This window comes from Leminorella grimontii ATCC 33999 = DSM 5078 (genome assembly GCF_000439085.1).
Taxonomy (GTDB): Bacteria; Pseudomonadota; Gammaproteobacteria; order Enterobacterales; family Enterobacteriaceae; genus Leminorella; species Leminorella grimontii.
On sequence record NZ_AUUA01000020.1, the window covers coordinates 1 to 41,961 of the forward strand.

At 54.5% G+C, this 41,961-nt stretch carries 32 protein-coding genes, 1 tRNA gene, 3 rRNA genes and 1 pseudogene; 13 read left to right on the forward strand and 24 right to left on the reverse strand.

Annotation, left to right across the window (positions count from 1 at the left end; all coding sequences use genetic code 11):
• The 5 genes and pseudogenes from G544_RS0116335 to G544_RS20835 all read left to right on the forward strand — a co-directional run.
• A 23S ribosomal RNA gene (locus G544_RS0116335) occupies nucleotides 1–101 on the forward strand; the annotation flags it as partial.
• Nucleotides 102–295: 194 nt separating this feature from the next.
• Nucleotides 296–411, forward strand: a 5S ribosomal RNA gene (rrf, locus tag G544_RS0116340).
• A gap of 186 nt (nucleotides 412–597) precedes the next feature.
• A tRNA-Thr gene (locus tag G544_RS0116345) sits at nucleotides 598–673 on the forward strand.
• A gap of 30 nt (nucleotides 674–703) precedes the next feature.
• Nucleotides 704–819: ribosomal RNA gene (gene rrf / locus G544_RS0116350) — 5S ribosomal RNA — on the forward strand.
• Between the two features lie 723 nt (nucleotides 820–1,542).
• Nucleotides 1,543–3,111: pseudogene (locus G544_RS20835) on the forward strand (sigma 54-interacting transcriptional regulator); the annotation flags it as partial.
• Nucleotides 3,112–3,168: 57 nt separating this feature from the next.
• Here G544_RS20835 and fdhF read toward each other — a convergent pair.
• The 18 genes from fdhF to dpaL form a co-directional block, all read right to left on the reverse strand.
• Nucleotides 3,169–5,313, reverse strand: a complete 2,145-nt coding sequence (gene fdhF, locus G544_RS0116360) for a formate dehydrogenase subunit alpha (RefSeq protein ID WP_081650817.1) — start codon at nucleotides 5,311–5,313, stop codon at nucleotides 3,169–3,171.
• Nucleotides 5,314–5,380: 67 nt separating this feature from the next.
• A complete protein-coding gene (locus G544_RS0116370; protein WP_027275596.1) occupies nucleotides 5,381–5,926 on the reverse strand; it encodes a 4Fe-4S dicluster domain-containing protein in 546 nt (181 codons plus the stop codon).
• Nucleotides 5,927–6,294: 368 nt separating this feature from the next.
• Complete coding sequence (hycI, locus tag G544_RS0116375; protein ID WP_027275597.1) at nucleotides 6,295–6,765, reverse strand: hydrogenase maturation peptidase HycI; 471 nt, start codon at nucleotides 6,763–6,765, stop codon at nucleotides 6,295–6,297.
• Nucleotides 6,762–7,175, reverse strand: coding sequence for a formate hydrogenlyase maturation HycH family protein (locus G544_RS0116380; protein ID WP_036024370.1), 414 nt, complete (start codon nucleotides 7,173–7,175; stop codon nucleotides 6,762–6,764). The genes hycI and G544_RS0116380 overlap by 4 nt, the downstream gene beginning before the upstream one ends.
• 4 nt (nucleotides 7,176–7,179) lie before the next feature.
• Complete coding sequence (locus G544_RS0116385; protein WP_027275599.1) at nucleotides 7,180–7,962, reverse strand: NADH-quinone oxidoreductase subunit B family protein; 783 nt, start codon at nucleotides 7,960–7,962, stop codon at nucleotides 7,180–7,182.
• A complete protein-coding gene (gene hyfH / locus G544_RS0116390; protein WP_027275600.1) occupies nucleotides 7,959–8,513 on the reverse strand; it encodes a hydrogenase 4 subunit H in 555 nt (184 codons plus the stop codon). Before hyfH ends, G544_RS0116385 begins: the two co-directional genes overlap by 4 nt.
• Before the next feature lie 14 nt (nucleotides 8,514–8,527).
• On the reverse strand, nucleotides 8,528–10,240 hold the full coding sequence (locus G544_RS0116395; protein WP_027275601.1) for a hydrogenase large subunit: 1,713 nt from the start codon (nucleotides 10,238–10,240) through the stop codon (nucleotides 8,528–8,530).
• Nucleotides 10,241–10,265: 25 nt separating this feature from the next.
• Nucleotides 10,266–11,828, reverse strand: coding sequence for a hydrogenase 4 subunit F (locus G544_RS20840; protein WP_081650818.1), 1,563 nt, complete (start codon nucleotides 11,826–11,828; stop codon nucleotides 10,266–10,268).
• Between the two features lie 6 nt (nucleotides 11,829–11,834).
• Entirely contained in the window at nucleotides 11,835–12,485 is a 651-nt protein-coding gene (gene hyfE / locus G544_RS0116405) for a hydrogenase 4 membrane subunit (protein ID WP_027275602.1), read from the reverse strand.
• 11 nt (nucleotides 12,486–12,496) lie between these two features.
• The gene (locus G544_RS0116410; protein ID WP_027275603.1) at nucleotides 12,497–13,936 is read right to left on the reverse strand and encodes a hydrogenase 4 subunit D; all 1,440 of its coding nucleotides are present in this window, start codon (nucleotides 13,934–13,936) and stop codon (nucleotides 12,497–12,499) included.
• Between the two features lie 17 nt (nucleotides 13,937–13,953).
• On the reverse strand, nucleotides 13,954–14,922 hold the full coding sequence (locus G544_RS0116415; protein ID WP_036024372.1) for a respiratory chain complex I subunit 1 family protein: 969 nt from the start codon (nucleotides 14,920–14,922) through the stop codon (nucleotides 13,954–13,956).
• A gap of 10 nt (nucleotides 14,923–14,932) precedes the next feature.
• Entirely contained in the window at nucleotides 14,933–16,951 is a 2,019-nt protein-coding gene (hyfB, locus tag G544_RS0116420; protein ID WP_027275605.1) for a hydrogenase 4 subunit B, read from the reverse strand.
• On the reverse strand, nucleotides 16,951–17,586 hold the full coding sequence (locus G544_RS0116425) for a 4Fe-4S dicluster domain-containing protein (RefSeq protein WP_027275606.1): 636 nt from the start codon (nucleotides 17,584–17,586) through the stop codon (nucleotides 16,951–16,953). Before G544_RS0116425 ends, hyfB begins: the two co-directional genes overlap by 1 nt.
• A gap of 270 nt (nucleotides 17,587–17,856) precedes the next feature.
• Nucleotides 17,857–18,030, reverse strand: coding sequence for a Flp family type IVb pilin (locus G544_RS0116430; RefSeq protein ID WP_245614614.1), 174 nt, complete (start codon nucleotides 18,028–18,030; stop codon nucleotides 17,857–17,859).
• Nucleotides 18,031–18,909: 879 nt separating this feature from the next.
• Nucleotides 18,910–20,205 (reverse strand): MFS transporter, encoded by a 1,296-nt coding sequence (locus G544_RS0116435; RefSeq protein WP_027275608.1) that lies wholly within the window; start codon nucleotides 20,203–20,205, stop codon nucleotides 18,910–18,912.
• 87 nt (nucleotides 20,206–20,292) lie between these two features.
• On the reverse strand, nucleotides 20,293–21,882 hold the full coding sequence (locus G544_RS0116440; protein WP_027275609.1) for an N-acyl-D-amino-acid deacylase family protein: 1,590 nt from the start codon (nucleotides 21,880–21,882) through the stop codon (nucleotides 20,293–20,295).
• Nucleotides 21,883–21,959: 77 nt separating this feature from the next.
• Complete coding sequence (locus tag G544_RS0116445; RefSeq protein ID WP_027275610.1) at nucleotides 21,960–23,144, reverse strand: YgeY family selenium metabolism-linked hydrolase; 1,185 nt, start codon at nucleotides 23,142–23,144, stop codon at nucleotides 21,960–21,962.
• A gap of 34 nt (nucleotides 23,145–23,178) precedes the next feature.
• Entirely contained in the window at nucleotides 23,179–24,396 is a 1,218-nt protein-coding gene (dpaL, locus tag G544_RS0116450) for a diaminopropionate ammonia-lyase (protein WP_027275611.1), read from the reverse strand.
• 356 nt (nucleotides 24,397–24,752) lie between these two features.
• On the opposite strand from dpaL, the gene G544_RS0116455 reads away from it, so the two are divergent.
• Together G544_RS0116455 and G544_RS20845 are read left to right on the forward strand one after the other, a co-directional pair.
• Nucleotides 24,753–26,498 (forward strand): sigma-54 interaction domain-containing protein, encoded by a 1,746-nt coding sequence (locus G544_RS0116455; protein ID WP_027275612.1) that lies wholly within the window; start codon nucleotides 24,753–24,755, stop codon nucleotides 26,496–26,498.
• A 17-nt stretch (nucleotides 26,499–26,515) separates the two neighbouring features.
• Nucleotides 26,516–27,067, forward strand: coding sequence for an HD domain-containing protein (locus G544_RS20845; RefSeq protein WP_051155804.1), 552 nt, complete (start codon nucleotides 26,516–26,518; stop codon nucleotides 27,065–27,067).
• A 537-nt stretch (nucleotides 27,068–27,604) separates the two neighbouring features.
• On the opposite strand, the gene G544_RS0116470 is transcribed toward G544_RS20845, so the two are convergent.
• Together G544_RS0116470 and G544_RS0116475 are read right to left on the reverse strand one after the other, a co-directional pair.
• On the reverse strand, nucleotides 27,605–28,564 hold the full coding sequence (locus G544_RS0116470; RefSeq protein ID WP_027275613.1) for an MBL fold metallo-hydrolase: 960 nt from the start codon (nucleotides 28,562–28,564) through the stop codon (nucleotides 27,605–27,607).
• Nucleotides 28,565–28,634: 70 nt separating this feature from the next.
• Nucleotides 28,635–29,213 carry a hypothetical protein gene (locus tag G544_RS0116475; protein WP_027275614.1) on the reverse strand — a complete coding sequence of 193 codons (579 nt, stop codon included), beginning with the start codon at nucleotides 29,211–29,213 and terminating at the stop codon, nucleotides 28,635–28,637.
• Nucleotides 29,214–29,330: 117 nt separating this feature from the next.
• Between G544_RS0116475 and yccX the strand changes: the two genes are divergently transcribed.
• The 3 genes from yccX (at nucleotide 29,331) to birA (ending at nucleotide 31,690) form a co-directional block, all read left to right on the forward strand.
• The gene (gene yccX / locus G544_RS0116480) at nucleotides 29,331–29,603 is read left to right on the forward strand and encodes an acylphosphatase (RefSeq protein WP_036024375.1); all 273 of its coding nucleotides are present in this window, start codon (nucleotides 29,331–29,333) and stop codon (nucleotides 29,601–29,603) included.
• Between the two features lie 84 nt (nucleotides 29,604–29,687).
• On the forward strand, nucleotides 29,688–30,725 hold the full coding sequence (gene murB, locus G544_RS0116485) for a UDP-N-acetylmuramate dehydrogenase (RefSeq protein WP_027275616.1): 1,038 nt from the start codon (nucleotides 29,688–29,690) through the stop codon (nucleotides 30,723–30,725).
• Nucleotides 30,722–31,690 carry a bifunctional biotin--[acetyl-CoA-carboxylase] ligase/biotin operon repressor BirA gene (birA, locus tag G544_RS0116490; RefSeq protein ID WP_027275617.1) on the forward strand — a complete coding sequence of 323 codons (969 nt, stop codon included), beginning with the start codon at nucleotides 30,722–30,724 and terminating at the stop codon, nucleotides 31,688–31,690. Before murB ends, birA begins: the two co-directional genes overlap by 4 nt.
• Nucleotides 31,691–31,699: 9 nt before the next feature.
• Here the strand turns inward: birA and G544_RS0116495 are convergent, their stop codons facing one another.
• Nucleotides 31,700–32,302 (reverse strand): hypothetical protein, encoded by a 603-nt coding sequence (locus tag G544_RS0116495; RefSeq protein WP_027275618.1) that lies wholly within the window; start codon nucleotides 32,300–32,302, stop codon nucleotides 31,700–31,702.
• Nucleotides 32,303–32,309: 7 nt separating this feature from the next.
• Nucleotides 32,310–33,263, reverse strand: coding sequence for a type I pantothenate kinase (gene coaA / locus G544_RS0116500; protein ID WP_027275619.1), 954 nt, complete (start codon nucleotides 33,261–33,263; stop codon nucleotides 32,310–32,312).
• 213 nt (nucleotides 33,264–33,476) lie between these two features.
• On the opposite strand from coaA, the gene hypF reads away from it, so the two are divergent.
• From hypF to G544_RS0116515, 3 genes are all read left to right on the forward strand, one after another.
• Entirely contained in the window at nucleotides 33,477–35,756 is a 2,280-nt protein-coding gene (gene hypF, locus G544_RS0116505; protein ID WP_027275620.1) for a carbamoyltransferase HypF, read from the forward strand.
• A 72-nt stretch (nucleotides 35,757–35,828) separates the two neighbouring features.
• The gene (locus tag G544_RS0116510; protein WP_027275621.1) at nucleotides 35,829–36,992 is read left to right on the forward strand and encodes a hypothetical protein; all 1,164 of its coding nucleotides are present in this window, start codon (nucleotides 35,829–35,831) and stop codon (nucleotides 36,990–36,992) included.
• Between the two features lie 677 nt (nucleotides 36,993–37,669).
• On the forward strand, nucleotides 37,670–40,480 hold the full coding sequence (locus G544_RS0116515; protein ID WP_147654624.1) for a S8 family serine peptidase: 2,811 nt from the start codon (nucleotides 37,670–37,672) through the stop codon (nucleotides 40,478–40,480).
• A 61-nt stretch (nucleotides 40,481–40,541) separates the two neighbouring features.
• On the opposite strand, the gene G544_RS0116520 is transcribed toward G544_RS0116515, so the two are convergent.
• Entirely contained in the window at nucleotides 40,542–41,234 is a 693-nt protein-coding gene (locus G544_RS0116520) for an NYN domain-containing protein (protein WP_027275623.1), read from the reverse strand.
• A gap of 376 nt (nucleotides 41,235–41,610) precedes the next feature.
• A partial coding sequence (gene frdD / locus G544_RS0116525) for a fumarate reductase subunit FrdD (RefSeq protein WP_027275624.1) occupies nucleotides 41,611–41,961 on the reverse strand: 351 nt, incomplete at its 5' end.

Genomic DNA, 41,961 nt, shown 5'->3' on the forward strand with positions numbered 1-41,961 from the left:
CCCTAAAGGAACGTTAAAGACGATGACGTAGATAGGCTGGGTGTGTAAGTGCAGCGATGTATTGAGCTAACCAGTACTAATGAACCGTGAGGCTTAACCTTACAACGCCGAAGGCGTTTTAGAGACGAAGAATTATTCAGTTTGTTCTGCGGATTAAAGTCCGAAGGATTTCGCGGTGAGGCAAGGCGGCAAACGAGGGCGGCACGGGAACATACATAGGTATGTGACTGTGACGACGGAGAGCGGCCAACGCAGCATCAGCGTGAAAGACACAGGACAGAGCACAAAGAATATGCCTGGCGGCGACAGCGCGGTGGTCCCACCTGACCCCATGCCGAACTCAGAAGTGAAACGCCGTAGCGCCGATGGTAGTGTGGGGCTTCCCCATGCGAGAGTAGGGAACTGCCAGGCTCTTAATTTAAAGAAGTACGCAGATGTTCGGGCAGTTCGCTACTCGATAGAGAGTAGGACAAAAGGCAAGGCCTTTTGAACGTTGCGAAGCAACGGCCCGAAGGGTGAACCTCGAAGAGGTTTATAAACTGCCAGGCTTTTAATTAGAAGTGAGCGTATACATACGAGCACTGTAGGAAATTCGGCGCTGATATGGCTCAGTTGGTAGAGCGCACCCTTGGTAAGGGTGAGGTCCCCAGTTCGACTCTGGGTATCAGCACCACTTGAATTACGTTAGACGTAGAAAGTTTTGTCTGGCGGCGATAGCGCGGTGGTCCCACCTGACCCCATGCCGAACTCAGAAGTGAAACGCCGTAGCGCCGATGGTAGTGTGGGGCTTCCCCATGCGAGAGTAGGGAACTGCCAGACTTTTAATTAGAAAAGGCCATTCGAGAGAGTGGCCTTTTTGCTTTTGTTAACGGCGGTTCGCTACTTGATGGACACAAACCTGCCGGGAGCAAGTTTGAATGTCCGGAGAACGGCCTCGATGAGACTAGCTATAGACAAAAAGGCTTCGCCTTTTGAACGTTACAAAGCAACGGCTCGAAGGATAGGCCTTGAAGAGGTTCATAAGCAGCCAGACTTTTAATTAAAAGAGGCCACTCGAGAGAGTGGCCTCTTTGCATTTCAGTATATGAACTTGATATTGCCGGTTAGCCGAAACCGAGAGTCATTTTCTAAAGTAGAAGTTATATAATTTTAGTTATTAAAATTAATTAACATATTTCCTATTAATATATTTTTACTGCTTTTAAACATCATTTTGAATGGTTGTCTCTAACGCGTTGTTGCTTGCTATTACTCTTTTTTACTAAATTTGATCTGCGTTCACTTTTATCCATTCAATATTGGAAAGTCATACAAACGCAAGGGTTAATATCGTACACTAAATAAGTACTACGCATGCCCTGACTGAGCATTCCCGCTTCTCGCAGCGATAGAGAACCCGCAATAGACCAATAGACGATAATAAATCTCAGCGCTGATTGGGCACTATGTTTCTGACTTTATGGCGATTGAGTTATGGCATTATTACGGCTTGAGCAATCGATTTATTCTGACGGCGAAAATTCACTCCGGCAAGAGCTGGAGAACTTTCGTATTCTGGTCGACGTCACCAATACCGTGCTGGCTAAACGAGAATTAAGCGAGCTGGCCGCCGAGCTTTCTGACGAAATTCATCATTTTTTCAATATCAGCTATATAAGTCTCGATCTCCCCGACGCGCATTTAGCGCGATTAAGCCGCTTTAGCGCAGAGTTTAAGAACAAAGAAAAAGTTCTTCATCGACACGACTACTGCTCTCTTGCAAGCCCAGTGCTCAAGTCGCTCCTTAATCAAACGCAGCCCCGCCTTTTGTACAGCAGCACGTTTAAAACCGCCAGCGCACAGGATGAGTATATTGCCGCGCTCTCTCAAACCACTCTTCCTTCATTTTGCCTGTTGCCTCTGGTTTTCAATGAAAGAACGCTGGGAGTATTGTGCTTAGGCAGCATAGATGACAGCGTATTCTCAGACCAAAACCTTGCACTGCTTAGCCACATTGCTGCTCGTATATCGATAGCGTTGGATAATGCGCTGGCCTACGAAGAAATTTCTCGTTTGAAAGACAATCTGCTTCATGAAAACCAGTATCTGTCGGAAGAGATCCGCAACTTTGAATCGTTCGACGAAATTATTGGGCAAAGCGAGGCGATGTCTGCGGTATTGGATCAGGTAGCGATGGTGGCTGACAGCGACTGCACCGTGCTGATATTAGGAGAAACGGGAACCGGAAAAGAGCTTATCGCTCGTGCGATCCATAAGCTAAGCCAGCGCAGCTCGCGAGCGATGGTAAAGGTAAACTGTGCTGCGATTCCATCTGGGCTTTTGGAAAGCGATCTGTTTGGTCATGAAAAGGGCGCGTTCACCGGCGCTACTGCCCAGCGCGTAGGTCGTTTTGAACAGGCCGATCGCAGCACGCTGTTTTTAGATGAGGTAGGTGATATTCCGCTGGATTTACAACCCAAGCTTTTGCGCGTGCTGCAGGAAAGAGAGATTGAACGCTTGGGGGGAAGCCGGGTTATTCCCGTCGACGTGCGGCTGATTGCGGCAACAAATTGCAATCTCCACCAGATGGTGATTGATAAAGCCTACCGCAGCGATCTTTATTATCGTCTGAACGTATTTCCCATCGTTATTCCTCCGCTACGCGAGCGCCCAGAGGACATTCCGTCGCTGGTGAAGTTCTTTACCAAGAGCATTGCCAAACGAATGAACCGCCATATTGAAAGCGTGCCGGCGGAAACTATTGAACTTTTGGCAAAGCTACCGTGGCCAGGCAACGTACGGGAGTTACAGAACGTTATCGAACGCGCGGTGATTTTAACCAAAGGCTCTGTGTTAAACCTTCGGCCTCAGGAGTTGCAGTATCATTTAGCGCCGATGAACGGCAGGCCAGCTTTAGAGCCTGCCAAACAAAAGCCGCAGCCTAAGCCCGTCCGTTTGGCCGATGACAGCGAAACCGAGAGGCAGGAAATCATTCGCGTGCTGAAAGAGACTAACGGGATAGTTGCCGGTCCTAAAGGCGCGGCGGAGAAGCTGGGGCTTAAGCGCACGACCCTACTGTCGCGCATGCAGCGCTTAGGGATCTCGGTAAAGGATATTTTAGAAAGCGATTAACGAGTATAAAAATGAAAGGGGCCGATTTGGCCCCTTTTCTTATGGAATACCGATGCGTCAGGCTTCGGCTGCTTGGCGCAGTCGTCCCTTCAGCGTCGTGTACTCTTTTTGAACGTAGCTTTCCGCCCAGTTTTGATCGGAAATGGCTTCAACCTTCACCGCACAATGCTTAAACTCCGGCGTTCTGGATATCGGATCCAGCTCGTCCAACGTTAGCCTGTTGCAAGCACCAATCCACCACTGGTAAGTCATGTAAACCGCACCTTGGTTAGTGCGATCGCTGACTGCCGCACGGCTAATGACTTTCCCTCGGCGGGATGAGATCCAGACCAGCTCCTGATCCTTAACGCCAAGCTTGGCCGCATCCTGCGTATTCATCTGAACGTAGCCCGGCTCGTCGGCCAGGGTCTGCAGCGCCGCGCAGTTGCCCGTCATTGAACGACAGGAGTAGTGGCCTACTTCGCGCACCGTCGCCAACGCCAGCGGATATTCTTCATCCGTTGGCTCCATCGGCGGACGCCATTCGCAGGCGTACAGCGCACCCTTGCCGTTAGGTCGGTTGAACTTGCTGCCGGCGAACAGATACTGAGTGCCGGGGTGGTCAAGGGTTGGGCATGGCCACTGCACGTAGCCGAGGCCTTCCATTTTCTCATAGGTGGCGCCGTAGTAGATCGGGCACAGCTCGCGAAGTTCATCCCAGATCTCTTTGGTGTTGTTGTACTTCATTGGATAGCCGATCGCACTCGACATAAGACAGATGATTTCCCAGTCGGTTTTTACGTCGCCTTTCGGCTCAACGGCCTTATAGAAACGTTGGAATCCGCGGTCTGCACTGGTGTAAACCCCTTCATGTTCGCCCCAGGACGTAGCTGGGAAGATAACGTCCGCCATTTCGGCGGTTTGCGTCATGAAGATGTCCTGTACGATGACTAAGTCCAGCGCCTCAAAGCCCTGACGGACGACGGACAGATCGGGCTCCGTCTGCAAAGGGTCTTCCCCCATCACGTAGAACGCTTTCACTTTACCGGTGATGGCGTTATGGGGAAGCTCGCTGAGAGGATACCCTTTCTTCTCTGGAATCGACTCAACGCCCCAAGCCTTGGCGAATTTCTCTCTGGCGGCCGGATCGTTAACGTACTGATAGCCGGGCAGCGTGTCGATAAGCGCCCCCATGTCGCAGGCGCCCTGAACGTTGTTCTGGCCCCGAACGGGAGCGACGCCGACGTTTGGCCGCCCCAGGTTGCCGGTCAGCAGCGCCAGGCTGGTCAGGCAGCGAACGGTATCGACGCCTTGGCCCCACTGGGTTACGCCCATCCCCCACAGGATGGTGGCGGAAGGCGCAGCGGCGTACATGCGGATCGTTTCGCGGATCTGCTTAGCCGACAGGCCGGTAATCTCTTCAACGTACTCCGGCGTGTATTTCTCAACCGCCTTGCAGTACTCCTCAAAGCCTTCGGTATGGTTAGCGACGAACTCTTTGTTGTACAGCCCTTCGTTAATCAGTACGTTGGCAAAAGCGTTGAGCAGCGCCACGTTGCTGCCATTTTTTAGCGGCAGCCAAAGGTCGGCGATGCGCGCGGTCTCAATATAGCGCGGATCGCAGACGATAACTTTAGCCCCTTTCGCCTTCGCCTTCAGAATGCGGCGAGCTACGATAGGGTGTGAATCCGCGGCGTTGTAGCCGAAGATAAACAGACAATCGGTATCTTCCATCTCGGGGATGGAGTTACTCATTGCGCCGTTGCCGACCGAGCGGTGCAGACCTGCAACCGAAGGGCCGTGTCAGACGCGAGCGCAGCAGTCTACGTTATTCGTACCAATAGCGGCGCGAGCAAACTTCTGCATAATGTAGTTCACTTCGTTGCCTGGGCCGCGAGATGAACCTGAAGTCATCACGGCGTCAGGGCCGTGTTCTTCGATGATTTTTTTCATACGGGAACTGGCGAACTCTATCGCTTCGTCCCACGAAACGGCTTCCAGCTCACCGCCGCGCTGGCGGCGGATCATCGGTTTTGTCAGGCGAGGGGTCAGGATCTTGGTGTCGTTAAGGAAGTCCCAGCCGTAGTAGCCCTTCAAACAGAGCTCTCCCTGATTGGTGACCCCGTTTGCGCCTTCAGCGCCAACGACTTTCCCGCCCTCAACCAACAGGTTGATTTTGCAGCCCGACGCGCAGTACGGGCAGACGGTAATGACTTTTTTCATGCTCACATTGCTCCTCAAGTCCATGGATCTACCCATTCACCAGAAACGGATAGTCAAGAACGGATAGCTAAAAATGAATTTCTCCCGCCTCTTCCAGTGCGGCTCGTTCTTGCTTCTGCCGCATTAAGGCGTCTAATGATTCAGGCGTTACCAGACGCAGCGCGTTGGTTGGGCACACTTTTATGCAGGTGGGGCTTTCCGCTACGCCTTCGCACAGATCGCATTTGAGCGCCTGCGCCTTAAGGCGAGAACCGACAATAGCGCCGTCGCTCGGTACGGTGACCTGGCTGGTTACAATACTCATTGCTCCATAAGGGCAGGCAATCGCGCAGGTTTTACAGCCGATGCACTTTTCCTGGATCACCTGAATGCTGCTATTGCTTCTTACAATGGCGCCGTTAGGACAAACTTCCGCACAGGGCGCGTCTTCACAGTGGCGGCAAAGAATAGCCGTGCTGACCGTGCTGCCTCTGATTACCCGAATGCGGGGAGAAAAGCTTTTGGCCGACAGGTTTGCCACATCGTTACCCGCACTGTGGACGACGGCACAGGCGACTTCGCAAGTGCGGCATCCAATACAGTTCTTGGGATCGGCGATAACGAACCGGTTCATAAATACATCTCCATTACTCACGTATCGACCGCCGCGCGGTCAGAGGAAGACTGTGTTCAAAGGCTGGCCTTCCAAAAGGCTTATCTCATGCTACTGCCCTAAAAGAGATAAGCAGGGTTTATGCCAGCTTTTTGTTTTTATAATTCACTGATTTTATTTGCTTTGCCGTAGTTTCTCTGTGAACCAGATGGCGTGTCGACATCGGCTCGTCAAATATGTCGATGCCGCTGTCTCATATTTGGGGGCAACTTCCCAACGTGCAGTGATACACCAGATAGATTCCCTCCATGTTGACGTGCCGCAATATTCACTGAAATTCAGCAAAGTTGTTTATTTGATGAGTATCAATTTGTGAATATGCTCAAGCCCTACAGCCACTCAAACTCCGGCTCACCCCGCCAACGAGTCAGGCTTTGGTAAACGGCGTCCACGGCTTCAGAGACGACGGGCGTCATGGGAAAGGCGAACGCCACCACGTCGGGCTGAATACCGATAAAAAAGACCTCGGGGATGTCCTCTTTTAGCTGGTCTATCAGAAAGTTCAGCGGCAGGTTATGAGTTGTCATGATAAACATGTCGGCGATGCTTTCTGCGTCTATCAGGCGAATCTCTCCCGGCTCCAGCCCCATATCGGCTGCATCTACAATCACAAGCGTGTTTGGCCTAAGCGCTTTGACCCTGTGTGATTCATTTTCAGGCGCGCTGCCGCCGTCGATGGCTTCCCAGCCTGCGATCGACGAGTTCATCATCATCTCATAAAGCTTCGGCCCGGCACCGTCGTCCCCCATCATGGCGTTGCCCACGGTAAGCACAACGCGGGAAGCGGTTGAAACCGTCATGCGTCGCGCCTTCTGACAATCAGATAAATCGCCGGCTCTTTGTCGATAGCGTGTAGCGCTTTCATCAGCGTTTGCGTCCATTCTGACTGAATCTTCGTCAGGCGCTCGCCTATTGCAGACCAGGCCTGCGCTAAAAGTTGGACGTGGCTGCTGTCGATAGTAATCTCGCCAAACCTCAGCAGGCCTTCCATTTTTCTGCGCGCTTCGCCGCCTTCTGGCAGCTGGGCTACCCAGTCTCGGTAGTCTTCGGTCGGAACGTGCATCAAAGTTTTTAAGCAGTCAATGACGCCGACGTGGTGGCCGATAGCCAAGGAATAGTACATGACCTGCTGACTCTGCTCCGGCACGTCGTCGTCGCTGTCGAGAAATTTCTGGTTTAGGGTGTAGAACACCACGTTATCGGTCGACATTGTTCTACTCTCCTTTCAGGCGCGGCGCGCAAATAGCATGCAAGCGGCCGACAATCTCCCGCAGGCGCGGGTCGTCATGTTTGTCGAGATAGGCAGCGATACGTTCATCAACGGAGTGCGGAACGTTTTGCGTCAGTAGCCGCATAAACTCGTCGGCAATGTCGCCGCCCTGACGGTAGCCTGCCATTCTGCGAGCTTCCCGCTCAAGTTCGACGCGTACGGAGGTCGGCAGCGTTGGGAAACGTAGCGCAGGATGTTCGCCTGCCGTTTGCACATGGTTAGGCATTTTTAGCTTTTGATCTAACAGCCCCAGCGCCATGGCGAAGCCGTAAATCGTAGCCGCTGGCGTCGGCGGGCAGCCGGGAATGTAAACGTCAATCGGCACAATTTGGTCGCTTCCGCCCCAGACGCAGTACAGATCGTGAAAGATGCCGCCTCCGCAGCCGCAGGCACCGTAAGAAATGCAGATTTTGGGATCGGGAGCCGATTCATAGGCGCGCAGCGCGGGGGCGCGCATGGCGCGCGTTACCGCGCCGGTAAACAATAGGATGTCGGCGTGGCGCGGAGACGACACGACCTTGATGCCGAAACGTTCGGTATCAAACACGGGCGTAATGGTGCCGAAAATCTCGATCTCACAGCCGTTGCAGCCGCCGCAGTCGACCCGATAAACGTAAGCCGAGCGCTGAATGTCTTTAAGCAGCGTCTTTTTAAGCTTAGCGACCTGTTCTTCGACCGACAGCGGCTTGGAAATGCCGTTAACCACCGTTTCGAGTTGACTGCTCATTTTGTCATCTCCTGATTAAGATGCAGGCCCAGCGCGACGCTGTCTGAATGGGCGACGCTCTGCTTGCGTTTGCATTCGGGGCAGGTTTCATGCTGGGAACGACGGCTTTCCGCCTCTTCTTGGCTCATGCCGGCCTGGATAAGCAGCGAAATCGCGTAGTCGATAGACTTTTGCGGCGCGAATGGTTTATGGCAAATGCGGCATGAGGCGACCTGGAATACCGCCTCCTGAAACAGATCCTGTTTGTTGAACACCGCCAGCTCAAACTCTTCCGACAGCCGGATCGCCCTGGTTGGGCACACTTCTTCGCAGCGACCGCAGAAGATACAGCGTCCGAGAAATAGCGACCAGGTGCGTTCGCCGCTTGCGGTATCGGTACTCATGGTCAGCGCGTTGGCGGGGCAGGCCATGGTACAAGCCGCACAGGCAATGCACTGCTCGGCGTTATACTCCGGCTTGCCCCGGAAATCCTGACAGACGTCGTAGGGCTTAAAGGGATACTTAACCGTGGTATCACCGACGTTCAGTATGGTTTTCAGCAGTTTAAACATGATTCACCTCGGCGTTACTTCAGCGGAGAGTTCTTGCGCTCAATGCCATAGCGCTCGATCTCTTTGTAGGCCACGGTCTGCGCCTTACGCTTGCGTACGTCGACCACGGTGACCCGGTCGGTACACGAATAGCAGGGATCGAGGCTGCCGATAATCAGCGGCGCGTCGGACACCGTGTTGCCGCGCAGCATGTAGCGCAGAGGCGGCCAGTTGGCGTAAGTCGCGGCGCGGCAGCGCCAGCGATATAGCTTCTGATTGTCGCCCAGCATGCTCCAGTGGATGTCTTCACCGCGCGGCGCCTCGGTAATGCCCAGCGCAAAGCGGTGGGGCTGATAGCGGAAACCTTCTACCAGCAGCGGGCCATCTGCCAAGTTGTCCAGCGCGTATTCGATGATGGCGATGGACTCGTAAAACTCCTGAATGCGGATCATCACGCGGGAGTTAACGTCGCAGCCGTCCTTAACGTGAACTTCAAAAGGCACGTTGGCGTAGCCAGCGAAGGGGTGTAGCTTACGCACGTCGCGGAAGTAGCCGCTGGCGCGAACCACGGGCCCTACCGGGCTGTAGTCTCTGGCGACCTTACGGTCCAGCACGCCGACGTTGACCGTGCGCTGCTGCATGTTAGGCGTATCCAGCAGGATCTCGACCAGTTGGGTGACTTCCGTGCGCATTTCATGCAACGTTTTAAGCGCTTCTAGCCGCTGGGCTTTCAGGATGTCCCTGCGTACGCCGCCTATCAGGTTTAAGCCATAGGTTTTACGCGCGCCAGTTAGCATTTCCGCCATCTTCATCGCTTTTTCGCGCACGCGGAAAAACTGCATAAAGCCGGTATCAAAACCGACAAAGTGGCAGGAGAGGCCGATGTTCAGCAGATGGCTGTGTAAGCGTTCTACCTCCAGCAAAACGGTGCGGATCATTTGGGCGCGCTCGGGGACGTGAATGCCGAGGGCGTTCTCAACCGAGTTGGCGTAGGCCACGCTGTGGGTAAAGCCGCAGATGCCGCATACGCGATCGGCCAGGAACGTGACCTCATCATAGCCCATGCGGGTTTCCGCCAGCTTTTCCATGCCGCGGTGAACGTAGAACAGGCGATAGTCGGCGTCGACGATGTCTTCACCGTCGACGAACAGGCGAAAATGCCCCGGTTCGTCAGAGGTGATGTGCAGCGGCCCGATGGGGACGACGCGGCTTTCGCCGCCTTCGTTCACAAAGCGATAGGTTTCAGTGTTGGTAGTCGGATCCGGACGCTCGCGGTAGTCCATGGCGTCCTTACGCAGTGGGTGGAGATCGTCCGGCCAGTCGTCCGGCAGTACCAGGCGGCGCTCGTCGGGTAGACCTACCGGGCGCAGGCCGTACATGTCGCGTACCTCGCGTTCGCCCCATACGCAGGCGGGAACGCGGGGCGTAACGGAAGGAAATTCCAGCGTATTGGCATCGACCATGGCTTTGACGGTGACAAAGCTTTTCACCGTGGCCTCCATCGATAGTACATAGTAAACGGCGTAGCTGCCGTTAAGCGGCCGCTCGTCGTTGCCAAACAGCACCGACAGCCAGCCGCCCTGTACGTAGTAAAGCCATTCGACGATCTCCGGCAGCGCGTTGGTTTTTACCGTCAGGGTAACCTGATTGTGCGTTTGCCAGCTCTCTTCCAGCACCGCCGACGGGAACTTCTGCCTTACGCCTTCAACATAGCCATGACCGACTTTAGTTTCACTAAGGGTATTCACGTTTTGTTTCTCCTGTCGTTCATGACTATTGACCGTGGACGACCGCAGCCTGGACGCTCTGCCAGGGCAACGTCAGCGAATCGCCGACCGGTAAACTGCCGTTATCCATCACGATAGCGGCGGCGTTGTGTAAAAGTTGAAGCACCGGCTGCGGAATGTGCAGGCCCATTATCAACATCAGCACCATTAACAGGGCGATGGGCAACAGCGTCATTGCTCCCAGCTCGCCTTTGGCCAACGCTTCAGGGCTTGGCCCCAGTACCGTTGAGGCCACCATTTTCACCAGCCCGGCCAGTACAACGGTTAAAAGCAGCAGGCAAACGACGATAACGGCGACTTTGCCGGCCTGAATGCCGGCGGTCACCAGCATGAACTCGCTAACGAACACGTTGAACGGCGGTATGCCGCCGAGCGCCAGCGCGCCGCCGGCGAACAGCACCGCCGTTACCGGGGCTACGCGCATAATTCCCTTAACCGCGTCCATATCTCGCGTGCCGTACTTCAACAGAACGTTGCCTGAACAGCAGAACAGCAGAGTTTTCGCCAGACTGTGGTTAACGGTGTGCAGCAGCGCGGCCAGCGTACCCAGCGGCCCACCGATGCCGAAGGCAAGGGCGATGAGCCCCATGTTTTCCACGCTGGAGTAGGCTAAAAGCCGCTTGATATCGCGCTGAACGATGATAAACAGCGCGGCGACGGCCACCGACAGCAGGCCGAAAATCAACATCAGCATTTGCGGAAATTCGGAGCCGATGGCCTTGTTGACGATAATGTAGTAGCGGATAACCACCAGCATCGCACAGTTGAGCAGCACGGCCGACAGCATGGCGCTGGTGGGGCTGGGCGCTTCGCTGTGGGCGTCTGGCAGCCAGGCGTGCATCGGAAACAGGCCTGACTTGGTGCCAAAGCCTATCAGCACAAAGGCGAAGGCCAGATGCATCAGCGTCGGATCGAGCAGATTGGCGTTTTGATGCAGGACCGTCCAGAAAATCGCCTGGCTCGGGTCTGCCAATACACCCGCGGCGTTGGCATAAACCAGTACGGTGCCGTAAAGCCCGAAGGCGACGCCGACCGTACAGATGATGATGTATTTCCAGGCCGCCTCCAGTGAAGAGCGTTGCCCATAGAGCCCGACCAGAAACGCCGAGCTTAGCGTGGTAGCCTCAATAGCGACCCACATCATGATGATATTGTTGGCGGTGGCGGCCAGCAGCATGGTGAACAAAAACAGGTGAAAGAAGCCGTAATAGCTACAAAGCGTCGTAACGCTGACCTCTTCATGCTCGACTTCATGCCCCATATAGCCGATGGAGTAAAGCCCGGCCAGCAGCCCAATCACGCCGATGATAGCGCTAAACAGCGCGCCGAGGCTGTCGATATAGATCCACTGGTGCAGCGCCAGCAGCGCTCCAGACTGAAGCACGCCGCAAACCGTCAACAGAGAAAATCCGCAGGTAGCAATAATGCCGATGGAGTGCAGCACGGTGACGGCTTGGCGGGCGTTACCAAGCCAGCGACAGGCGAAGCACAGCAGTGAAATCAGCAGCGGCGTTGAGAGCAGAGCGTAAGTCCATAGCGTATTCGTCATTTTCCGTTACCCCTTCAATGCCGTCAGTTGCCGAACGTCCAGGGTTTTCAGCGTGTGGTAAATCCTGCGCGCCATGAAGGACATGATGATAACGGCGAAAATGGCGTCGGTCGCAATGCCGACTTCCACCAGTTCCGGCGCCTTATAGGCCATTAGCGCCAACGTCAGGTGCGCGCCGTTTTCCATCAGGCAATAGCCGAAAATCTGCTTGAGGATGTTGCGTTGGCTGACGATGCACAAAAGCCCAAGGAAGAAGTGGCTTAAAGATACGCTGAGCGCAGGCTTGAGCGCTTCTACCATCGGCAGGCGAACGGCGTCGACCACCAGATAGCTCAGCACGATAATCACGGCGGCAATAAGGATGAGCAGGCCAAGCCCGATAACCGGCGTATCTGCCTGTGGGTCCTGCAGCTTGCCCAGCGCCTTATACATAATCCACGGCACCAGCAGTACTTTGGTGATAAACGCGGTGCCCGACCACCAGTACAGCTCTTCGGCCTTCATGGTGCAGGCCAGCGCGATAAAGGTCAGCACCAGGACAAGCGACTGCAGCGCATAAAATAGCGCAGCGTTTTTCGGACGTTTGGCGCCGATAACGAGCAGTGAGCTGACGATCAGCAGTCCTGCCAGGTTGTTTACTATAAGCGTTCCGGTCATCATCAACTCCGTTATCCTAGCCACCAGGCTGCGATGAAGCTCGAGCACAGGGACATCACAATCAACACGAGAAGCACTCCCTGCATGGCAGGGGGAACCGGGGAGGCGTTAGCCACCTCCTCTGAAGGTTCTCCCGGCACGGTTTTGCCGAACCAGTAGAGGAACCAGCCGAAGCTGGCCACGGATTCCACCAGCGCCAAAATCATGATCGGCATAATCCACACGTGAGCGTTAGAAAGCTCAAAGCCGGCGGCAAACAGCGGGAACTTGCTGAAGAATCCGTTAAACGGCGGAATGCCGGTAATCGCCATTGCCGCCACGCAAAAACCTACGCCCAAAAGCGGCATGCGGCGCATAATGCCGCGAAGCCTGGGCAGCATGCGGGTACCGCAGCTGTAGCTGAGCGCACCGGCGACCAGGAAGAACAGGCTCTTGGCGAACGCGTGGTTGAAGATGTAGGCGATACCGCCGTCAAAGGCCATTTGAGAGCCAAAGGCGGACAGCGACAGCGCTATAAAAATGTAAGAGAGCTGCGTAATGGTGGAGTAGGCCAGCAGCCGCTTTAAGTCAGTCTGCGGCAGATACATGATAAAGCCGTAGAGGAGCGTGAGTATCGCCATCACTATGCCGACGATGCCGATAATTTCCGGAATGTTTCCGGCTGACATCAGGCCGCGAGCGAAGATATAGACGCCGACCTTCACCATTGATGCCGCGTGTAAGTAAGCGCTCACAGGAGTAGGCGCTTCCATGGCGTCCGGCAGCCAGACGTGCAGCGGCAGCTGGGCGGACTTGCCCCAGGCGGCGAACATGATGCCAAACAGCACCAGCGTCTTGGCGTCACCGTTGAGGTTAGCCAGCGCCGACAGTGAGAAGGTGCCCGTTTCGGCGAACAGATAGGCTGCGGCCAGATAAAGCCCGACGGCGGCGACGTGAGTGATAAGCAACGCCTTCAGGGCGGAGCGCAGCGGCTTTGGCTTTTGGTAATAACCGATCAACGCCCAGGAGCAGCCGCCGGTGATTTCAAAAAACAGCAGCTGGCCGACCAGCGTAGAAGAAAGCACCAGCCCGGCCATTGCTCCGATGAATACCAGCAGCAGCGCGTAGTAGCGAGGGAGCCCTTCGTGGGGATGCTCTTTGTTACCCTTGGTTAAGTAGGCTGCGGAGTAAACGCTTACTAAAAAACCAAGGAATACGACGGCGAAGGTGATAAGCGTGCTGATGCGGTCCACCACCAGCCCAAACAGTTCGGCTTGGCCTATGCTAACGAGCGGATAGGCGGCGTCGATTCTGCCTCCGTTCAGCCAACTGAGCGCCAGCGCGAGCGAGAGAAGCGTAGCGGCGGCTGAGAATACGCCGCAGAGCGTCCGAGCCCGCATTGCGGGCGCGAGCCCCACAATAACGGCCCCGACAAAGGGAACCAGAACGGTTGCTAGAGCGATATTTTCCATCATCGGTGTTCAGCTCCTTACAGACCGGTGAGATAAAACACGAATGCCAGCGCGCTTACGCCGAAACCGACCCAGGTGCCGCGAGAAGTCAGCAGGAAGCGCCCTCGCGCCAGGCTGTTTTCAAACAGCGACGCTATAACAAAGACCACCAGCAGCTTGACGAGAAACAGCGCCGTAGCCGCAATCAGCGAGCCTGCGCCGAGCGTCTCGCTGCCGCCAAAGGGCAACAGCACGCTGACGAACATTGATGCAATCACCACCTGCTTAAGCGCCAGTCCCAGCTTGACCATCGCCAGCGCAGGGCCGGAGTATTCGGTCAATGGGCCTTCCTGAAGCTCCTGTTCCGCTTCCGCCACGTCGAATGGGATTTTTCCCATCTCGATAAAGACGGCGAAGGCGCAGGCGCCGATGGCCAACAGCGTAGCGCTTGGCGACTGCAGCGGGTCGGTTGCTAAGGAAGTGCTGATACTGCCGAGGTTGGTTGAGCCGACGATAAGCGCCAGTACCAACAGCGAAAGTACCAAAATCGGCTCAACCAGTACGCCTAACGTCACTTCGCGACTGGCGCCGATGCCGGCGAAAATGCTGCCTGAGTCCAGCCCTGCCAGCGCAAAGAAGAAGCGGTAAAGGGCAAACAGGTAGATAACCGTAATCAGATCGCCGCCAGCGCCGAACGGCGAAGCTAGCGTAATCAGCGGCAGCGCCATGGCGACTACCAGCATTGAGCTGATGAGTACGAAGGGCATCAGGCGGGAAATGAAGCCGGACGACTCGGGCGCAACGTTCTGACGCTTAAGCAGTTTTGCAAGGTCTCGATACTCCTGAAGCACGCCTGGCCCCCGGCGCGACTGCATTCTGGCCTTAATGACGCGGGAGATGCCGGACAGCAGCGGCGCCAGCGCCAACAGCGCCAGAGCCTGAATGAAAGCCAGCGGCAGCAGCGACAGCGAAGAGAGAACGTCAACGGAGGAGTGAAGAGTAGTCATGTTCGTCTCCTTATAGCGCTATTGCCAGCATTAACGCGGTGAGGGCTACCACCACGTACAGGCAGTAAAGGCGGAAGTCGCCGTGTTGAAGCCACTGAATGCGCTCTCCTAGTCTGACTACGCCGCGTGCGATGGGCAGAATAACCTTCTCTTCCCACCAGGGTTCAGCCTTGGCGGCGCCTTGAACGGTCAGCGCCATCCCTTTCGCCATGGCGGGCGCAGGGTCAAGGATTTTGCGTAGCCGATAGAGCGGCGCAAACATAGTGCGAAGAGGCTGCGTAAAGCCGCCGGCGGAAACCGACATCTGCTCTTCATAGCCGTAGCCGCACGCCCAAGGCTCGCCGCCGTGGCGGTGGCGCAGGCGCTTGCCTTCAAACAGCGCGTAAATAAACAGCGGCAAGAACAGCAGGCCAATCAACAAAATCGCCACCAGCGGCGTAGAGAGCACGGTTTGCGCCCCTTCGCCCGGATAGACCAGCGTTCCGGCCGCAACGTCCATTGACTGCTGCCCGCCGAGCGCGGCAGCAACGTTAGCGATGATGGGGGAAATAAACGGCGCGCCGATGCCCAGCACCAGACAGGCCAGCGCCAGCAGGCCCATAGCTATCACCATTGGCCAGGGAACTTCTTTCGCCTGAGCGGCTTTTGGGCTTCGCGGCGCTCCGGCAAAGCTGATGCCGTAGACCTTAACGAAGCATAGCGCGGCCAGCGCGCCGGTAATGGCCAGCATGACGATAGCAACGGGGCCGGCGATGCGCATAATCAGCGAGCCGTCGTGACTTAGGGTAAACAGCGCCTGATAGGTAAACCACTCGCTGACGAAGCCGTTAAGCGGCGGTAGGGCGGAAATGGACATGGTGCCGATTAAAAACGCCAGAGCGGTGTAGGGCATCAGTTTGGCAAGCCCGCCCATGCGCTCCATGTCTTTGGTGTGTAGACGGTACATCACTGCGCCCGCGCCGAGGAACAGCAGCCCTTTGAACACCGCGTGGTTGAGCAGGTGATAGAGACCGCCGAGCAGGCCGATAACCGCCAACACCGGGTGATGGGTAGCGATGCCGATCATGCCGACGCCGACGCCCATTAAAATAATGCCGACGTTTTCTACCGTGTGGTAGGCCAGAAGCTTTTTGATATCGTGTTCAGCCAGCGCGTAGGTGACGCCCAGCACCGCGGACACCGAACCGAACGCCAGCACGACGACGCCCCACCAGGCCTCTGAAGCGCCAAGAATGTCGACGCCGACTTTGATAATGCCGAAGATGCCGATTTTCACCATCACGCCGGACATCAGCGCCGACGCGTGGGACGGCGCCGCCGGGTGAGCGCGGGGCAGCCAGCCGTGCAGCGGGATCATCCCCGCTTTGGCGCCGAAGCCGAAGAACGCCAGCAGGAACACGGCGGACGCCAGCGGCGCGGAAATGGATGACTGACGGAAAGCGGCGAAGTCCATGCTGCCGCTTTCGGCATAGAGAATGAAAAAGGCGATCATGATGAGCACCGAGCCAGCGTGCGCAATCAGAAAGTAAAGCAGGCCGGCGCTGATGGCCTCATCGTCCTGTTCAGTGATCACCAGGAAGTAAGAGGCGAGCGACATCATCTCGAAGAACACCAGAAAGTAGAAGGCGTTGTCCATCACCACCAGCGCCACCATAGAGGCGACGAACAGGTTCATGAAAAAGCCCATAAACCTCGCCCCCTTACCGACGTATTCCTCAACGTAGGACAGGGAATAAATGGAGGTCACTACCACCAGCAGCGAAATCGCCAGCACCATGAAGGCGGCTAGCCCGTCCAGACGTACGGAGAATCGCGCAAAGGAGAATGGTCCGTCGAGCGCAAGCAGATAAACATCTCCGCTACAGAGTGCAGAAATAGCCGACATGAGTCCGAGTACGCCGCCTATCGCGCAAAGGAGGCCCGACAGTCGAAACGTCAGGCGTTCACAGCGGCCAATCAGCAGCGGCAACACTGCGCCGACGACGTAAGCGGCGAGGGACAAAAAGAGCCATGAAAGCGGTCCAGTCATTATCTTTTCTCCTCGCGGCCCACTGGCGCATCGTTGGTGAAACCGCCGGTCTGGAAAACGTTCATCGCCTCGGCCCGCTTGGCTGCACTGGCGCGCTCCAGCGCACCATCGTCAATGATAAACAGCGATTTTGTTGGGCAAACGCGCACGCATTCGGGGCCGGTCGGCAGGAAGCCGCACAGATCGCACTTAACTGCTACAACGCGCATGCCTGGCCTCCAGGCCAGCATCGGGTTTAGCCTCCCGTTGAGCGGGGCAGTTCTCGCCTCGCGCGCGTGAGCATCGGCTTGAGAAAAGCGTTCATAGCTTACCGGTGCGTAAACGGGGCAGCTTCCGTGCGGCGTGATGGCGCCAAACGGGCAGGCGATGGCGCAAAGCTTGCAGCCGATGCACAGGCTTTCGTTCAGCTCGATAGCGTCTTCGGCGTGCGTAATGGCCTGCACCGGACAAACCTGCGCACAGGGCGCATCTTCGCAGTGGCGGCACAAGATGGGCGCGGTGGCGCCGGCGTCTCGCATCACGGTTAATCGCGGGTGAGACTGCAGGCCTTCGGCCTTATGCACTTCGCTGCAGGCTGCCATACAGGTGTTGCACCCGATGCACTGTTTTGGATCCGCAATAACAAAGCGGTTCATTACCATCCCTCCGATGTCCAGACAATCGTCCGACGGTGTTTAAGGCTGTACCTCTAAACGGTTAACGGTGGTATAGCAGGAATCATGCCAGACTGATTTTTAATATAATTATTTGATTTATATGATTGGTTTTTATAAGTGACGATATGGAAAAGCGAGTAGAGTGTCGGCGTCGACAGAAATGACGACGCCATTCGCGGTGGCTGACGGTAAGGCGCTATGGTGCGGAGGCCTCGATGGCTGTAGATTCGGACACGTGGCGTCAGGCCGCTAGTGGTGTACCGCAGCCCTGATTGCCTCGATGATTTTTTCGAAGGTTGTTTTGAGTTCATACAGCATTCCGCTGCCAGTCCCATCGCCTAACACAATGGCCAAAAGCATGGCGACAGCGACGCCGATAAGCGAATACTCCAGCGCGGTGACGCCGTGTTGGTCTTTTATCATTTTACCGAAACGCGTTGAATTAGCTGACATAGGGGTATGATTTATCGTTTTGGATGAATGGCACAGTAGTTTAGGCTTTGTGAAAGCAGGATCTTTTAGACGCTCTCGTTTTTTCTTTCTTTTTGTCAAAAGCCAGCGTTGATGAGGAGGGAAATAATATATTAAACCTCATTAGTTCTTACGTGATTTCAATAGGTCTTAAATAGCGTGAAAGGAGAGCGGTATTCCGTTAGCCGGAATGGAAAAACGCGTTTTCTTGGGGCGAAGCGTAAAAAGCAAAAAACCTCGTTGGTAGCGAGGTTTTCTACTTTTATACTCTCAGTGAACAGGCCACTGTTTAAAAATGGAGTACGGCATTTCTATCTGACTTCGCAAGTGTAACGTTCTCCGTTTTTTATTGCAATAATAAGCTAGGATTCTGTTATTTATATATTTTATATGGAGATGTCTCGCAATAAACGATATTCGCCATTGGATGGAAGGAAAGGCGTTTTATAATTTGAGGCGTCAGATTTGCCGTGCTCTGGATTATTTCGGTTTACAAGTCCTGGCTGCCGGACGGGTGGTGCCGCAGGCAGTGCCCCGATCGGGAGTGCGGCTTTTCTATCTGACGGTTGAACACCGATGCTGACAGGCGGCGTAAGGGTAAGGTGTCGGCGTCGTACTCCGCAAGCACGGAGAAGCGGGTGAAATGGACATTCTGTCTGTCATCATCGTCGTTATAGAGCTGCTGTTAGCCCTATTGCGATTGATTGACCTGTTGAGATAGCTCTCGGGTTGAAACGCACCTAAGGGGGAGGTACCGCTTCCCCCTTTAATATATTTATTAAACAACGGCCCCAGCCAAAGCCGGGGCCGTTGAATCCACCAATTTAACTCTTATGCCTTTTGAGCCGCGCCATTGGCGCGGGCGTTGCTTACGGTTAGCGTTACAACCGCGGAAGCGATAAGCGCGATAATCATAAAGATAAAGGCGCTGTTATAGCTGCCGCCGCTGCTCTTGATAAGCCAGCCCATGATAGGAGCAGAGACTACGCCCGCCATTTGGCCGCCAAAGTTGACGATACCGGACGCGCGGCCCATGATTTTATTCGGAATTGTGTCCATCAGGATGCCCCAGAAGGTCGCCATAGCGAAGAACATAAACAGAGCGGAGATACACTGATAAACCACCGCCATATCGGCGCTGACAACGGTAAAGGTCATGTACAGGAAAGCGGCTGCGATAACGGCCGTCACTACGTACAGCATCTTGCGTTGAGGCTTGAACTTATCGGAACAGTAGCCGCCGATAAGCGTGCCCGCCGCGCCGAACAGGAACGGAATAGCCGCCATGACGCCGGTCTTGGCCAGAGAGAACTCGCGTACGGTGATAAGGTAGCTTGGAAGCCAGGTGGAGAAGCCCCAAAAGGTGATATCAAACAGGAACCAGATTGCTGCCATCTGCCATAGAACCGGCATTTTCAGCACCTGACTGAACGGCATCGGCGGCTCGGAAGTACTTACGGTCGTACCGTCGGCCGCCAGTTCGTCCAGATCGGCCTGCGTAATGCTGGGATGATCTTTCGGATTATCGCGAGTGAAGAAGTAAATCGCCGCCGCAATGAACAGGCCGGGCAGGCCGAGCACGATAAACACCATGTGCCAGCCAAAGGCGCCGATAATGCCTGCGGCAACCACTACCGCCAGGGCTGGGCCTAAGGTGTTGACGGTAGACTGAATGGCCGTTGCGCGACCGCGCTCTTTGGACGGGAAGTAGGTCGAGATCATTTTCCACGATGCAGATGGGAAACAGCCCTCGCCGATGCCGAACAGGAAGCGAACCACCAGCATTAGCGGAAGGGTCAGTACGGCGCCGGTCAGACTGGTAAATACTGACCACCACGCGATACCGATAGCCATGATTTTACGCGCGCCGAACTTGTCCGCCAGAAAACCACCGGGGATCTGGAAGGCCGCGTAGCCGATAAAGAAGGCGCTGATGATAAGGCCCTGCTCGGCGGTGTCCAGATTCAGGTCTTTGCCGATGAAGGGGAGAGAGACGCTCATGACCATGCGGTCGAGAAAGGAGAGCAGCCAGGCGAGCCAAATCAGAGAAAGGACGGTGTATCTGGCCTTCCAGGTTTTGGGCTTGGCCGCATTGACCGCGCCCGAGGCGTTGGATTGTAAACTCATAATCGTGATGTCCTTAGGGTAGAGGCGCCCGTCGCGGGCACGTCGTACCCGCGAGGACTGGACCTTTGTTATTGTTTGTTATGGTTCTTATTGCTTTCTAATGACACTACCGCTGCAGGCATAGCTTTCTATGCCGTGGATTAACGCCAAACGCCCGTTAACCATGACTACTTCAATGCCTTCCGGATACTGGTTTGGCTCGATAAAGGTGCCCTTATCGGCCACCGTGTTCGGGTCCAGCATCACGACGTCGGCGGCGTAGCCTACCTTCAGTAATCCGCGATCGCTTAGGCCCATGACTTCCGCCGGCTTGCCGGTCATCTTGCGAATGGCCGCTTCCCAGCTCAGGCACTTTTCTTCTCGTACGTACTTGCCCAGTACGCGAGGGAAAGCGCCGAAAACGCGGGGGTGGGGCTTACCAGCGCCCATCAGGCCGTCGGTGCAGACGTTTTGTTCCGGACGGCAAAGGAACTTGATGACGTGTTCTTCGGTGCCGTAGAAGTCGACCATGCCGACGGCGTTCTCTTCTTCGTACAGCAGGTCAAAGGTGGCGTTGTAGGGATCTTTACCGCGCAGCTCGCCGAGCTGAACCAGGTTGAGGCCCACGGCGTCCTGGTTTTTAGCCGTTTTAGCGCTGGTGACGAAGATTTGGTCCAGACCTGCGAAGTCGATAAAGTTGTCCCAGCCGGGGATGCCGTTTTTGATGTCTTCAATCATTTTGGCGCGCAGCTCGGGTGACTCCAGGCGCTCAAGCAGCTTGTCGGTGCCGCCGGAATGAACCCAAGGCGGCAGAATAACGCCGAGCATGGTGCTGCCCGCCACGTAGGGATATTGGTCGAAAGAGATGCGAATGCCCTCTTTTTGCGCCTGCTCCAACATGCCGAGCATCTGGTCGATAAGCCCCCAGTTTTTCTTGCCGCACACCTTCATGTGAGAGATGTGCAGCCAAACGCCGGAAGCCTTGGCGATGTCGATAAGTTCTTGAGTTGACGTAATGATGTCGTCCGCTTCGCTGCGCTGGTGGACGACGAAGATACCGTTGTGCTTGGCCGTGACCTTGCATAACTCGATCATCTCAGCGGTATCGCCAAACGCGCACGGCATATAGATGAGCCCGGTGGACAGGCCAAACGCGCCGGCCTTCAGCTCTCGCTCAAGAATTTCGCACATTTTCGCTACGTCTTCACGAGTGGAGGGCTTGCCGTCCAGGCCCATGGCTTCCATACGAACGTTGCCGTGGGGCACCAGATAGGCGAGGTTAGTGGCCGGATGGTGCTCTTCCAGCAGCTTGAGATAGCCTTCGGTATTTTTAAACTTCCAGTCGATCTTATCGGTATCGCCATCTAAACCGGCGATGTTTTTACGCCAGGCGGCGATGTACTGCTCCGGCAGCGGCGCGAGAGCGACGCCGTCCTGCCCCAGCAGTTCGGTGGTAATACCCTGACGGATTTTGGCCGACAGCGCGGGGTTAACGATGGCTGAAAGGTCTGAGTGAGTGTGGGTATCAATAAATCCGGGACAGACGATTTTGCCGGTAGCATCGATCACCTGATCGTTGACGCCCGGGGCTGCCTGACCAATGGCGACGATGCGCCCTTCGTTAACGACGACGTCGGCGATAAACGCGTCGTTACCGGTTCCGTCGATAACTTTTCCGTTTTTAAATATGGTTTTCATCGTTATTCTCCGGCGCGGCGCGCCGAGTCCCGACGCGCTGCTATTTAGGTAAATGTTCTATTTTTTAACAATAATTCTTATTTTCCGTACAGGCTCTGGATGATGCCGTAGTAGCCGTTTGCCGAACCGGTCAGCTGGGAAATCTCGATAAACTCATCGATGGTGTGGGCCAGATTTTCCCGCGAAGGACCGAAGCCGATGGTTTTGATGCCCGCTTCGCCCGCATAGTGGCTGCCGTTAGTACAGAAGGAATACTGCGTGATAGTTGGCTCAATGCCTACGGAGCGCACGCCCGCCAACGCGGCCTGTACGAACTCGTCGGATTCTTCAAATACCCAACCGGGGAAGAAACGCTCGCCTTCGATGGTAGAGCCGGTGTAACAGGACTCCTGACCAAAAGCGTAGGATACCTTGCCCTTAAACTGCGGGTCCTGAGCTTCCAGCTCTTTGAGCGCCTTTTGCAGCGGAGCGATGACGCTCTCTTTGGTTTCGCCCACCAGCAGGCGGCGGTCATAGGTCGCGCGGCAGTAGTCGGGTACTACGGAAGCGCCTGGGTACGGCGAAGATTTAATGTCGGTCAGTTCCAGGATCCCCAGCCCCAGCACCGGGTGCGTCGGCGGTGTGACGGTGCGAATTTTGTCGATAAGCTGCGACATCTTGTACACCGCGTTAATGCCCGCCTGGGGGTTAGCGGAGTGGGCAGGCTTGCCGTAGGTTTCCACTACGATTTCCGCCCGGCCGCGCTGGCCGATTTTCAGATTCAGCTCGGAAGCTTCGCCGATAATGACGTAGTCCGGCTTATAGCGTTCGGACACCAGGCGAGCGGCAACGCCCTCAAAGCACTCTTCGTGTACGATGCAGGCGACGTAAATCTTGCCGGCAAAGTCGCGCTGGTGGTCCTGACCGTAGAAACCGACGGCGGAAATCATGGCGGCGACGGCGCCCTTCATGTCGGTGGTACCGCGGCCGTAAATTTTGCCGTCTTCAATGTCGCCACCGTAAGGGTTGCGGCTCCACTTCTCTTCGTCTACCGGTACGGTGTCGATATGGCCGTCGAACACCAGCGTCTTGCCCGGACGGTTTCCGACGATGCCGCCGACGATGTTGCCGTATTTATCTACGTGAATGTCGTCAAATTCATAGCTTTTCATCATTTTTTCGATGGCTTTGACTACATCGCCTTCCTGACCGGAGTAGCTCTTTTCGTGGATCAGGGTCTGGCAGTTTTTAACCACTTCATCAAAACGACTTGCTGATAACATGTTTTTTCTCCGTGATAGCCGCAATTACGGGCAATTAATATTTTTTAAAGCTGGGAATTTCACCGTCCCACACGATGTCGCGATAGCGCTGCGGGTCGGTGTCGCCTTCCGTGCTGATGACCAGAACGCGGGAATCTTTATTCAAGCCCAGCTGTTCGCGAAGCTGTGCCATTTCCGGCGAACGCATCAGGATGCTGAGCAGGCCGGTCGTCACCGCACCGGACTCGCCGGAAACGATGTGCGGGTCGCCTGGCAGCGGATTGCCCAGCGTGCGCATGCCGAGCGTGGCGACGAAGTCCGGGCAGGATGCGAACGCGTTTGCGTAGTCGCGCAGCAGCTCCCAGCCGATGGTGTTGGCTTCGCCACAGGCCAGCCCTGCCATAACGGTTTGCAGGTCTCCACCGACCGGAATGGCCGAGCCTTTCTTCGAAAGAGCGGAACGATACAGGCAGTCGGCGATCAGCGCTTCCGCCACGATGACCTTCGGCCGGCTTTCGCCGTAGGCGGCGGTCAGCATGCCTTGCACCATACCGGCAAACGAGCCAACGCCGGCCTGAACGAAAACGTGCGTCGGCGGCACCTGATGAAGCTGGTTCATCGCTTCCAGCATCAGCGAACCGTAGCCTTGCATAATCCACAGAGGGATCTTCTCGTAGCCCGGCCAAGCCGTGTCCTGAACGACGACCCAGCCGTGTTCTTTTGCCTGTTCCGCAGTCATACGCACTGCGTCGTCATAGTTCATGTCGACGATTTCCGCCCGCGCGCCTTCATTACGAATGGCTGTCAGCCTTTCCTGTGAAGACCCCTTTGGCATATAGACGACGGCGTTTTGCTTTAGCTGGCGAGCCATCCACGCCACGCCGCGGCCGTGATTGCCGTCGGTCGTTGTGGCGAAAGTGACTTCCTTAATCTCTTTTCTCACAGCGTCGCTGGTCATGACCTCAAAGGGCAGCTCGCTGATATCTTTTCCCATCAGGTCTGCAATGTGCCGGGCCATGGCGTAAGCGCCGCCGAGCACTTTAAACGCTTTCAATCCAAAGCGTTGTGATTCATCTTTAAGACACAGGCTTTTTATGCCCAGCATTTGAGAAAGCATAGGTAAGTGATAAAGCGGCGTTGGCGCATAGCCCGGCATAGAACGGTGAAAGTTCAACGCTTTTACCAGCTCCTGATGGCTAAACGACGCGAGCGGCGCCGTAGGGCGTTCAGTGAACGAAGTACGGTTGATAAAGCACTGCAATATGTCCTGCATGAAGAAGCCTCGTTATTGTTTTTAACCAAATGCAACGCGTTAGTTGCATATCTGTCGATAACCATAGAGGAGCAAGCGGCGTGCCATGTTGGTTATAAAAAAGCTTAAAAATCGTTATTGTCTGATTTTTAATGTATTTTGTGTGATTTTTTTAGAAAGTATAAGGCGGGTAAGGAAAATTGATTATCATTGAGATGATAAATTATCATTTTTGATAATTTGTGTGATCTGCATGGATAAATAAAAATAATTATTTAAATACAATTAAATAAATTTATTGAATTATAAAATCACTGACTTTTTATTTAATGATTATCACTTTTTGATAAACAAGCGATGCCATTGGAGGAACCGCCGTGATTTCAGTATTGAGTAACATTCAGGACGATATCTGTAACTATGCGGATGCTATCTCCGGCATCACGGGCACCGACGTTGAAATCATTGATGAGTCGCTAATGCGCATTGCAGGTACGGGGAAATACCGCCACATGCTCAACCAGAACGTGGCTAAAAACGGCTATATCTACCGCCACGTTTTGCAGGTGCAGAAAACCGTATTGATAGAAAACCCCGGAGAAAACGCGCTCTGCCGCAGCTGTGAGAAGCACCTCTATTGCTCCGAAGTGCTGGATCTGAACGCGCCTATTTTTCTTAACGATCGCGTCATTGGCGTTATCGGCATTATTTGCTCTTCGATGGAACAGCGTCAGGCGCTGCTTAACCAGATAGACAAGTTCATCACCTTTATCGAACAGATTGCCGAGATGATTTCCAGCAAGGTGTTCGAGTGTCTCGAACGTTTACGGGCGCAGGAGACGTTGGGAGCGTTTCGACGGCTGATTGACGCGATGGATCGCGGCGTAGTGGCGATCGACGGCAAGAACCGCATCTGGCACGCTAACCTGTCGGCTGAGCGTTTGTTTAACCGGGAAGTGGTAGGGCGTACGCTTGATATCGAAATGACCGGCGACGTGCTGTACGGCGATGAAGAGGCGTGGCTGACGCTGGAGGGGCAACGCTACCATGTACTGTGCAAGCAGATTTCCCTGTCGTCGTTCGATAAAGACAGCCTGACGATGGTGATTTTCCACGATGCGCGTGACTATATGAGCAAGGTGACGCTTCCCGCCTATGAGTCCGACGGGCGCGCCCGGCTGGTAGGTCACTCCCGGCCAATGGAACAGCTTCGAAATACTATCGGCAAAGTGGCGGACAGCTACGCCAGCGTGCTTATCACCGGCGAGAGCGGCGTGGGTAAAGAGGTGGTAGCGTTTGCTATTCACCAAAACAGCCCGCGCAAGGCTCAGCCGTTTGTCACCATCAACTGCGCAGCTATTCCCGAACAGCTGTTGGAAAGTGAACTGTTCGGCTACGTGCGCGGTGCATTTAGCGGCGCGGACCCCAAAGGGCGGGTAGGGAAGTTTGAGCTGGCCCACGGCGGAAGCCTGTTTTTAGATGAAATCGGCGATATGCCGCTGCACCTTCAGGCCAAGCTGCTGCGGGTGCTGCAAGAAAAGGCTATTACGCGGGTAGGTTCCAACAACGTAATCAATATCGACGTGCGTATTATCGCCGCTACTAACAAAAACCTTTACGACATGGTCGAGAACGGTCAGTTTCGGCAAGATCTCTACTATCGCCTGAACGTAGTTCCGCTGGCGCTGCCTTCGCTGCGTGAACGTAAAGAGGATATCGCCATGCTGGCGCAGTACTTTGCCGATGAGTTTTCCGACAGCTATCAAAGGCCGCGGCAGAAGCTGCCCGCTGACGTCGTCAACCTGCTGTACGCTTACCACTGGCCGGGGAATATTCGCGAGCTGCGCAATGTGATCGAATATATTTATGTGATGCAGGGGGATGCGTCGGGTATTAATGCCAGTCATCTGCCGCCTCATTTGCTTCATGTCATGGAAAGGCCGCTAACGGACAGGCCTGACTCGCTACAAAAGGGCTTTACCGCGCCAGCAGAAAAGGACGTTATCGCACAAGCCTTAACGCAGTTTGGTCACGGCGTAGAAGGGAAAAGGCGGGCGGCGGAACATTTGGGCATCGGTATTGCGACGCTTTATCGCAAAATTAAGCGTTATGATTTGGCCTGATCGTGGGGAGAGAGATGATGAGCGATCTTGAAAAACGCGCCAGGGAGTTTGCCACTCGCATTCATGCTGAAGCCAACCAGCGGCGGAAGTATACGCTGGCGCCCTATATCGTACACCCTGCGGCGGTGGCGGAGCTGGTGCGCTCGGTGCCCCACACGCCGGAAATGCTGGCCGCCGCCTGGCTGCACGATACGGTGGAAGATACAGACGTTCGCATAGACGATATTTTTCGCTTGTTTGGCGAATCGGTCGCTCAATACGTGGCGATGGTGACCAAGGTCAGCGTCGAGAGAGACGGCGACAGAGAGGCGCGCTTTCTTATCGATCTCCGGCACACCGCGCTCGCCTGTCCGCAGGCGAAAACCATCAAGCTGGCGGACATTATCGACAACTGCCGTACGGTGGCCGACTTTGACCCTGCCTTTGCCGAAGGCTACTTAGGAGAAAAACGCCGTCAGGTTGCGGTGTTGACTCAGGGGAATACGATGCTGTTTCAGCAGGCGAATGAGACGATAGCGCGGGGCATAGAGGTGGTTCGAGTATGGAAGAGAGGCCGGAGGCACTTTTGATGCTGAAGGCTTTGCCGTCATTTCTGGAGGCATATCGCAGAAAACAAAAATCCCCGTTGGTGAGACGGGGATTTTTGTTTTTCGCCCTCAGGCTGCGAGTAGCGCCCTGAGCGGCGATGCGTGACTGTACAAGCTAGCATTGCGATTTTAACCCCCTTTACCTCTCATTGCAATTGTATGATTCGGCTCTTTATAATGCGAATCGCTGGCTTTTTCTCGCTCTGGATCAAACCGATTTCAAGCCCTGGCTGCTGGACGGGTGGTGCCGCAGGCAGTGCCCCGATCTGGAGCGTGATTGTACAAGCTAGCATTTGTACAACCAGCGTTGACAGGCGGCGTAAGGGTAAGATGCTGGGGTTACGCTCCTTCATAGAAGGAGAGCGGATGGACACACTGACGCATAAGCTGGTTGTGCTCATCGCCGTGCTGGAGCTGTTGCTGGCTCTGCTGCGGCTGATTGATTTGTTGAAGTAATTCACGGATTGAAACGCACTTAAGGGGGAAGCCGATTCCCCCTTTAATAAATTACATTAACTCTTACTTAAACGGACTATACTCCACCGGCACCCAGCGATATCCCTGAGCGTCCGCGCCAACGTGGCCGATGCCGGGGAACGGCAGGTGTGCGCCCGCTATCCAGAGATCGGTTTTTGCTATGTTGGCGAACAGCTTCCTACGAGTTTCCACCGCTTTTTTATTATCGACGTCGAACTCCATCGAGACTTCCGGGCGGGTAAACTGCACCGAATGACTGTGAACGATGTCGCCCCAAACCAGCAGGCCTTGCTCGTCTGAAGTAAACAGGTACGAGCTGTGGCCGGGCGTGTGTCCCGGTGTAGGCATCACGGAAATGCCTTTTTGCAGGCTGTCTCCTGGCTGATAAACCTTAAATTTCCCCGCAGCCTGATAGGGCGCAACGGCTGCTTGAATGGTGGCGAACATCGGCTTGGCGGCTTCTGGCGCTTTTGCCGCCTGCTCCGGGCTTAGCCAATAGTCGGCATCGGCCTTGGCGACGTAGACGGTGGCGTTAGGGAACGCCATTGCGCCGTTATCCGTAATGCCGCAGACGTGATCGGCATGCAGGTGGGTTAGCAGCACGGTGTCTACCTGCTCCGGCTTATAGCCGGACGCCGTCAAGTTTGATTTAATCGCCCCCAGCGTTGGGCCGAAGCACTTCGCCGCGCCGGAGTCCACTAGCACCAGGTGTTCGCCGGTATTGATAAGGAATGCGTTAACGGCGGTCTGCACCCCGTTGTCGCTGTTGACGTACATTTTGTCCAGCAGCGTTTTCGCGTCTTTAGCATTGATATCCTTAAGCAGGTTCGTACCAAGCTTAACGTAACCGTCGTACAATGCGGTGACTTCGAACTGGCCGAGCGGCATGCGGTAGTAGCCGGGAACCTGAGTTTCCTGCTTTGCCGGCGCCGAAGCCTGAGCGGCCATCGCGCAGCCAGCCATCACCAGCGCCAGCAGGGCGCGAGAGGCATATTTCTTCATCGGTTGCTGTTCCTTGTTGTTTGCGACATGACGATTTAACTATAGTGCGATTTTTCCAACGCATCGCGCATCAGGCTATTTGCTCAACCCGGCAGCGTTGGCACAGCGGATAGTTGTCGAGAAACGGTTGAATTAGCGCCCGCATGACGTCGAAGCTGTTGCCGTACAGATAGAGCGCCGTCTCTTTGTTGCCCTGATGGTAGCTGTGGATGGAACCTTCTTCTCCGAGCGCCTTTTCTACTTCGCTCCAGACCACGTTGACGTCGCTGTTTTGATAAACTTCATCCGACAGATCGGTGCCGTTGAGATAGAGCGCCAGGCCTTCCTGATGCCCGAAGGGAATGGTGCGATCGTCGACCCGAAGGCGAGAGCCTTTGGGGGCCAGCGCTTTTTCCAAAAAGCCGAGAATGTGGCCTATCGCCCGTTCGCTGACGTCGGTGGCGTCAATCTCGATGTCGCATTCGCTGATTTCGCCCTCGTCGGTTAAAAGCGAGCCACCGCCGCTAACGTGGCCGATGCCGCACTGTTCTAAAACTTTCCCAAGCGCATCTTCTAAATCGCCGCGATGCGTCGGCTGAAGTCGAGCGTTTAGGGTGACGGTAACGTAATGTTGTTCTTGTTTTTTCTTACCGAAAAGATTTTTAAACATGCCGGGCTCCTTTTGGGCAAATAGATGAGTATTTGGCGATCCTGTCGCCATCATAGCGATATTGTCAAATTGACGTTAGTCTTCTTTATAGGGGGAATTCTAAACGGAGGGAAAGGTATGAACGTCTGCTATGTTGCCTACGTGTCCGGCGTCGTGCAGGGCGTTGGCTTTCGCTATTTCACCCAGCGGCAGGCGCAGGCACTCGGAGTGAATGGCTATGCCTACAATATGGACGATGGGCGGGTGGAAGTAATGGCCTGTGGCGAGCAGGCACAGGTAGAAAAGCTGTTGGCGTGGCTGAAGGTGGGGCCCCGTTCGGCCAAGGTCGAGCGCGTATTGACAGAGCCGCGCCCTTATCGAGACTGCGCGAGCTTCAGCATTAGATATTGAGCCTAGTCATTAATTCCCCCGATCGGGTAGACTAGGCGCCAATACGGCGCACTGCTTTACATAAACGACAATCTGGAACTCGCTATGTCTTCTTCCTTCGTTTCTATCCAACGTCTGCACACCTTTGGGCTGCCGGTCCACGCCGAGCGCGTTATTGAGGCCGATTCCGCTTCGCGTTTGCAAAACGCCTGGCGGGACGCGAAGCGAGAGGGGAAAGCGACGCTGCTGTTGGGCAGCGGCAGCAACATGCTGTTTCTGGAAGACTTCGGCGGCTGGATTATTCTCAACCGCATCAAGGGGATTGAGGTTAAGGAATCCTCTGATGCGTGGCTGCTGCACGTGGGCGCCGGAGAAAACTGGCACGAACTGGTGCGTCATACGCTCTCGCTGGGGATAGGCGGGCTTGAAAACCTGGCGTTGATCCCCGGCTGTGCAGGTTCCGCGCCGATTCAAAACATTGGCGCTTACGGAGTAGAGTTAAAGGACGTCTGCGACTACGTTGACGTGCTCAATCTGGAAAGCGGTGAAACGCATCGGCTGGCGGCGAACGAATGTGAGTTTGGCTACCGTGAGAGCGTGTTCAAACACCGCTATCGCGATGGATATGCCATCACCGCCGTAGGACTGCGGCTACCGAAACGCTGGCAGCCGGTGTTGAGCTACGGCGACCTGCGTGCGCTAGACCCAGCGACGGTAACGCCTTCACAGGTGTTTGATTCGGTTTGCGCCATGCGCACCAGCAAGCTGCCCGATCCGGCGATAACAGGGAATGCGGGCAGCTTTTTCAAAAATCCGGTGGTCAGTGCGTCGGACTTCGCTGCTATTTTGGCGCGCTATCCTAATGCGCCGCACTATCCGCAGGCTGACGGTCAGGAAAAGCTGGCGGCCGGTTGGCTTATCGACCGCTGTCATTTAAAAGGATATGCCATTGGCGGCGCGGCGGTTCACTCACAGCAGGCGCTGGTATTAGTGAACCAGCAAGACGCTGCGCCGCAGGACGTGGTGCAATTAGCGGCTTACGTTCGAAACCGCGTTGGCGAGACCTTTAACGTCTGGCTGGAGCCAGAGGTGCGCTTTATCGGTCGCGAAGGCGAGCGTAACGCGGTGGAGGTGCTGTCATGAAGAATATCGCTGTACCTCTTCAACTGGTGAAAATTCTTGCCGACGGCGAATTTCATTCCGGCGAACAGATTGGTCAGGCGCTGGGCATGAGCCGCGCGGCGATTAATAAATATATGCAAACCCTGCGCGACTGGGGGCTGGACGTGTTCACCGTAACGGGCAAAGGCTACAGCCTGGCCGCGCCGCTTCAACTTTTGGATACGGAAGCCATTGCCAAAAATCTACCGGAAGGGGGCGTCACGGTGCTGCCGGTGGTGGATTCTACCAACCAGTATTTAATGGACAGAATCGGCTCCCTTCGCTCCGGCGAGGCATGCGTGGCCGAGTTCCAGCAGGCCGGGCGCGGGCGACGCGGCAGACAGTGGTTCTCACCCTTTGGTTCTAACCTTTATCTTTCGATGTATTGGCGCCTGGAGCAGGGGCCGGCGGCTGCCGTGGGGCTTAGCCTGGCGGTGGGAATCGTTATGGCCGAAGTGCTGCGCGAACTGGGTGCTAAAGAAGTGAAGGTCAAATGGCCAAACGATCTGTACATAAATGACCGCAAGCTGGCGGGAATACTGGTTGAGCTGACCGGTAAAACCGGCGATGCGGCCAACGTAGTGATAGGCGCGGGCATCAACCTTGCTATGCGCGATCCGGACAGCAGCGTGGTGAATCAGCGCTGGGCCAACCTGATGGAAGGGGGCCTGAATATCGATCGCAATCTGTTAGTTGCCCGACTGCTTACGGCGTTGAGAAATACGCTGGGCCAGTTTGAACAGCAGGGGCTTGCGCCGTTTGTTTTCCGCTGGCGCGCGCTGGACAACTTTATCGATCGTCCGGTAAAGCTTCTGATGGGAGAGCGCCAGATTTTCGGCATCGCGCGCGGTATCGACAAGCAGGGGGCGCTCCTGCTGGAGCAGAATGGTGAAATTACGCCGTTTATCGGCGGTGAGATTTCGTTAAGGCTCGACGACAGGAAATAGAACTGACAGCTATTTTCTGCCGAAAAGTTTGTCGAGTCGTTTGCTGCATTCCCCTGGCGTAAGTAAAGAAATATGTATCCCGTTTTCGTCCAGGGTGAAAAAGCCTTTACATGCATCAGGCATGTCGTCGTATTGCTTATCCAACTGCGCCATCGTTTCTTTAAAGCAGCTGTATCCGTAGCGTTCAACCAGATAGGGTAACCCAAAGGGCGAGCGCAGCATTTCGTATTCTTGGTAGTTGTAGGGCGTGTGTTCGGGGATTTTTATCAGGATTTCGTGAAAACGCTTCATTAATGGCGCGATCTCTTTCTCTATAGCGTAGGCCGCATAGCCTCGTAGCGCAGTAAGCCGCATATCCAGATAGCGCTCTTTCTTAAAAGCAGACAGAAAGAAATCTTTTAGATCATATTGTAAACACCGTAGGACGAAGGCGTTCAGAATTTGCTTACGGCTGAAGATGTCTTTTGTTGAGAAATAGAGGTTGTCAAAATACGCGACGTCATCGGCTGAAAAGTCTTCAAACCTCATCTCAATCATTAAGCCGCGGTATTCAGGATGGTTTATATAACCTCTTTTACCTACAAAGCGCTCAATGGCTTCCCTGCTTTTCATGGCGAGTTTACTTCCTCAGTCTCACCTGCTCAACCGCGTGGTTCGCGCCCTTGGTCAGAATGAGGCTTGCTCGTTCACGGGTCGGCAGAATGTTTTGCAGTAGATTAAGCCCGTTGATTTCTCGCCAGATGCCGTCGGCAATGCTGATGGCCTGTTCTTCCGACAGCTTGGCGTAGCTGTGAAAGTAGGAGTCCGGGTTGGAGAATGCGCCCTGACGGAATTTAAGGAAGCGGTTAATGTACCACTGGCGCAGTAGCTCTTCTTCAGCGTCGACGTAAATCGAGAAGTCGACGAAGTCCGAAACGAAAACCCGGTGGGGCGACTGCGGATAGTCCATGCCGCTTTGCAGCACGTTTAGTCCTTCAATAATCAAAATGTCCGGCTGTTCAATAACCTGCTTTTCGCCGGGAATGATGTCGTAAATAAGGTGAGAATAAACCGGCGCCTCAACCTGCGCTTTTCCCGATTTGATTTCTGAAACGAAGCGCACCAGATTCATGATGTCGTAGGACTGTGGAAAGCCCTTTTTCTTCATCAAGTCACGGTCACGCAGCGTCTGGTTCGGCAGCAAAAAGCCGTCGGTGGTCACCAGCTCTACGCGCCGCCCTTTCGCCCAACGGCTTAACAGCGCCTGAAGCACGCGCGCACTGGTGCTTTTGCCCACGGCGACGCTGCCGGCGACGCTGATGATATAGGGAACGCGCTGTTTTTGGACGCCGAGAAACTTTTCCAATACAACGTGGTTTTGCAGGTTGCTGTCGATATAAAAATTCAGCAGGCGAGAAAGAGGCAGATAAATCTCAGAGACTTCGTCCAGTGAGAGGTCTTCGTTGATGCCCTTGAGGCTGATGATTTCCTCTTCGGTCAGAGTAAGCGGTTCAGAGTCTCGAAGCGTCGCCCACTGCTCACGACTGAATTCCATGTAGGGGCTTAAGCCAAATAGTTGTTGTTTGTCGTTCATAAACCGTTACATCCTGAGGGCCATATTGCTCGTATATCACGACGAGTCGAACTGGGAAATCAGCCGACGTAAGGAGTTATTATAGACATCTTGACGATGAGGGCAGCTTTTTTCGCACCTTGTTCATAATTTCTTTGGATCTTTTAGTGGTGGCGACGCCTTTCGGGGGGCAAAATAGTTCGCATTGCGTACAGTTTTTAGGGGGGCGACAAAGTGCCTGGTGGAATTCAGCTGAGGATTAAAGGCAAAGTGCAGGGCGTTGGCTTTCGTCCCTACGTTTGGCAATTGGCCCACGAAATGCGCTTTCTGGGCGATGTCTGCAACGACGCTGAAGGCGTATTGGTTCGCCTGCTGGCCGATGCCGTTCCTGCCGGCTTTTTGGAACAGCTTTATGCTCGCTGCCCGCCGCTGGCGCGCATTGAAAGCGTGACGCCAATGCCGTTTGACTGGCCCGTTCCACCGACGGACTTCTCGATCCGCAGCAGTGGAGAAGGACCGATGGATACGCAGGTTATCCCCGATGCGGCCACCTGTCCGGCCTGCCTGAAGGAGCTGTTTGACGGCGACAACCGGCGCTTCCGCTATCCTTTTACCAACTGCACCCACTGCGGGCCGCGTTTCACTATCATTCGCAAAATGCCCTATGACCGCCCGTTTACCGCGATGGCCTCTTTTCCCCTTTGCCCCCAGTGCCGTATGGAATATGAGTCTCCGGCGGACAGGCGCTTTCACGCGCAGCCTAACGCCTGTTCGGTCTGCGGGCCGTACGTTTGGTTGAGCAAAGCAAGCGACGTTCAGCCGACCGGCATCGTCGGCGATCTCGCCATTGAAAAGGCGGCGGAGCTGCTGCTTAACGGCGGCGTTTTGGCGATTAAGGGGCTGGGCGGTTTTCATCTGGCCTGCGACGCGACCAGCGATGATGCCGTTAACCTTTTACGCAAGCGCAAGCGCCGTCCCACCAAGCCGCTGGCGGTGATGCTGCCTTCGGCGGATTGGCTGAGCTTTTGCAGTCGGGAAAACGAGCCCGCTCTGCGTCAGCTATTGCAAAGCGGCCCGGCGCCCATCGTGCTGGTAGAAACGTCGCTAGGTTCGCCCTTAAGTCGCGCCGTTTGCCCCGGGTTGGATGAGGTCGGCCTGATGTTGCCTGCAAATCCTCTACAGCACCTGCTGATGGCAAAAGTGGGAAGACCGCTGGTGATGACGTCCGGCAATGCATCCGGCAAGCCCCCGGCGCTGTCCAATGAACAGGCGCTGGCGGATCTGGGAAATATCGCCGACCTGTTTTTAATGCACAATCGGGACATCGTGCAGCGCGCTGACGACTCGGTAGTTCGCTGGCAGCATGGTCGCGCGGAGATGCTGCGCCGCTCGCGCGGCTACGTGCCTGATGCAATTGAGCTACCGGCAGGATTTGACGATCTTCCTCCGCTGTTGGCCATGGGGGCGGACTTAAAAAATGCGTTTTGCCTTTTGCGAGGCAACGCGGCGGTGCTGAGCCAGCACCTTGGCGATTTGGACGACGTCGATATTGAGCAACAGTATCGCTCTGCCTTAACGCTGTTTGAGGATATCTACCGCTTTACGCCTTCGGCTATTGCCGTCGACGCCCACCCGGGCTACGTTAGCCATCGGCTGGGGCGTGAGCTAGCAGAAAAAGAAAGCCTGCCGCTGATAGAGGTTTTACACCATCACGCCCACATCGCCGCAACGATGGCGGAGCACGGCTGGCGCAAAGAGGATGGGGCAGCGATCGGCCTGGCGCTGGACGGGCTGGGATACGGCGAAAGCGGGCAACTATGGGGCGGCGAGTGCCTGCTGGTGGACTACCGGCAGTGTCAGCGCCTCGGCGGCTTGCCCGCCGTCGCGATGCCGGGCGGCGACAGGGCGTCGCAAGAGCCGTGGCGCAACCTTCTCGCCCAGTGGCTGCGTTTCGTGCCCGACTGGCAAAGCTATCCGGAGGCATCGGTCGTATTGGCGCAACCCTGGCAGCCGTTGGCCGTAGCTATCGAGCGGGGGCTGAACTCCCCGCAAGCGTCCTCGTGCGGTCGACTGTTCGACGCCGTCGCGGCCGCGATGTCTGTCTCGCCGAACGGTATTAGCTGGGAAGGGGAAGCGGCCTGCCGGTTGGAGGCAATAGCCCGCCAGTGCTGCTGTAACCGGAACCATCCGGTAACGATGCCGTTTAGTGGGGAAACGCTGGATCTGGCGACGTTCTGGCGGCAATGGTTAGCTTATCGCGCACCGATGGCCGACCGCGCATTCGCCTTTCACCAGGCGCTGGCGAACGGCATGGCGGACATGGCCAGAGCCTTCGCGCAGCGGCACGGCGTTTCAACCGTTGCGCTGGCGGGCGGCGTTGTTCACAACCGTCTGCTGCGGACGCTATTGGTTGAGCGTCTTGAGGGATTACGGGTTATTTATCCCGAACGGCTGCCGATGGGCGACGGTGGCTTGGCGTTAGGGCAGGCTATTGTTGCAGCGTCTCGCCGTTAAGCGTCTATACTTATCTGACCGTTTGATTACGGCAGAGCTAATATTTATTTTAACTATAAATAACAATGTATTATGAAAAATTTAGCGTTGGCGTTATTCGCCGCATGCCTTTGGCTATCTTCTTTCTTCCCGGCTTATGCTGACGGTGAGCACCGTGACGTGTACCTCGGCACCATTGGCGCTCAGTCCGTGGTGGTGGAACTGTCCGTTGAAGATGAGCCTAACGTCACCGGCCGCTATTTTTATCAGCGTTATCGTAACGATATTGCCCTGTCGGGCGTTCGAAGCGCGGACGGCAGCTTCACGCTGTATGAAAATCGACAGGTAGAAAAGAACCCTTCTGCTATGACGCTATCCCCTGGTTCTGACGGCTCTCTGAAGGGGGAATGGCGCGGCGTTGGCGGTAAACGCTTAGTGGTGAACTTAACGCCACAACCGCAGCTCGAAGGTCATAAAGACGATACGCTTTATCTTCAGGCGCTGCGCCGTGAAAATCCCTATGACTACCAGCGCATCGCTGCTTCATCTTTGATGAAAGAGCGGGAGCAGACGTTTATGGGATATCGGCTGCAGTGGTGGCGAGAGCCGGTGTCCGGCATTCGCCTGTTTAGCGTTTTATCAGGATACCCACAGGCGTCTCTTAAAAAGATCAATGCGCACTTGCGCGATCGCCTGTGGAAAGAGGTCGTTAACTACCACAGCTGCCTATACGGCGGACTGCAAACCAGCGTCGGCCAGGCTGATTTCACTCAAACCGTAACCCCAACCTATTTTTCGGAAAATGTGCTCAGCGCCAAGGTGTTCACCCACTTTTACTGCGGCGGAGCGCACCCTGACTTTGGCGATTTTCCGATTAATCTTGACGTGAAGCAGGCCCGCGAGCTCTCTTTAGAAGACGTGCTGTGGCTGGGAAAGGGGGAACCCGTTTATTATGACGCTCAGGGAAGCTCAAATTCTACTTTCAGCGATTTTTCCGATTACCGTTCTCACATTCTCGCTCCTTGGTTAGTCAAGAAGATGTCGGAGTTACATCCAAAATCCATGTTGAAAAATGAAGAATGTGATTATCATACGCAAGAGTATTGGGCATTTGTGAATTGGCATTTTACGTCGGAAGGAATTCTCTTTAGTCCTTCATTCCCTCGTGTAGCGCGCTCCTGCGAATATCCCGAGTGGGCGACGATCCCCTATCGAGAAATTAAACGGCATCCTGGACGGTTTTCATTCTCTGATTAACTACCCTTTTTGTAACTATTTTCAGTTCGGATGAAACGCATCACAATCTGAAAAGTATTTTCTTTTGCCACTATTATTGTTGGTTGTTTTTTGATCGACAATAAACTATTTCTATAAAACTTTCCTTATATCCTGAGTTTAGCCGTTTAAGTCCATAAAGTAATTTGTGTTCAAAAATATAAAACCATAGAAATAATGAGCACTTTTTGGGGCTTCTATAATTTGTAAGTTTGATTTTTTGTTAAATTTTATGTTTTCATTACAAATAAAAGATACCTTAATATCCTTCTTGTGCGAATGAATTTTGAAAAATACATTTATTTATCAATGTGTTAAAATGGTGTATTTTTATTTCAAAATGTAACTGTTTGAATAGAAAGAAATGTTATTTTTTTGTTACTTTTTTCGCTTGGAAATTTGACGTTACAATAAGAGACATCTAATCTTTAATTAAGGATAATTAATAAAAGTGTCGTTGCCAGGAGTTTGATAGGGTTAGTCAATAAGCAACTTAACATCGTTATTCAATAAGTATTACCTCCAAAAAACCGGCGGGAAGGTCTTCTGGGGGAGGGATGACTTATATTTGAAAGCCGAAATAACAACTATTATTTGCGGAATTCAAGGACTGTTTAATTGCTTATAGACGACCCTCCGTTGGTCGCTAAGGGCTTATTATGTCCTCAAAAAGACCACTATTAAAGCAAACGTTCTATGTTACCGGCTCTTCCCTTCTCATTATGGCGCTTTCCGCCTGTGGCGGTGGTGGCGGCGGCGGTGGCGGCGGCGGGAATAACAACTCCAGTAATGTCGGTTCGGGAAACCAGTCAGTGTCAAACCGAGACGGTATTATTTCGCCTACAGCACCGATTACACCAAACGCCTATAACCGAAATCTTTTCATTACTCAGGCCGCTGCGGCCAGAGAGGCTGGGTTTACCGGCGCGGGCGTCATCGTTGGCCTCATCGACAGCGGCGTATCAACCAGTAACGTAGCGCTTCAAAGCGTCGTAATCAAATCGTTGACCTACGTCGATCCTGCAACGAACAATACCAGCGTTGGAGACGTTCGCGGCCATGGCACCATGGTAGCTCAGGTGATCGCCGGTCAGCGCGTCGGCGACTTTTCCGGCGGCACTGCGCCTAGCGCATCCATCGTTAGTGCGCGAATCATTTCCGATACGCCGACGTCAGCCGGGACTCAGGGATATTCGCTGACTCGCGTCAACTATGACGTAGCCGACGCCGGGGCGAAAATTCTCAATAACTCGTGGAGCATGCCTGAGTGGAGCGCTTCCGATACCGTTACGACCAATAACTACGTTAACGCCTATCAGAATTTTGTGAAAACCCGAGGCGGCCTGGTGGTATTCGCCAGTGGAAACGACGGCGAGGCTAATCCTACTCAAATAGCGACGCTGCCGACGCTGGCGCCGACGGCTCAGCTGGAAAAGGGGTGGCTGGTGGTCAGCGCCGTAGACACCAATAACCCAGGTAAGCTCGCTGCCTACGCCAACGCCTGCGGCATCAGTATGAACTACTGTCTGGTGGCGCCCGGTACGGTATCCGTGACGACCGCCAGCGGCGACATGACCACCGTCTCCGGTACGTCTTTTGCCGCGCCTCAGGTATCTGGCGCAGCGGCACTGGTTTGGCAGGCATTTCCCTACTTTAGCAACGATCTGGTTCGCCAGACGCTGTTGGGAACGGCGACCGACATTGGTTCCGCCGGCGTTGACAGCACTTTCGGCTACGGTCTGTTGAATGCGGCAGCGGCGGTAAAAGGCCCGGCCAAGTTTGACTGGGGTGACGTCTCCGTAAGCTTTAACGGCTACACCTCAACCTGGAGTAACCCGATAAGCGGTAACGGCGGTCTGACTAAAGACGGTTCTGGTACGCTGGTTCTGACGGAAAATGCGACCTACAGAGGAACGACAAACGTTCTGGGCGGTACGCTGGCTTCTGAAAAGCGCATTGCCTCTGCCGTTAACGTTGGGAGACTTGGCGCGCTGGACGTACGGCAGGTTGGCGGAAATGTTTATAATCAGGGCAGCGTCGTACTGCGAAACGGCGTAACCACGTTTAGCAGCAACTATACGCAAACGTCTGATGGCCAGCTGGCGATCGTGTTGGGCTCCACGTTGAACGTACAGGGAACGGCGAACGTTGCCGGCAACCTGCACGTATTGAGCGTTCCTCAGGGCTATGTGACGAAAACCCAGCAGGAAGTGCTTTACGCTCAGGGCGGCCTCCAGGGCACCTTTAATACCTTTACCAAGGCATCCGGCGTGTTCCTTGATGCGACGGTGGGTTACAACAGCAATCAGGCATGGCTGAACGTTCAGCGGGTAAACACCGCCAGCGTCTCCGGCATTGAATATACCGCGGCAGCCAGCTCTGGCGCTGCGAGGGTAGAACAGGCGTTTACCCTTCTGGATGCTCAGAACAGCGCATCTCCATCACCAAGCAGCGTGAAGGATAGCGAGTTCCTGAAGGCAGCCGCCAGCCTGCAGCAGTCACCTACGCCGCAGATAGCGCAGGCCTCTTTGGAAAGCCTGTCCGGGCAGCTGCCTGCCGCTAGCCGCGCTATGACGTTGCAGGCGGTAAACGTAAACAGTCGCCAGGTTTCCGACCATATCGCACAGCTTATGGATGCGCCGGTCAGCAGCAGCTGGACGCAGAACGTCAATTACCAGAGCAGCATGACGGGAGGCGGTTTCTCCGGCGTGAACTACTCCATGAACGGTTGGGTAATGGGAAATGACGTTTTCCTGGATAAAAACACCTTCATCGGCTCATCGTTAACGCGCAGCGATACCTACGGCAGCCTGAGCCGCGGTTCTGAATACAATAGCGGAACCGTTGGCGAAGCCTCCCTGTACGGCGGCAAGATGTTTGACGCTTACTATGTGACCGGGCGCGTCGCATCAGGGTATTACGACGGTCGCCAGAAGCGCACTCTGCTGCTGGGTACGAACTCTGAGCGCGTCAGCAGCGATCAGAGCGGCAATTACTTTACCGTCGGCAGCGAAGTGGGCTATCGGGTGAAAGGCGATAACTGGCAGGTAACGCCCTTTGTCGATACGCAATATATCAACCTGAAGCAGGACGGATTTAAAGAGAACGGCGCTTCCGGCTTTGGCCTACAGGCCAAGTCCCAAACGACCGATCGCCTGCAGGCTGGTATGGGCATACGCGCCGGCTACGGCTGGGACATGGGGGATAAAGGCCGCGTTAACCTGACGGCGAAAACGCACTACCAGCGCGCCGTGGCTCAGAGCAACGAGCGCTACAGCGCCAGCTTCACCGGCGTTAATCAGTACATGCCTCTACGGGGCGCCGAGCTGCCGAGAGACGTCATGATGGTGGGCAGCGGCTTTGAATGGCTGCTAAACGACCAAATGATGCTGAACCTGCTCTATGAACAGTACTTCAGCGATGCGCAGAACGTGAACTCTGTGAATATGGGCTTTACGTTTACGTTCTGATAGAAGCGTTGTTGCTATTTTTCCTGTCAACAATTACCCCAGTAGCCGTCAAAGTAAAGGGCTACTGGGGTTTATGTTTTTGGGATTGGAGAGAAGGTTTTGGCCATGAAGATACCAAACCATCTATATGCTCATGCAGATCTGGATTGATGTGGTTCCACATGGGATCGAGCACGAAGTCAATGCCTTCACGCCTTGCCAGTTTGGCTGCTGGTACAAAATCACTGTCTCCTGCAATCAGAATAATTTGTTCAACGTTTTTATTATGGGCCAGTGATGATATGTCTAGGCCTATTTTCATATCGACGCCCTTTTGTCTGGTTTCATACCTGACGTCATTTTCTGTGAGCTGTTCGATGAGGATCTTGCCATTTAACAGCTCCTTAGTTTTCGCTGGTGTAATAACCCACTGGCCTTCATCTGCTATGCGCCCCATTCGAAGGGCAATCTTTCTAAATTGCCGTAGTTCATTGTGAAATTCTTTCCTAAAATGGGCTTCAGGAGTGTCAGAGAAATTAAATCCCTGTTTTGACACTGGATTCTGAGCGCGCTTCTCTAATGGCGGACAGTCATAGAAAAAGATGCGGTATAGATCCGGGGTAATGTGTTTCCTGTTTGCTTTGCGCAGATCGCCCAATAGGCCAGCGTATAAATCACGGGCGATTTGATTAGCGCTTTTATCTCGCCAATTGGGATAAAGCGTTCGATAACGCTTAATGAAGAAACTACCGTCTACCAGTATTGCTGTCTTCAATAAAATGTCCCTATTTTATTTGAAATAAAAAACCCCATATTTCGGAATGCTCACTATTTGGTGAGCTCGTACTCTATGGGGTGCTATTTGTATGAAGTGTAAAGCTAGTTGACTTGGGAGTCAAAGAAAGCGAGTACTTTATTTATACGATATTGATACCAGAAACATTTCTTTTGGCAACTCGTCAAAAGAAAATTGGACGATGGATAGCATTTTTAACTTTGGTCGGGGAATAAGATGATGACCCTTTGTTATGGATAGCTCTTACTCATAAGGGGACAATTTTGGGGGCCAGTTGTTTAAACATAAAAAAGCGCCCCGAATGCGGAGCGCCTTGTCTTCAGATAAAGCCTGACGGCCTGTTACAGCATGCCTTTTACAACATAAACACGCCAACAATCGCCAGAATGCTCAACACGCTGGCAATGCCGTAAAACACCAGCTTGCCTGCAGGGATGTGCAGCTTCAGGTCGTGGCTCATGTGGTGCATGCGGTGCAGCCCGCACCATACCGGCAGAATAATCATCAGCAGCAGGAACACCCGGCCAATGAAGCTCTGACAGAAGGCCAGTATTCTCGGATAGCTCAGCGCTTCAGGCGCCCAGCCCAGCGGCAGAATAATCGCCACCAGAAGAATAATCGCGGGTGCGACAATCGCGCTCCACATGCCGCCCGCGCCAAACAGGCCCCAGAATACCGGTTCGTCAGAACGCTTAGGGTTTTGGTC

Bases quoted from the DNA above. Each gene is read 5' to 3' on its own strand.
- G544_RS0116515 (WP_147654624.1), top strand. From the start codon at position 37,670: ATGTCCTCAAAAAGACCACTATTAAAGCAAACGTTCTATGTTACCGGC.
- G544_RS0116495 (WP_027275618.1), bottom strand. From the start codon at position 32,302: ATGAAAAGCAGGGAAGCCATTGAGCGCTTTGTAGGTAAAAGAGGTTAT.
- G544_RS0116440 (WP_027275609.1), bottom strand. From the start codon at position 21,882: ATGAAAACCATATTTAAAAACGGAAAAGTTATCGACGGAACCGGTAAC.
- G544_RS0116470 (WP_027275613.1), bottom strand. From the start codon at position 28,564: ATGAAGAAATATGCCTCTCGCGCCCTGCTGGCGCTGGTGATGGCTGGC.
- G544_RS0116435 (WP_027275608.1), bottom strand. From the start codon at position 20,205: ATGAGTTTACAATCCAACGCCTCGGGCGCGGTCAATGCGGCCAAGCCC.
- G544_RS20845 (WP_051155804.1), top strand. From the start codon at position 26,516: ATGAGCGATCTTGAAAAACGCGCCAGGGAGTTTGCCACTCGCATTCAT.
- G544_RS0116475 (WP_027275614.1), bottom strand. From the start codon at position 29,213: ATGTTTAAAAATCTTTTCGGTAAGAAAAAACAAGAACAACATTACGTT.
- hycI (WP_027275597.1), bottom strand. From the start codon at position 6,765: ATGACGGTTTCAACCGCTTCCCGCGTTGTGCTTACCGTGGGCAACGCC.
- hyfE (WP_027275602.1), bottom strand. From the start codon at position 12,485: ATGACCGGAACGCTTATAGTAAACAACCTGGCAGGACTGCTGATCGTC.
- murB (WP_027275616.1), top strand. From the start codon at position 29,688: ATGTCTTCTTCCTTCGTTTCTATCCAACGTCTGCACACCTTTGGGCTG.
- G544_RS0116415 (WP_036024372.1), bottom strand. From the start codon at position 14,922: ATGACTACTCTTCACTCCTCCGTTGACGTTCTCTCTTCGCTGTCGCTG.
- hyfH (WP_027275600.1), bottom strand. From the start codon at position 8,513: ATGTTTAAACTGCTGAAAACCATACTGAACGTCGGTGATACCACGGTT.
- yccX (WP_036024375.1), top strand. From the start codon at position 29,331: ATGAACGTCTGCTATGTTGCCTACGTGTCCGGCGTCGTGCAGGGCGTT.
- dpaL (WP_027275611.1), bottom strand. From the start codon at position 24,396: ATGCAGGACATATTGCAGTGCTTTATCAACCGTACTTCGTTCACTGAA.
- G544_RS0116370 (WP_027275596.1), bottom strand. From the start codon at position 5,926: ATGAACCGGTTCGTTATCGCCGATCCCAAGAACTGTATTGGATGCCGC.
- G544_RS0116425 (WP_027275606.1), bottom strand. From the start codon at position 17,586: ATGAACCGCTTTGTTATTGCGGATCCAAAACAGTGCATCGGGTGCAAC.
- hyfB (WP_027275605.1), bottom strand. From the start codon at position 16,951: ATGACTGGACCGCTTTCATGGCTCTTTTTGTCCCTCGCCGCTTACGTC.
- G544_RS0116445 (WP_027275610.1), bottom strand. From the start codon at position 23,144: ATGTTATCAGCAAGTCGTTTTGATGAAGTGGTTAAAAACTGCCAGACC.
- G544_RS0116410 (WP_027275603.1), bottom strand. From the start codon at position 13,936: ATGGAAAATATCGCTCTAGCAACCGTTCTGGTTCCCTTTGTCGGGGCC.
- G544_RS0116430 (WP_245614614.1), bottom strand. From the start codon at position 18,030: ATGATAAAAGACCAACACGGCGTCACCGCGCTGGAGTATTCGCTTATC.
- G544_RS20840 (WP_081650818.1), bottom strand. From the start codon at position 11,828: ATGACGAATACGCTATGGACTTACGCTCTGCTCTCAACGCCGCTGCTG.
- G544_RS0116380 (WP_036024370.1), bottom strand. From the start codon at position 7,175: ATGTCGACCGATAACGTGGTGTTCTACACCCTAAACCAGAAATTTCTC.
- coaA (WP_027275619.1), bottom strand. From the start codon at position 33,263: ATGAACGACAAACAACAACTATTTGGCTTAAGCCCCTACATGGAATTC.
- G544_RS0116510 (WP_027275621.1), top strand. From the start codon at position 35,829: ATGAAAAATTTAGCGTTGGCGTTATTCGCCGCATGCCTTTGGCTATCT.
- birA (WP_027275617.1), top strand. From the start codon at position 30,722: ATGAAGAATATCGCTGTACCTCTTCAACTGGTGAAAATTCTTGCCGAC.
- G544_RS0116385 (WP_027275599.1), bottom strand. From the start codon at position 7,962: ATGAGCAGTCAACTCGAAACGGTGGTTAACGGCATTTCCAAGCCGCTG.